General features: G+C 45.8%; 37 protein-coding genes and 9 tRNA genes (1 of these 46 cut by a window edge). 21 read left to right on the top strand and 25 right to left on the bottom strand.

All coding sequences use genetic code 11. The annotated features are described in order from the left end of the window. From QNM19_RS13800 to QNM19_RS13785, 4 genes are all read right to left on the bottom strand, one after another. On the bottom strand, nucleotides 1-1738 hold a 1738-nt coding region (locus tag QNM19_RS13800; RefSeq protein WP_284026806.1), incomplete at its 3' end, for a condensation domain-containing protein. 1 nt (nucleotide 1739) lies between these two features. Beyond that, entirely contained in the window at nucleotides 1740-3473 is a 1734-nt protein-coding gene (locus QNM19_RS13795; RefSeq protein ID WP_284026805.1) for a cyclic peptide export ABC transporter, read from the bottom strand. A 3-nt stretch (nucleotides 3474-3476) separates the two neighbouring features. Next, nucleotides 3477-5930, bottom strand: coding sequence for a penicillin acylase family protein (locus tag QNM19_RS13790; RefSeq protein ID WP_284026804.1), 2454 nt, complete (start codon nucleotides 5928-5930; stop codon nucleotides 3477-3479). A gap of 94 nt (nucleotides 5931-6024) precedes the next feature. After that, nucleotides 6025-6219, bottom strand: coding sequence for a hypothetical protein (locus QNM19_RS13785; RefSeq protein WP_058797436.1), 195 nt, complete (start codon nucleotides 6217-6219; stop codon nucleotides 6025-6027). A 196-nt stretch (nucleotides 6220-6415) separates the two neighbouring features. Here QNM19_RS13785 and QNM19_RS13780 point away from each other — a divergent pair, with 196 nt between their 5' ends. After that, nucleotides 6416-7510 (top strand): hypothetical protein, encoded by a 1095-nt coding sequence (locus QNM19_RS13780; RefSeq protein WP_049865113.1) that lies wholly within the window; start codon nucleotides 6416-6418, stop codon nucleotides 7508-7510. A 483-nt stretch (nucleotides 7511-7993) separates the two neighbouring features. Beyond that, complete coding sequence (locus QNM19_RS13775; protein WP_284026803.1) at nucleotides 7994-10054, top strand: winged helix-turn-helix domain-containing protein; 2061 nt, start codon at nucleotides 7994-7996, stop codon at nucleotides 10052-10054. Nucleotides 10055-10131: 77 nt separating this feature from the next. Here QNM19_RS13775 and QNM19_RS13770 read toward each other — a convergent pair whose 3' ends face one another. Then, nucleotides 10132-10809 carry a helix-turn-helix transcriptional regulator gene (locus QNM19_RS13770; protein WP_049865115.1) on the bottom strand — a complete coding sequence of 226 codons (678 nt, stop codon included), beginning with the start codon at nucleotides 10807-10809 and terminating at the stop codon, nucleotides 10132-10134. Between the two features lie 492 nt (nucleotides 10810-11301). Between QNM19_RS13770 and QNM19_RS13765 the strand changes: the two genes are divergently transcribed. Continuing rightward, complete coding sequence (locus QNM19_RS13765) at nucleotides 11302-11517, top strand: hypothetical protein (RefSeq protein WP_284026802.1); 216 nt, start codon at nucleotides 11302-11304, stop codon at nucleotides 11515-11517. Nucleotides 11518-12131: 614 nt separating this feature from the next. On the opposite strand, the gene QNM19_RS13760 is transcribed toward QNM19_RS13765, so the two are convergent. Both QNM19_RS13760 and QNM19_RS13755 read right to left on the bottom strand, forming a co-directional pair. Next, nucleotides 12132-12686, bottom strand: coding sequence for a hypothetical protein (locus tag QNM19_RS13760; protein WP_049865116.1), 555 nt, complete (start codon nucleotides 12684-12686; stop codon nucleotides 12132-12134). 35 nt (nucleotides 12687-12721) lie between these two features. Then, nucleotides 12722-12868, bottom strand: a complete 147-nt coding sequence (locus QNM19_RS13755; RefSeq protein WP_156202336.1) for a hypothetical protein — start codon at nucleotides 12866-12868, stop codon at nucleotides 12722-12724. Between the two features lie 202 nt (nucleotides 12869-13070). Here QNM19_RS13755 and QNM19_RS13750 point away from each other — a divergent pair, with 202 nt between their 5' ends. Then, complete coding sequence (locus tag QNM19_RS13750) at nucleotides 13071-13256, top strand: hypothetical protein (protein WP_284026801.1); 186 nt, start codon at nucleotides 13071-13073, stop codon at nucleotides 13254-13256. A gap of 1211 nt (nucleotides 13257-14467) precedes the next feature. Here the strand turns inward: QNM19_RS13750 and QNM19_RS13745 are convergent. From QNM19_RS13745 to QNM19_RS13690, 12 genes are all read right to left on the bottom strand, one after another. Then, nucleotides 14468-14614 carry a hypothetical protein gene (locus QNM19_RS13745; protein WP_156202337.1) on the bottom strand — a complete coding sequence of 49 codons (147 nt, stop codon included), beginning with the start codon at nucleotides 14612-14614 and terminating at the stop codon, nucleotides 14468-14470. Between the two features lie 651 nt (nucleotides 14615-15265). After that, nucleotides 15266-17179 (bottom strand): SurA N-terminal domain-containing protein, encoded by a 1914-nt coding sequence (locus tag QNM19_RS13740; protein ID WP_049865118.1) that lies wholly within the window; start codon nucleotides 17177-17179, stop codon nucleotides 15266-15268. 316 nt (nucleotides 17180-17495) lie between these two features. Further along, nucleotides 17496-17768 (bottom strand): nucleoid-associated protein HU-beta, encoded by a 273-nt coding sequence (gene hupB / locus QNM19_RS13735; RefSeq protein WP_010386462.1) that lies wholly within the window; start codon nucleotides 17766-17768, stop codon nucleotides 17496-17498. A 224-nt stretch (nucleotides 17769-17992) separates the two neighbouring features. Next, nucleotides 17993-20356, bottom strand: a complete 2364-nt coding sequence (gene lon, locus QNM19_RS13730; RefSeq protein WP_058797430.1) for an endopeptidase La — start codon at nucleotides 20354-20356, stop codon at nucleotides 17993-17995. Nucleotides 20357-20702: 346 nt separating this feature from the next. After that, nucleotides 20703-21986 carry an ATP-dependent protease ATP-binding subunit ClpX gene (gene clpX, locus QNM19_RS13725; RefSeq protein WP_049864603.1) on the bottom strand — a complete coding sequence of 428 codons (1284 nt, stop codon included), beginning with the start codon at nucleotides 21984-21986 and terminating at the stop codon, nucleotides 20703-20705. A gap of 143 nt (nucleotides 21987-22129) precedes the next feature. After that, the gene (gene clpP, locus QNM19_RS13720; protein WP_010386465.1) at nucleotides 22130-22747 is read right to left on the bottom strand and encodes an ATP-dependent Clp endopeptidase proteolytic subunit ClpP; all 618 of its coding nucleotides are present in this window, start codon (nucleotides 22745-22747) and stop codon (nucleotides 22130-22132) included. Between the two features lie 279 nt (nucleotides 22748-23026). Next, nucleotides 23027-24334: a trigger factor gene (gene tig / locus QNM19_RS13715; protein WP_049864602.1), complete on the bottom strand. Its 1308-nt coding sequence runs from the start codon at nucleotides 24332-24334 to the stop codon at nucleotides 23027-23029. Between the two features lie 332 nt (nucleotides 24335-24666). Continuing rightward, a tRNA-Pro gene (locus QNM19_RS13710) sits at nucleotides 24667-24743 on the bottom strand. Nucleotides 24744-24762: 19 nt separating this feature from the next. Next, a tRNA-Pro gene (locus tag QNM19_RS13705) sits at nucleotides 24763-24839 on the bottom strand. 19 nt (nucleotides 24840-24858) lie between these two features. Beyond that, nucleotides 24859-24934, bottom strand: a tRNA-His gene (locus tag QNM19_RS13700). A gap of 22 nt (nucleotides 24935-24956) precedes the next feature. After that, a tRNA-Arg gene (locus tag QNM19_RS13695) sits at nucleotides 24957-25033 on the bottom strand. Nucleotides 25034-25105: 72 nt separating this feature from the next. Beyond that, nucleotides 25106-25182 (bottom strand) — tRNA-Pro (locus tag QNM19_RS13690). Nucleotides 25183-25577: 395 nt separating this feature from the next. On the opposite strand from QNM19_RS13690, the gene folD reads away from it, so the two are divergent. Then, on the top strand, nucleotides 25578-26432 hold the full coding sequence (gene folD, locus QNM19_RS13685; RefSeq protein WP_049864601.1) for a bifunctional methylenetetrahydrofolate dehydrogenase/methenyltetrahydrofolate cyclohydrolase FolD: 855 nt from the start codon (nucleotides 25578-25580) through the stop codon (nucleotides 26430-26432). Nucleotides 26433-26501: 69 nt separating this feature from the next. On the opposite strand, the gene QNM19_RS13680 is transcribed toward folD, so the two are convergent. After that, nucleotides 26502-26807 carry an FHA domain-containing protein gene (locus tag QNM19_RS13680; RefSeq protein ID WP_049864600.1) on the bottom strand — a complete coding sequence of 102 codons (306 nt, stop codon included), beginning with the start codon at nucleotides 26805-26807 and terminating at the stop codon, nucleotides 26502-26504. A gap of 234 nt (nucleotides 26808-27041) precedes the next feature. Here QNM19_RS13680 and QNM19_RS13675 point away from each other — a divergent pair, with 234 nt between their 5' ends. Continuing rightward, nucleotides 27042-27872 carry a substrate-binding periplasmic protein gene (locus tag QNM19_RS13675; protein WP_284026800.1) on the top strand — a complete coding sequence of 277 codons (831 nt, stop codon included), beginning with the start codon at nucleotides 27042-27044 and terminating at the stop codon, nucleotides 27870-27872. 178 nt (nucleotides 27873-28050) lie between these two features. On the opposite strand, the gene pyrC is transcribed toward QNM19_RS13675, so the two are convergent. After that, entirely contained in the window at nucleotides 28051-29088 is a 1038-nt protein-coding gene (pyrC, locus tag QNM19_RS13670) for a dihydroorotase (protein ID WP_125564486.1), read from the bottom strand. 193 nt (nucleotides 29089-29281) lie between these two features. Here pyrC and QNM19_RS13665 point away from each other — a divergent pair, with 193 nt between their 5' ends. The 5 genes from QNM19_RS13665 (at nucleotide 29282) to QNM19_RS13645 (ending at nucleotide 35781) form a co-directional block, all read left to right on the top strand. Further along, entirely contained in the window at nucleotides 29282-31681 is a 2400-nt protein-coding gene (locus QNM19_RS13665; RefSeq protein ID WP_284026799.1) for an EAL domain-containing protein, read from the top strand. 520 nt (nucleotides 31682-32201) lie between these two features. Beyond that, entirely contained in the window at nucleotides 32202-33089 is an 888-nt protein-coding gene (locus QNM19_RS13660; RefSeq protein WP_040645583.1) for a LysR family transcriptional regulator, read from the top strand. 82 nt (nucleotides 33090-33171) lie between these two features. Next, nucleotides 33172-33921 carry a YdcF family protein gene (locus tag QNM19_RS13655; protein WP_049864598.1) on the top strand — a complete coding sequence of 250 codons (750 nt, stop codon included), beginning with the start codon at nucleotides 33172-33174 and terminating at the stop codon, nucleotides 33919-33921. Between the two features lie 158 nt (nucleotides 33922-34079). Continuing rightward, nucleotides 34080-34439, top strand: coding sequence for a hypothetical protein (locus QNM19_RS13650; RefSeq protein ID WP_049864597.1), 360 nt, complete (start codon nucleotides 34080-34082; stop codon nucleotides 34437-34439). A gap of 145 nt (nucleotides 34440-34584) precedes the next feature. Then, nucleotides 34585-35781: an iron-containing alcohol dehydrogenase gene (locus tag QNM19_RS13645; RefSeq protein ID WP_284026798.1), complete on the top strand. Its 1197-nt coding sequence runs from the start codon at nucleotides 34585-34587 to the stop codon at nucleotides 35779-35781. 11 nt (nucleotides 35782-35792) lie between these two features. Here the strand turns inward: QNM19_RS13645 and QNM19_RS13640 are convergent, their stop codons facing one another. Next, nucleotides 35793-36269 carry a GNAT family N-acetyltransferase gene (locus tag QNM19_RS13640; protein WP_049864596.1) on the bottom strand — a complete coding sequence of 159 codons (477 nt, stop codon included), beginning with the start codon at nucleotides 36267-36269 and terminating at the stop codon, nucleotides 35793-35795. A gap of 101 nt (nucleotides 36270-36370) precedes the next feature. Beyond that, nucleotides 36371-37024 (bottom strand): glutathione S-transferase family protein, encoded by a 654-nt coding sequence (locus QNM19_RS13635; RefSeq protein WP_049864605.1) that lies wholly within the window; start codon nucleotides 37022-37024, stop codon nucleotides 36371-36373. Nucleotides 37025-37134: 110 nt separating this feature from the next. On the opposite strand from QNM19_RS13635, the gene QNM19_RS13630 reads away from it, so the two are divergent. Both QNM19_RS13630 and QNM19_RS13625 read left to right on the top strand, forming a co-directional pair. Continuing rightward, a complete protein-coding gene (locus tag QNM19_RS13630) occupies nucleotides 37135-37965 on the top strand; it encodes a LysR substrate-binding domain-containing protein (RefSeq protein WP_049864604.1) in 831 nt (276 codons plus the stop codon). 121 nt (nucleotides 37966-38086) lie between these two features. Then, nucleotides 38087-38683 carry a porin family protein gene (locus tag QNM19_RS13625; RefSeq protein ID WP_049864595.1) on the top strand — a complete coding sequence of 199 codons (597 nt, stop codon included), beginning with the start codon at nucleotides 38087-38089 and terminating at the stop codon, nucleotides 38681-38683. Nucleotides 38684-38725: 42 nt separating this feature from the next. Here QNM19_RS13625 and uvrB read toward each other — a convergent pair whose 3' ends face one another. Both uvrB and QNM19_RS13615 read right to left on the bottom strand, forming a co-directional pair. Beyond that, complete coding sequence (gene uvrB, locus QNM19_RS13620; protein ID WP_049864594.1) at nucleotides 38726-40738, bottom strand: excinuclease ABC subunit UvrB; 2013 nt, start codon at nucleotides 40736-40738, stop codon at nucleotides 38726-38728. Continuing rightward, nucleotides 40735-42114 carry an MATE family efflux transporter gene (locus QNM19_RS13615; protein WP_284026797.1) on the bottom strand — a complete coding sequence of 460 codons (1380 nt, stop codon included), beginning with the start codon at nucleotides 42112-42114 and terminating at the stop codon, nucleotides 40735-40737. Before QNM19_RS13615 ends, uvrB begins: the two co-directional genes overlap by 4 nt. Nucleotides 42115-43251: 1137 nt before the next feature. On the opposite strand from QNM19_RS13615, the gene QNM19_RS13610 reads away from it, so the two are divergent. From QNM19_RS13610 to rsxC, 8 genes are all read left to right on the top strand, one after another. Then, nucleotides 43252-43328: transfer RNA gene (locus QNM19_RS13610), tRNA-Asn, on the top strand. Nucleotides 43329-43348: 20 nt separating this feature from the next. Then, nucleotides 43349-43425: transfer RNA gene (locus QNM19_RS13605), tRNA-Asn, on the top strand. A gap of 34 nt (nucleotides 43426-43459) precedes the next feature. Next, a tRNA-Asn gene (locus QNM19_RS13600) sits at nucleotides 43460-43536 on the top strand. 22 nt (nucleotides 43537-43558) lie between these two features. Further along, nucleotides 43559-43635: transfer RNA gene (locus QNM19_RS13595), tRNA-Asn, on the top strand. 195 nt (nucleotides 43636-43830) lie between these two features. Further along, on the top strand, nucleotides 43831-45774 hold the full coding sequence (locus QNM19_RS13590) for an EAL domain-containing protein (RefSeq protein ID WP_284026796.1): 1944 nt from the start codon (nucleotides 43831-43833) through the stop codon (nucleotides 45772-45774). Between the two features lie 172 nt (nucleotides 45775-45946). Next, entirely contained in the window at nucleotides 45947-46528 is a 582-nt protein-coding gene (rsxA, locus tag QNM19_RS13585; RefSeq protein WP_049865909.1) for an electron transport complex subunit RsxA, read from the top strand. 1 nt (nucleotide 46529) lies between these two features. Then, complete coding sequence (rsxB, locus tag QNM19_RS13580) at nucleotides 46530-47087, top strand: electron transport complex subunit RsxB (RefSeq protein ID WP_010386489.1); 558 nt, start codon at nucleotides 46530-46532, stop codon at nucleotides 47085-47087. Between the two features lie 9 nt (nucleotides 47088-47096). Further along, nucleotides 47097-48609, top strand: the 5' portion of a protein-coding gene (gene rsxC / locus QNM19_RS13575; RefSeq protein ID WP_284026795.1) for an electron transport complex subunit RsxC. Its footprint extends 1334 nt past the window's final position; only the first 1513 of its 2847 coding nucleotides appear in the window; the start codon lies at nucleotides 47097-47099; its stop codon lies off the right edge, out of view.

The raw sequence follows: 48609 nt of genomic DNA, 5'->3' as shown, positions 1-48609 counted from the left end.
CATCATTCAGCGTCGCCAGACTCAACGTGTCGGTGGCCAGGCCTTGCAGGATGGCCGGGTTATCGGTGAGGGTCACGACCGGCTTCGCATCGTCAATGATCTGTGCCAGTCGGGCACTGGGATAGCCCGGATCGAGCGGCAAATAGGCGGCACCGGTTTTCAGGGTGGCCAGTATGGCCATTACCATCTCGGCATGTCGCTCAGTGCTGACGCCCACCATGCTGTCGGCGCTGAGTGAATAGTGTTGCTGCAAGTATGCGGCGATGCGATTGGCACCGGCGTCCAGCTGGGCATAGCTCAGTGTGCAACCGCCGGGCATATCAATGGCAATGGCATCCGGTGTTAGCTGGGCCTGACGACTGATTTGTTCGTGCAGGCTGAGTTCTGTGTCATAACTAAGTGGGCTGGCCGAACGTCCCAGCAAGCATTGCTGCTCCGCCGGGCTCGAAAATGGCAAGTCGGTCAGCGCACAATCGAGACCATGCTCACCCAGATAGGCCAGTGCGCGTTGATATCTTTGCTCTATGGCATCAATATCAGCCTGATCAAAATAACGATGGTTAAAATCAATTTGCAGTTCCAGGTCCGTGTCATTGTTATCCCATACCGTCAGAGTGAATGGGATTTTTTCGGCATTGGCATTGAGGTAATGAAAACGTGCAGCCTGATTTGAAAAATGAATATCGGCAAAATTCAGCGTCAGATAGTTAAAACTAAAATCAAAAAAGCTGCCCTGCTCACCACTGTGTTGCTGATCTTTGAGGAGCTGGCCCAGTGGGTACTTCTGGTGTCTGTAGGTTGCTTTTTGCGTCTGTGCGACCTGTTTTACCAGCTCACTCATAACATCCACCCCCTGCGTTGAAATCAGTAATGGACTAATGCTGGTAAAGACCGACAACTTTTGTTTTTGCAGCGCTGTTTTACGGTTATGGCTCGGATTGCCAAACAATAGGGTTGCCTGATTGGTATGCAAAGAAAAGTAGTAAGCCAGTGTTGCCAGCAACACCTGAGCGGCCCCTAACTTATGCCGACCTGCATGCGCATGCAAACTATCAAAAACCGTTCTGGAAAGCGGGTAAATGGCCCGGGTGCTGTGTTGCTGATCCGTATCACTAAAGTAGCGTTCAGGCAGGCGTTCGCCCTGATAATCGTCGAGATACGCTTGCCAAAATGCCGCGTCTTTTTGATATTTAGCACTCTCACGATAAGTATTATCTAACTGTGCTATCTCATTGAGCAATAACCTCGCATCGTCCTGTGTCTGTTCACCGTTATACAAATCAGCCAACTGCTGAACCCAGATCGCAAATCCGAAACCATCCATTGCGAGGTGATGACTTAAGCCAACATACCAGTGCTGTTGCTGAGATATTTTAAGCAGGAAGCCTCTGGCCAGCTGCGTATCAAACACCGCCTGAGTGCGAGCAAATTGCGTTTCAAGCCAGGCCTTAGCACTGCGCTCAGCGTCTGCTTCGGCACTAAAGTCGATCACCGGCAGGCTGTCATCCAGGTCCTGGCTCAGATAAGCAGTGAATTCCTCTCCATGCTGACTAATACGCATCTGAAATGCTTCATGACTGTGAATCAGTGCTTTATGTGCCTGTGCCAGTTGGGTGCTATCAATGTTGTCGCACACGATATAACCACCAATGTTGTAAATAGGGCTATCCGGGAAATAGAGCTGATCTAATAGTATGTCGCGCTGAGAAGCGGTTAATTGCCATTGAGAGTGTGTCATCTTAAGCTCCTACCTCTGCCAGAAAATCGTTTTTGGCGGACTGGTTTAACTGTAATTTGTCGAAGTATTGTGTGTATGAGGTCTGCTCTACGACCTTGCCGCCTTCCATCACAATGACCCTGTCTGCCAGGTCGAAATACTTATCATCGTGGGTGATGGCGATGACCAATTTCTGCTTTGCTTTGAGGCTGGGCAAGATGCGTTTGTAAAAGACTTCTTTGAAAATTGGGTCCTGATCGGCAGCCCATTCATCGAACAAATACACCTGCTTGTCTTCTAAAAAGGCCACCAGCAAAGCGAGACGTTTACGCTGACCATCGGATAACGACACGGTAGAAAAATAACCGTCTTCGATCGTGACCTTGTGGTCCAGGTGCAACAACTTCAGATAGTGCTGGATCAGCTCCATCGTTGCGTCATCCAGATCTTTAAGGATTTTTGCGAACAGATAGTAGTTGGAGTAGATGGCACTGATCCCTTGCCTGTAGCTTTCGATGTTGGCGTTGTTCAGTGCCGCATCATCGAAATAAATGTGTCCACCAACCGCCTGATAGTGCAGCGTCAACAGCTTGCTGAGGGTTGATTTACCAGAGCCATTCGAGCCAACAATAAAGACGATTTCGCCACGCTTCAGTGTCAGGTCGATTGGGCCAACAGCGAAGCCTGCCTCATCCTGATCACTGGGATAAGCAAACTCGACATTGTCGAAGCGCAGCGTCTGCCAGCTGGGCACTTCTGAAATCTGATAGTCAATTTCCTCTTCTGGTAGCTCATTGAGCAGCGTATTGAACTTCTTATATGAAATCGTCGCCATCATCATCTGAGGCAAAGCGTTCAGCAAGACTGCGATGGGGCCGGTCACGTACAATAAAGCCATGATCACTGCGACCAGTTCACTATTGCTGATAGAATGGTAATTCACGAAAATAAAACACAGCGCGCCGATAACAAAGAAACAAATTAAGTCACCAAAGTTGATGGTTGATATCAGTACAGATTGCGCGGCTTTCTCATTTTTAAGGATGTTCTTTTCGTTGCTCAGCAAAGCGTCCTGATGAAAGTAAGCGCGCTTTTGCGCATCAAGCTTGAGCTCCTTTGCACCAGAGAGCAAACCATTCACCCCCTCCTGAATTGCATCGCGGTACTCTCGTGAACGCGTCAGCAGCTTGTTGCCAAAATACATGGGGACTTGATACGCCAGGATGCCAAACGCAATGGCGATCATCACCATCTTAAATACTTCACCATTGAGATAGACCAGAAAGCCCAGCATACCAACCAGCGTCACCAGATTGATCAGTAACAGGGGTAATGCTCGTGCACCATTAACGATCCTTGGTACATCCAGGTTCACTGAAGCAACCAGTTTAGACGAGCCCATTTTCTCAATGGCATACAAAGGCGTTCTGGAAATTTTATCGTAAAAACTTACTCTGAGTTTTCTGGCAACATCCGTTGCAACGCGCTGTAGTAAAATCTCTGACAGGCTTCTCATAATCAGAATGAATGTACAGGCCAGGAAAAACAACGCAGCCAGTTTATAGTTTGCCACTTCCAGCAACCCATATCGTGCATGGGGTACTTCCGCCAACTGCAATCCGGGTGTCGGGCTCTCAATACTCATCAGTACAAAGGGAATGAGCCCCGAATATAAAATCCCTGAAATGGCCCCCAGCAATACCGAGATAAACACACGGTTGGGGTAGCTCTCACTAAATAGTTTTAATAAATTCACGGTTTACTCCTGCCCTTTATTCGGGGTTAGCGTTAGCTTGCGAGATGCCTCTGTGGGTGTTTCAAATGACACATACTGTCCCTGAGCAAACAAGGTGATCATGTCATCGTAATGCGCGCTGGCGAGCTGGCCTGACTGCCCGGTGGAGTTCATAAACTGATAGCGCCCGCCCATATCAATCACCTGTCTGAACCCGGCACCATAATTCTGAATAAAGCCATTGTCTTTTTCGTAAAAACCTGCCGCGACATTGACCGTATTAGTCGCACCGCCGGTCGCCACTTCTCGTGAGAACACCTTATTGAGGTGCTTCACTTTGCCAAACGGCATATGGTCATAGCGCGTCGTCTGAAACTTACCCCATTGCCAGTTACCAATTTCATCACCCTGTAACTTGCTATTCAGGATTAACGTCCTGTCCAGTGCCGAGAGTAGTACTTCTTCACAGGACTCTGTTTCTATCGTATTAGTGTCATCACATAGCGGGGAGTTTTGCGCCAGCAGCTCAGCCAGCTGGTCGTAACTCACTCTGCCACGCAGACCCAATAGCTGACGTGTCGCCGCTTTCTCATTCCATGCCGGAATAAGCTCATCATTGAGTAAGACTCGGTATATTTGTCTCGCCCAGGTATAAAAAACCGTCGCGGCAATGCTGTCGCTGTGTGCGTCTCCTTGCCAGGCTTTCAGGTGGTCGAGTGCTTCTTGTTGCCACAGATCTTCAGCAACAACCGTTTCCATCACGGCTTTTAGCTTGCTCACAGTCAGGTCTTTGACATCCATTTGCATCTGTTTGATGTAATCCAGATCCAGTGACTGGGTATTCAGTAACTGCTCAATGCGCTCTGCACGGGCAGGATCCGCAAAGCTGGAAGAAATATGGTAAGGATAACCCGATGCCACATTTCTATTGTTGGCATTGATGATGTAACCGCGTGGTGGATTAAATTCACTTGGCATCTCATCCTTAGGAATGAACCCTTGCCATACATCTCCCTCAGCGCCTCGTTTAGCCGGTAAAATACCTGTGCCACGCTCCCGAACCGGAATATCACCCGCGCCGGTAAAACCAATGTTATCTTGCTTATCTGCGTAAAACAGATTCAGGCTGGGTGATGCGATTTTATCCGCAGCTTGCTTGAACTGCTGCCAGTTCTGGGCATGGTTAATGTGAAAAAAGCCTTCATAGGTGGTGTCTTTTGCCTGCAATGCCGTCCAGCGCAGAGACACCGCCTGAGGCAAACCAGCTTTACTGATCACGGGACCGGTCAGCGTTTCTTTGATCTTCAGTTCAACATCCCGATAGGTGGGTTTAAGCAGACTCGGAAAATCACTTTTCACTTTGATATATTCAGTGCGCTCTGTAAAAGGTAGCCACTGTTGCTGGTAACGATACAGCGTGGGGTCTTCCGGATGGATTTGCTCCATTACAAGATCTTGCAGATCAGCCTCCATATTCGTGCCACCCCAGGCAATATGGTTGTTCTGACCAAACACAATGACAGGTAACCCGACCAAACTCATGCCCTGCAACTGAGAGTCTGGTAACTGCTGCGATACCGCATACCACAAAGAGGGAATTTGCAGGCCCAGATGCGGGTCATTGGCCAAGATGGCACTGCCAGATGCACTTTTTTCAGCAGAAACCACCCAAGCGTTACTGCCTATGTGTTTACCGCCAATCTTATAATCCGTTTCCAATTGCTTAATTGTATGGTGTAACCCAGATAGGCTGGCGACCTGCCCATCGTCCAGGGACTCTGATGGTGCCAATTCAGATCCAAAGAATTCAGCAAACAAGGATTTGGGTAACGTTTTTAATGCCACACTACGCTGGATTTCTTCTTCCAGGTTACCCGACATGCTGAGAGAGAACATTTTCATCCATGCCAGTGAATCTTCAACACGCCATGGCGCTGGCGTAATCCCAAGCAGAGTAAACTCAACCGGCAGTGTGGGCTGCTGACTCAGGAAGTCATTAACTCCAGCTGTATAAGACTGCAATGACGCCAAAGCCTGCTCAGACAAATAGGCTTTGCTTTGTTCAGCTACCTCATAGAGCCCCAGCGTGCGAACCCAAACGTCATAATTCACACTCTCTTTGCCAAACACCTCACTCAACGTGCCGGCACTGAGTCGGCGTTGTAACTCCAGCTGCCACAACCTGTCTTGTGCATGCAGATAACCCATAGCAAAATAAACATCTGCCATTGAATCCGCATCAATATATGGCACACCATGTGCGTCGCGCGTTACCGTTACCTGCTCCTGGACAGCAGCCGAGACCGTGTTTGCCCCCGCTTGTGGTAACGCTGAAATGACCTGTTGCTGATATGCCACGTAAGCACACAATACCGACGGTGCCAAAATAAAGGTGCCAAACCGGCACAACAGAGGATGTCGTGTAAACCAATTTCTTATTTGCATGTATTCACTACCAACAGAAGTTTGAGATCTCATGCATGAGATCATTGCTACTGATTAAAACAAGGTTTAAGGTCGAAATGAGTCTCACGCTGACATCGACCGGATATGCGTCAGCGTGCAGTCATTGTCAATTCAGGCTTGAGGCTAGGCCTTCCTGCTCGGTGGCAATCACCTGATGGCTTTCCACAAATGCCTTAATGTCAGCCATTAACAGGGAGCGTCTGCCCTCTTCTGAGATATAAACGCCCTCTCTCATATCTGCAGAGCCCAGGTTGTATCCCTTCTCAAACGCCCATTCAATGATGCTCAAATCAATATTCATACCTTCACTCCACCGCTTGTAAACTGCGCTTTAAATTTATTCTGCTGTGCTGTGCGTCGATTTAAGACTTCACACCAGAGCGATTACTTAGTATGGTTCACATGGTGCATCGATAACCCTTGAGTGTATACCTGTTAGATCTACCAACTAAGGTGTTCACCACTAACCTTAAGTGCAGTAAAAGGTTCCTAACCCTATGAATAAGCTAAAATTAGATCAGTTGATGCTGGCTAACGTGAACAGTCGAAAAGGGCTGAATTCTGAAACATTTGAGTACACCTCTTTATTCTTATCCTCTGTAACGCCCGATCCACACAATGCACGATTTCTGCCAGCCAAGTTCATGGAAGATGATCATGCAAGACAATTCACGTCACGTTGGCTCACCAAGAACCAGCTAGTTGAAATGTACGATGCAAATGATCATGTACTAATAGGAAAGAACTGCATTGTGAACTGCTTTGCGTATGGCACAGCGCAGTGGAAAAAAGCGAACCAAACACTGGAATCCGTACTTGAACTGGCTGAAAACATCTCTGTTGCCGAGGTTATTCAGGTGCCGACAGTCTATCCTTTAGAAGACGGCCAGTATCAAATACTAACCGGACATCGACGTTTCTTTGCTATGGTTTACAGCAATGGCTATGACTCAAGCGCCCAGTTCAAAGTATATGACGCCAAACCACTGCTATCGAAAGTGAAACAGTTTCAGGAAAATGCCAGCAGAGACGACCTGCCTCAGTATGGCAAGCTGCAAGCTTTTCTCAGCGCAATGCAGGAATTAGAAAGCCTCAGCCAGGCCAGATTAAAAGTCGGTGAGAAAAAGCTAACCGTTAAAGAAATGGCGGCCAATTTAGGTATCTCCATGGGGAGTTTTGACAACTACAACGTCCTTACCCGCTATAAATGTGTCATTCAGGCCTATGAACAGGGGTTGGTCACGCTGCCTTTTATCAACGTTAAAAAAGTCGTTAAACAGGTTGAGAATGACTATTACAGCGAGTTTGATAAAACCCTGCTAACCGTGACAGACAAAGCCGAGATCAATAAACGGATCCATGCCAAGCTCACGGGACAAAAATTAACGACCAAACCTAAGACAAAGGCTTTCAGAGTGAAACCCATTCAGCATGTGGAAACAATTAAAATGCTCCTGACTCACAACATTACAGAATTAGTGGATGAGGTAGATTGGCAGGCTGTAGACTGGGGCAATCGAAAAGCCGTGACGGACACCCTGGCTAAAGTCATTGAAGTACTGGACAATAAAAGTAAAGACACTGACAACTGAACATACAGGGGCATGTAATGACTCACCCGCGGCAGACATGACGTTACTGATGGGTGAATTTTCAGGCACCGAATGATTCGTGTATCGCAATAGTTACCTCTGTTTTTGTTAAATACTGCTGGTCGCTTAGCGGCCTTTGAGCCCGTCCCAATCCGATATTGTAAGAAATTATATATTCAACGCCACACCTATGGCGTCCACCATGCCATTCAAAAAAACAGAACAATTATCTATCAATCAACAACTTAAGAAAACCCACTTTACTTTCTCACTTTTTTAACATTGGTCCACAATGAAAACAACACTTGTAAATTAAAAAAGCCCTCCCATCTTTCTGTTGAGTTTTTAAATGACTATAGATATAGTCTGAACGCTTGACATATTCCTAATAACAACAAATTCAGGACAATGAACGAAGTCAGCTTCTCTAGAACAGTTAAATCGATCACACTTGGATCCTGGAAACTTGACCCAAAGCGGCAGGTGCTCACTGACGGCGACATCGAGAAAGAACTCGAACCGCTGCTGTTTCGCATCATTAGTTATTTGATCTTAAATTCAGACACTATCATCACCCGACAAAATCTGGTGGACGATGTCTGGTGCCAAAAATATGTTGATGATAATGCAATAAACCGGGCCATCTCTGAACTCAGAAAAACCCTGAAATCTGAGAACCAAAAGGGCATTATCGTTAAAACTCACTATAGAAAAGGCTACAGCTTAGCCATAGAGCCACTTGTTGAGTACCACAAAACTGAATCAGCTGACAAAGCTAAGCCCAGTCCTGCGGTTACAACCGAATTAACACCTAAAACAACACCGGTAGAACAGCCAGCAAAACGGAAGAAAGCCCCCTGGGTTTTAGGTGCTGTTATCAGTACTCTGGCAGCTGGTATTAGCCTGGCCTTTATTAATCAAGACAATGCGCTGAACGATGCATCCGTGAGCCCCATAGAAAAGCAAGTACAGGAAACGGTCTTGTCCTGGGTCAACGGCAGGTATACCAGGCCGAATATCTCTCCCAATAAGAACTTCGTTGCCTTCTCAATTATTCAAAAAAATAGCCAGAATTATTCTCTGGTGGTAAAAACGCTGCAAACAGGTCACGAAAAGCGCCTGGCAGAAGAAGGAACGAACTACTTCCCAATCGGCTGGTCGGCAGATTCAAATAAAGTGTTCTATCGGGCTATCAACAATGAACAATGTGAAGTGTGGCTGATCAACACCAGCTTTGACGGAACAAATAAATATCTGTTTGACTGTAGCTTGCAAGGTTTCACGGGTGCAGGTGTCAGCGATGGCAGACTAATTTACTCAAAGAGCGGTTATCGCGACAGAGATGAACTCGCCGCGCTTGCCAGCCGTGACTTAGATACAGGCCAGGAATTTCAAATCACGTCACCAAATTTGAATTCATATGGAGATAGGTTTCTGACTTATATCCCTGATATAGAAGTTATTATTTTTGAGAGGCATCACTACCAGGGCAGTGAGCTATACATGACGGATCTGGACGGTGGTAATCAGGTCAAACTACATGACACCGACAACCGGATCTGGACATTATCTTATGAAAAGAAAATTAACTCTTTGATTTGGTTGGATAATGTTGAGAATATTTTGTTTACTTATTCACTCGATAAGAAAAACATTACCTCAGCGGTTAAATTACCTAATAATGTTAAATACGCGAGTAACCAGCCGCTGTCCCACGATGCCTTACTGGCAGTGACCTATCCATTTTTACAGGACATATATAAATTAAGCACAGAGGGCGGTGAGCTGCAGCCGATAGTTAAAAGTGAATATGATGACGTGCAGGCTTCAGATTTTGAAGACAGTGTTATTTTTTTGCGTCAGGAAGGCGGCCTGCGATCCATTTACCGCACTTTGCCTGATGGCCGGCACGAACCACTTTCGCTTGAGGCGTCGACTTATGAATCAATTCATTATAGTGCGCAAAGACAAGAATTATTACTCCACTACAAGGATAGGCTAGAAACCTATGATAGCAGCACCCTGACGCTTACTGGCTCTATCAAGGTTGATGGTACCATAGTGTCGGCTGAATACCTTGGAGAGAATAACATCGGGTATACCGTTGTGGATGCAAGAACCTTGAGAGGAAAAGCTTTTATGCACTCTCTGGATTCGGACAAAAGCGTTCCGTTGCCGATTGAACGGCCATTGTGGTTCGGACAACTTGATAGTCAGTTTTATGCCAGTTTGTCATCGCATGATGAAGTGTCTTTATACAATATCAATACAGGTGAAAAGACTGACAGAATTGAGCTGTCAAAAGCCAAATATAAGCACTCGATTGCTGCGGGTAACGGGTCCTTGTATCACTCGGACGGTGAAACCGTCTTTAAGATTAATTTTGGCCATACAGAGCCAAGGCAAGAAATATACAAAATTGACAGTTCCAGCTATGTCATAGACAGAATCAGTTTTTCTAAAAAAACCAATGCGCTTTACCTGGACATAATTGAAGTCGTTGAAAATCAGCTGGTCAAAGCGCAAATCACCCCACCTGAATAATCTGACATACCGGAGAGGACACCTCCCCAGCCAGGAACTTTGATAAGCAACATCATGACACTCGCCAGTCATTGTAATTAGATCAGGTTGTTGATAATGCACTTTACGATCGCCTGCTGCCTGTTTGTGCTATCTGTTTTCACAATGCAATTAGACAGATGGAAATTAACTGTACGTTCTGAGATACCTAGTATCTGACTAATTTCCCATGATGTTTTACCTTCACAGGCCCACATTAAGCAGTCTTTTTCACGTTTTGTAATATGTAACTTTTTATCTCTGCAGCGCAGTGCAGCCTGAAGCAGATAAGGTGAGATAATCGTCCAGCACCAGTCAACAAATTCAATACTCTTCTGCTGACAAAAGCTTTCAGGGATATCGAATACTAAGCCTCCATAAATACCTGTCACACCGCGCATAGGCATCACATACACCTGATCTTGCTCGCTACTATGACTGAGTATGCTGTGTAGCGGCAGCAAGCGAATACCTGACTTACAATGCTCATAAATCGCAGTATCTGACATTTCATCTGCCAACTGAGCAGAAATCTCACCATAAACCTTTTCTTCATATGAAGATGCAGATACCGGACAAAAGTCGATAAAACCGAGGCAGTTATAGCCTGACTCCTTTGAAATGGATTTCAGCGTATTTGTTAGCTCTTCCGCGATGTTTACTTCCTCAAATTTAGCAATCATCTGTTTTATTTCGTGTTGCGTATCAAACAGGCCAAGGGTCGTATTTTGTTGCATTGTTAGCTCCTCAATTTGCGCCAGGTAAGCAGAGAATGTTCGTTCATTTGATGGAACTCATATTGCCCCAGCAAACATGTGTAATCAAATCACGCAAAAAATAAATATAACCAACAAAAACAACACTTTAAACCAATATATTATTGCGAAATACCGGCTATATATTGATTAATACTACCCTACGGAGGGTCCCGTAACGTCTGCGCATAACAACTTATTTGCTACTAATTTTTCCCACTTTACATACACTCAGGTTGCGCCATCAATTCTGACCTTTTGAGCACGGGACATTGTCAAAGTGCGCTTGTCATGTAAGGTCAAATCAACCCGCATAGTGACATGGGGAAAACTCGCTAGCTGTGATAATTAAAAACCTGGCTTAGCCAAGATGGTGTGGATAATTGTTGCAAAGCAGAACGCTGACTCAGGAAAATCAGCGTATTGCAAACATAGGTCAACCGAACATACCCACATCAACAATCCGGCGGCAGCATGCGCATACGAGATAATAATTCGAGTAAAGTACGTTTCACTGCGCAAAGTGACAAAACGAATGGACTTACTGCCAGAGATCCGGCTGGGTTGTTACTTCGGCTGGATTGTTACTTCGGCTGGATTGTTACTTCGGCTGGATTGTTACTTCGGCTGGATTGTTACTTCGGCTGGATTGTTACTTCGGTTGGATTGTTACTTCAGTTGGATTGGTAATTGAGTTGGATTGGTAATTGAGTTGGATTGGTAATTGAGTTGGATTGGTAATTGAGTTGGATTGGTAATTGAGTTGGATTGGTAATTGAGTTGGATTGGTAATTCGGTTGGATTGGTAATTCGGTTGGATTGGTAATTCGGTTGGATTGGTAATTCGGTTGGATTGGTAATTCGGTTGGATTGGTAATTGAGTTGGATTGGTGATTGAGTTGGATTGGTGATTGAGTTGGATTGGTAATTGAGTTGGATTGGTAATTGAGTTGGATTGGTAATTCGGTTGGATTGGTAATTGAGTTGGATTGGTGATTGAGTTGGATAGGTGATTCGATTGACTTATTAGATACCGGCGAATGATACCAGGCCAAACACAGACACTCAGTTACTCCTCTCATCTGGAACTAGTCAACAGGTACAAACGTTCCCGAATTTGCGCACGCTCTCGCCACCCTGTCGGTTCGATTTACTTAAATATGGGTTTTCAAAAGGGAAAAGGGTCCACGGCTTAAAAGTGGACCCATATGAGAAGCACGAATGCACATAAAAATGGCTTTATGAACGGCATACTGGCAGTACATGCGTTAACTGCTACAGAGTATACCTAAGGGGAAAATGGGTTATAAACAAGCCTGTATTGACTGATGCAAGGCAATACTGCCCTCGCTGATGGTATGCTGTAGCTGACTATATTCTTCTTTCTTTAGCTTCATTGAGACCAACAGACTGTTTTTTGCAACATCGTCCACCCTGACCTCAATAGGCCGCTCATCCGAGCACAACCATAAACGAGTCTTTGCCTGTATCTCCAGGGCAAACTTCATACTTTCAATTTCTTGCTGCTCAAAGTAATGGGCACCAAAAACACGGTTACTTTGTACTCTCAGCAACAACTCGCCGGGTGCGAATACGTTACCGGGCACGGCATTAGGGTTTATATAGTCAACGTACCCGTTTTCATTAGAGATCAGCGCTTTCGTTTTCTTGCTGTCCTCAGAGACATATTGAAGCATCATTTTTTTCTTGGCTACTTCACTGCCAACCTCAATAGCCAGCTCGACAACACGTCCATTCTCCCTGGAGTAATGATACTCACTGGCTGGCTCTTGCAATACGAGATTACCTGAAACAGACTGCAATCCGGCCCCCATTGCTAATATAAGATAGGATCCCATCAATTTATCAACTCCTGTTACGCTTTATACTCTAATTAACCAGTGATGTTTTTAGGGTTAATAAATCCTACCTGAGTAATACTATGCGTATCTGTTCCACCTGCAACAAACTTAGTTTGGCGATTATCTTTAATTTCTTTATTAGTAAGTTCTTTTAGTTTTTTTGTTTTAAGTTTAAGCATCGTGACAATCTCTATTTAATGTTCATCTAATTAATTTTTAAAAGTTAAGCACCGTTGTGGTGATGCAACTATCATTGACCAGAGACGCTAAAAAACCTAGTTATGAAACATTATTCTTAGAGATAACAAACAAGTACAAATTATTGTTTTTAATGGAAATAAAAACTTATTACCCAGACCTTTTCGCATAGTAAGCTTTGTATTGCCCGATACTGAAGAAAGAGCAGAAAAAGCAAGCGAAATCACGTATCAAAACACGAAGAAACAAGAAACAACGAGAGAAAGCAAGCATAAAAATCAGTTAAAAATAAAGAAAACCCATCATTTTAAAGCCGAAAAAACAGAATCCACCCTCTCCCCCAAAGACAACTCAAAAATTAAAATATAAAAACACCCAAAGTAGACATTTTAAAATCAAAATACGGAAAATAACCGAGGCCTTTGACATATGGAAAGTACATCACTTGCTACACTGGTTACCTTTATGGTTTTTTACACACCCGAACCATACGAAAGAAACAGACAGCTTCGTTCGACTTACGCTCGAAGCCACGAGACCAATAACCCCAAAGAAACAAGAATCATGTGAAGTCAGCCTCCTGTCTGACAGGCTCAATAATGTGCTTCTCTGTTCACTCTATGGCATTAATCCGCAACTGCGGAATTTTCAGCTTCGTTTGAGGCATTGTCTGGGCCTGGCTTAACGTTTAATGCAACCTCTCCCGAGTAGTTTCAGGTTCGAGCCTAAGGCGGATAAAATCTCAGTGTCCGTTTAGGTTTAAATTGAACGTTGATTCGGATGTCGAATTGATTCCTAAGTCGGGGTAATTCAGGTATCGGTTGATTAACCTGTCGAGGTGATTAACCTGTCGAGGTGATTAACCTGTCGAGGTGATTCAGCTACCGAGGTGATCCAGCTGTCGAGGTGATTAACCTGTCGAGGTGATTCAGTTGTCGAGGTGATCCAGCTGTCGAGGTGATTCAGCTATCGAGGTGCTTCAGCTGTCGAGGTGATCCAGCTGTCGAGGTGATTAACCTGCCGAGGTGCTTCAGCTGTCGAGGTGATTCAGCTGTCGAGGTGCTTCAGCTGTCGAGGTGCTTCAGCTGTCGAGGTGATTCAGCTGTCGAGGTGATTCAGCTGTCGAGGTGATCCAGCTGTCGAGGTGATTCAGCTGTCGAGGTGGTACAAATGTCGAGGTAATTCAGCTGTCGGAGTAGTTCAGAAGTAGGCTTGAGTCCAGTTACAGGTTCTCAGCCAAGTAAATTTAATTAGGCTTCTCGATACAGAGTGGTATCTCAGGGTTCCCCAATAAAGCGATTTCTAATGTATTCATACAGCTATCTAACAATGGCCGTTCAGCTCATTATGATGGATTTGCTCATCCTGATAACACGCATGAGACGCTCCCAAAGGTGGTAGAGGCTGACTCTCGCACTTTAATTACCTCCTCAGGGCACATAGATCATTTTGCTTCTTTACATTGCCTAAATGTGTGTCGTGGATACGTGCCTGACAATTGACTACCCGGCTTTATTACTGACCGACTATACAACTACCTTCATTACCATGTCAGTCACATGCCTTGGTGGGCGTCAGGTTCAGGGATTTGTTGTGGTATCTATTTGTGTAATGCTATGTGTATCTATTTGCTGTGCAGCCCCGCCAGCAACATGCTGTGTTTGGCCAGGCGCCAGCAGCTCTTTTGCAGTAAGGGTTTTTAACTTTTTGGCTTTCAACTTAAGCATGACCAGATTTCCTGTTGTTATAGCAATTTAGCTGTATCGTTTTCACCTTCGTGGTGACCTGATTAACCTTAGCGAATACCTCAGAAATACACTAATTATCAAACCTTATCGTTTTTCATAATAATTACTCGCAACCGCATGATTAAAAAAGAAATAAAAATAAAAACACAGATTTAAAGACACATAATGTTCAAAAAAGCCACTGTTTCAAGGCGCTCACCCTATGTTGAAGTGGCTGCTAAAGCTGAAAACAATGCGTTTTTGCCTCAATACATAGTGCCGTAGAAACCATAAAGGTGTCTGTCAGAGCTATTGCAATTACACTGTGAGCACGTGCTAGTTGTGCCATATCTGTGCTTTAAAATAGAGGAAAGCGAAAATGTGGGAGCATAAGGGCCCAGCAAGCGCAATGTCAGTGCTGTGTGATAGTTGCAGACTTCTCCGGCTCGCTGAGCGTATTCATTATTTCCCTCCAAAATGAGGGGGAATTATCCATTGAATTGACGCGTCTGGAGGCTCACGAGGCAGAAGGCATAAAAAAATCCGATACCAGAACACTGATATCGGATTATTTATTCAGTCATCACTGCTTACTTGTGAGTACTGGTATGAGAAACTCAGGCACTCACAACTCGCAAGCGAGTCCTGTCATTATTGCATTTCGTCGCTAAATTGCAGCGTTGGACGTACAACTTCAGCATCAGACTCCAGTGCACCTAACAGGGCCAGGAAGTTCTTATTCACCACTGACATAGTGATATTTTGCTTCTGCTGTGGCTCAACCTCACCTGTCACCTCTGCAACCGTAACGGCTTTCAATACCAATAGCGCAGCATCACCGCTGTTTAGCTCAACCAGGGCAGACTGCGTCTGCTCACCATCAGGATGTGCCAGTTTAAATGACTGTTGAACGATTTCTGGCGCAACGGTGAAGCTCTGACGCTTCAGAGCTGCTTCCGTTTTAACTTCTATAGATTCAGCTGCTGCGATGTCGCTCAGTGCCTTGCCGTCTTCTAGCTGTGCATATAAGGTGTTAGCCTTTTCTTTGATTAGCTCTGACGCTTTTTCATTCTCAAGACGCGTTTTGATCTGCGCTGTAACCTCTTCCAGAGGCTTCACCGTGGCTGGCTTATGATCCAGAACACGCACAACAACAATATGCTCATTACCCGCTTCCAGCACTTCTGAATTCACTCTGTCTTCGATCAGCTCAGGTGTGAAAATCGCGTTCGCGATGCTGGGATCATTTAACGGAGCAGGCAACGCCATGCGTGATACCAACTCAGTGCTCTTCAATTCGATGTCTGCCACAGCTGCCGCATCTTCCAATGAATCAGCCACTTCAAACGCCAACTCTGCGATCTGAGATTGCTTCTCATAAAATGCATTGGCTTTAGCTGTGCTTTCCAGCTCTGCACGCAATTCACTGGCAACCTCTTCAAACGCTTTTGATTGCTGTGCCTGTAAATCGGTTAACTGGATGATATGGAAACCAAACTCAGTTTCAACCACAGGAGAAAAGTCACCGACGTTAGTAAGTGCAAATGCAGCCTCTTCAAACTCAGGCTCCATCATGTCACGCTCGATCCAATCCAGATCACCACCGACTTCTGCAGACGCAATATCGTCAGACTCAGCTGAAGCGAGTTCCGCAAAATCTTTGCCTTCTTGTAATTGCTGGTACAAAGCATCCGCTTTTTGTTTTGCCGCTTGGGCATCCTCAGCACTTTCGATCAGGATATGCGCTACACGACGGCGCTCTTCTTCCAGATACTGAGCCTGGTTCTCTTCATAGTAAGCGCGAACTTGCTCATCCGTCACAGGTTCATCCAAAGTCACATCGTCAGATTTCAGCTCAAGGTACTGCAATGCAATTTGCTCTGGCGCCTGAAACTGTTCCTGATTAAGCTCATAATAGTCAGAAATTTCTGCCTCAGTCACAGCCACTTCACCTTTAACGGTCTCTTTGCTCAGCAGCAGATAGTCGATGTCACGTGTTTGCTGCTGCAAAGCCAGTGTTTGCTTTAGCTCGTTATCTAAAACGAAATCTGAGCCAGCAACCGCTGAAACCAACTGGTTACGAGTCATTTCTTCACGCATGTACTCACGGAAAGAGTCAGGCTGGAAGTTCATCTGGCGGATCAGCTGTAAATATCTGTCGTTGCTAAATTCGCCACCCAGCTGAAAGTAAGGCAGCTCAAAAATCGCTTCCTTAACTTGTTCATCACTCACTCTCAGTCCTAATTCAATGGCTAACTGGTTTTGTAGTTCTTGTTGTACCAGACGGTCAATCACGCCACTGCGGATCTGAGCCATGTATGCAGGATCTGCTGAAATTTGTGTGAAATACTCGCCAAACTGACGCTCCAGACGTGCACGCTCATTTTCATAAGCGCGGGAAAATTCCATTTGCGTTATCTTGACTCCATTTACTTCTGCTACGGCCTGCTCTGTGGTTTGACCTAGGTAACCACCGATCCCTGCCAACGCAAAAGACAAGATCACTACACCAAGAATAATTTTGGCTGCCGGGCCTTGTGAGCCTTCTCTAATCTTTTCTAGCATTTATTCTATCTCTTATCTAAGTCAAAGCACGCTCAGTACTTTGGGTTTATCTGCGTACCCAGATCCGCTGAATGTGACACATCAGCGTCCTGTCTCTGTACCTATTAATATGGATAAGCGCGGCGATTGCAAGTATCTATGTGCAGGCTATTGAAGCGCATATGCGATGTATCACACTTAGCCTCGCCAATATGCGGCATTATCCAGCTGATATAAAAAAAGCGTATCTTAGCAGATACGCTTTTTATCTTGAAGCTTATCTGGCCCAATCACACTATCTTAACATAGGTCGTTGGGCAGACTGAGCGAAATCTGCTTAGTTTACCGCGTCTTTCAAAGCTTTACCGGCTTTGAAAGATGGGATGTTAGCTGCAGCGATTTCGATTGCCGCACCAGTTTGTGGGTTACGACCCGTACGTGCTGCACGCTCACGCACTGAGAAAGTACCAAAACCGACTAGGGCAACTGAGTCACCGTCTTTTAGCGCACCAGTTACTGACTCAATGAATGAATCCAGAGCACGACCAGCAGCCGCTTTAGAAATATCAGCATCAGCTGCAATTTGATCGATTAATTGAGATTTATTCACAATATCATCCTCTTACATTGTTATTATCAAGAGCGATGAGGGCTTACCACTAACATCACTTTTGTAGTTAACTCAGAGAAATCTGACGATTCTCTATTTCATCTAATGTCTCAAAGCCTAGTAACCACGGGGGTTGTGGGCCACCAGGCTAATACAGTGCTTAAGTTAGCATACCATGTAGATTTGAAAACCCTTTTTACGCACTTTTATGTACTTTTTCTGCTTTAGCCAACCGACTTTTGCGACTCAACCGTAAAACTGTCTACTGGATGAGCGAGTGCCAGAGATAAAACATCGTCAATCCAGCTCACAGGATGGATTTCAAGGCCTTCCAAGACATTCTGCGGGATCTCTTTAAGGTCACGCTCATTCTTCTTAGGAATGACTACCGTTTTGATGCCACCACGGTGAGCTGCAAGCAACTTCTCTTTAAGTCCACCAATTGGTAGTACTTCGCCACGTAAAGTGATTTCACCTGTCATTGCAACATCACTGCGCACCGGATTACCCGTTAAGCTTGAAACTAACGCCGTTACCATAGCAATACCTGCACTTGGACCATCTTTCGGCGTTGCACCCTCAGGAACATGAACATGAATATCACGCTTTTCGTAGAAATCACCATTGATCCGCAGCTTTTCAGCACGATTGCGTACCACGGTCATAGCCGCCTGGATCGACTCCTGCATTACATCACCCAAAGAGCCAGTATACGCCAGCTTGCCCTTACCTGGCACTGCCGCACACTCGATGGTCAGCAAATCACCACCCACTTCAGTCCAGGCCAACCCTGTAACCAAACCAACGCGGTCGCCATCTTCAGCCTTACCATAATCAAAACGCTGCACACCCAGATAGCTTTCCAGATTTTCAGCATTGATCACAACTTTGTCTTTTGACTTGCTCAGCAAAATGCTCTTAACGGCTTTGCGGCACAATTTTGACAGTTCACGCTCAAGGTTACGAACACCCGCTTCTCGCGTGTAGTAGCGAATAGTATCAATGATGGCACTGTCTTCAATCTCAATCTCGTGCTCCTTCAATCCGTTACGCTTGATTTGCTTCGGGATTAAATGCTGCTTAGAGATGTTGAGCTTTTCGTCTTCGGTATAACCCGACAAGCGGATCACTTCCATACGGTCAAGCAGTGGACCCGGAATATTGAAGCTATTGGACGTAGCAACAAACATCACATCCGATAAGTCATACTCAACTTCCAAATAGTGGTCAGCAAAACTGCTGTTTTGCTCCGGATCGAGCACTTCTAATAAAGCTGAAGCCGGATCACCGCGCATATCCGAAGACATTTTGTCGATTTCGTCTAGCAAGAACAACGGGTTCTTTACACCCACTTTGGTCATACTCTGGATCAGCTTACCCGGCATTGAGCCGATATAAGTACGTCTGTGGCCGCGTATCTCGGCTTCATCACGCACGCCGCCCAGCGCCATACGCACATATTTACGCCCTGTTGAACGTGCGATAGATTGCCCCAAACTGGTTTTACCAACCCCAGGTGGTCCCACAAGACACAAAATAGGTCCTTTCAGCTTGTTTGTTCGTTGCTGAACTGCCAAATACTCGATAATGCGCTCTTTAACTTTTTCCAGACCATAGTGGTCTGCATCCAGGATCTTTTGGGCATTAGCCAAATCTTTCTTAACTTTAGAGCGCTTTTTCCAGGGGACGCCAATCAGCGTATCGATATAAGAGCGCACCACTGTCGCCTCGGCCGACATAGGTGACATCATCTTCAGCTTATTAAGCTCAGAGGTTGCCTTTTCTTCCGCCTCTTTAGGCATCTGTGCTTCTGATATACGCTTTTTCAGCGCTTCAAATTCATCAGGCACATCATCCAGCTCACCCAGCTCTTTCTGAATGGCTTTCATTTGTTCATTGAGATAGTACTCACGCTGAGACTTTTCCATCTGTTTTTTGACCCGCGAGCGGATCTTTTTCTCAACCTGAAGCAGATCAATCTCACCTTCCATCAGGGCCATCAGATATTCTAACCGGTCGGTGACGTTGTACAACTCAAGTACCTTTTGTTTCTCTGGTACTTTAATTGGCATATGCGCTGCCATTGTGTCCGCAAGACGTGCGGTTTCATCGATGCCGGAAACGGAAGTCAGTACTTCTGGCGGGATCTTCTTGTTAAGCTTTACATACCCTTCAAACTGGCTGATAGCACTGCGGATAAAAATATCCTGCTCAGGACCTTCAATGTTCTCAGAGGCAATAAACTGCGCTTCGGCCAGGAAGTATTCATCGGTCACCAAAAATCGTTCGATTTTGGCTCGTTGGGTACCTTCAACCAGTACTTTAACAGTACCATCAGGGAGCTTCAGTAATTGCAGCACAGTGGCGACAGTACCGACCTGATAAATGTCATCCGTGTCGGGGTCATCAATTGACGCTTCTTTTTGCGCCACCAAAAAAATTTGCTTGTCATTTTCCATCGCTGCTTCGAGGCATTTTATTGATTTTTCTCTGCCTACAAACAGCGGGATCACCATATGAGGGTATACGACCACATCACGCAGTGCCAATACGGGTATCTCGACTCGATCCATTCTCTCAAGCGTCATTATATTCTCTTCGCACTTCATTAGTTTCAAGGATTAGGGAAGTATATGGGGATTGCCTTCAAAAAGTTCAACCTATATACCAATCCATATCAATTTCTAGTTTGAGTTTATACCAATTTGCTTAATTAAGTGTTCCATTTTGAGGCGAGAAAGTAGGCTCGATAACAAGGCAAAAATTTTGCTATTTAGTTGTTCTAAATAAGAAATTTCTAACGCTGTTAGCGTCATATTTGCTCCGTCAAATTGAACAGGTATTAAGTGAAATTGGTATTATAGATTGCTGGTACAACTAAACTGTAGACAAAAAAAGGAGCCTGAGGCTCCTTTTTGCGATAAAACCTGGTCGTCACTCCGACGCAGCTTTATCCTGACTGTTATTTTCGTAGATTAAAATTGGGTCAGATTCACCTTTAATGACGGTTTCATCTACCACAACTTTACTTACATCTTCTATCGAAGGCAGGTCGTACATGGTATCCAGCAACACGCCCTCAACAATAGAGCGCAGTCCACGGGCACCTGTTTTTCTCTCCATTGCCTTGTGCGCAATAGCCTTAAGTGCATCTTCTCGGAACTCAAGTTCAACCCCTTCCATTTTGAACAACGCACCGTATTGCTTGGTCAATGCGTTTTTAGGCTCATTGAGGATTTGAATAAGCGCATCTTCATCGAGTTCAGCTAAAGTCGCAACTACAGGTAATCGACCGATAAACTCAGGGATTAGACCGTATTTGACCAGATCTTCTGGCTCAACATCTTTGAATGTTTCACTTAAAGATCTTTCGCTGTCAGATAATTTCACCTGAGCACCAAAACCAATACCCGTGTTAGTATGGCTACGCTGCTCGATGACTTTGTCCAGACCGGCAAAGGCACCACCACAAATAAACAAGATTTTCGATGTGTCTACTTGTAAAAACTCTTGCTGAGGATGCTTACGTCCGCCTTGTGGCGGCACCGAAGCTACCGTGCCTTCGATGAGTTTCAGTAGCGCCTGTTGAACGCCTTCACCAGACACGTCACGCGTGATGGATGGGTTATCCGACTTACGCGAAATTTTGTCGATCTCATCGATGTAAACGATACCACGCTGTGCTTTTTCTACATCGTAGTCACACTTCTGTAAAAGCTTCTGGATAATATTCTCGACATCCTCGCCCACATAACCGGCTTCAGTTAATGTCGTTGCATCCGCCATAGTAAAAGGCACATCCAGTAAGCGTGCCAGTGTTTCTGCAAGCAGTGTTTTACCACTACCTGTTGGACCGATTAGTAGTATATTACTCTTACCAAGCTCAACATCACCTTTTAAGCCTTGATTTTTCAGTCGCTTGTAATGGTTATAAACAGCAACTGAGAGCACTTTTTTCGCGTGCTCCTGGCCAATCACATAGTCATCAAGGTGATTGCGGATTTCTCTTGGTACCGGCAATTTATCAGACGAATCATGTTGCGGCGCTATATCCTTGATTTCTTCTCTAATGATGTCGTTACACAGTTCGACGCATTCATCACAAATGTACACTGACGGTCCAGCGATCAACTTGCGTACTTCATGTTGGCTCTTACCACAAAATGAGCAGTATAAGAGCTTACTATTCTTGTCGCCGTCTGTAGGAGTGTCTGACATTCAGCTACCTCTTAAATTTGGTCAGTTATCTACTTCGATAACACAATACATGTTTTAACTATACCAAAGAATTTTGCCTTTGGTATAGCCGGGCCAGATGCATTTATCTAACAGTGATCAGAAACACACCAGCCCAATATAGATTACTTGATATTTCTGCTGCTATGAACAGCATCAACCAAACCGTAGTCCACGGCTTGTTCGGCATTCATAAAGTTGTCGCGATCAGTGTCGTTTGCGATCACATCGTAAGGTTGGCCAGTATGTTCAGCCATCAGACGATTCAGTTTTTCTTTAATCGTCAGAATTTCTTTTGCATGGATCTCAAAGTCCGACGCCTGCCCCTGGAAACCGCCCAAAGGTTGATGGATCATAACGCGAGAGTTTGGCAGGCAGTAACGTTTACCTTTAGCACCACCAGACAGTAAAAAGGCGCCCATACTGGCAGCCTGACCAACACACACAGTGCTGACATCTGGTTTGATGAAGTTCATCGTGTCGTAAATAGACATACCCGCAGTCACCGAGCCACCAGGTGAGTTGATGTATAGATAAATGTCTTTTTCAGGGCTTTCTGATTCCAAGAACAGCAGCTGAGCAACGATCAGGTTTGCCATATGGTCCTCAACCTGACCGGTCAGGAAGATGATCCGCTCTTTAAGCAAACGAGAATAGATGTCATAAGAACGCTCACCTTTCGCTGTTTGCTCAACAACCATAGGGACTAATGCGTTTAGAGGATCAAACATACCGTCATTCATTTTATAGATTCCTTATAAGCAGGGAAGTGCACTGCAAAACCTGGCCGCCTGTCTCATTCAAAGGACAAGCACGATTTGTTTACTCAAGTGACAAGAAGTTTATAGACGTAAGTTTATACAAAAGATGCTGATAAACAAAAGTATACGCACAACCGTGTTGCTTTGAGCAAATAAAACAAAAATGGCTCGCAGCACTGCAAAACACAGAGCAATACGAGCCATTTAAACGTTAGCTTAACAGTAAGTCAATGATTTCGTCTTTGACGAGATCAAAAGTGCTTACTGAGCAGCCTGTTGTGGGTTCATGATGTCGTCAAAAGACTTCTCAACATCAGCAACCTCAGCAGCTGCCAGAATCGCATCTACAGCTTGCTCTTCCATTGCAACGTTGCGCATTTGTTGCATCAACTGATCGTTGCCTTTGTAGTATGCAACCACTTCGCTTGGATCTTCGTAAGCAGAAGCAACAGTTTCGATTAACTCTTCAACTTTTGCATCATCTACCGTGATCTCGTTCGCTTTGATCACTTCACCTAACAGAAGGCCAGTTTTAACGCGTGTTACAGCTTGCTCGTGGAACAGCTCAGCTGGTAGCTCAGGCATGTTCTTCGCGTCGCCGCCAAAACGTTGTGCAGCTTGCTGACGAAGTGCATCGATTTCTTGGTCGATAAGTGCTTTTGGCACTTCCACTTCGTTTGTCTCTAGTAGACCTTTAATCGCTTGATCTTTGATCTGAGCTTTCACAGCCTGACCAAGTTCACGCGTCATGTTTTTCTTCACTTCTTCTTTCAGTGCGTCAACGCCACCTTCAGCAACACCGAATTTAGTTGCGAACTCGTCAGTTAGCTCAGGTAGTTCCTGAACTTCAACTTTCTTCACAGAGATCTTGAACTGCGCTGCTTTACCTTTCAGGTTTTCAGCGTGATATTCTTCAGGGAAAGTTACGTCTGCAACCACTTCCTCGCCTGCTTTCTTGCCGATGATGCCATCTTCGAAACCAGGGATCATGCGACCTTGACCAAGCTCAAGTGGGAAGTCTTCTGCTTTACCACCTTCGAACTCTTCGCCTTCTACTGTACCCAAGAAGTCGATTGTTACACGGTCTTTCTCACCCGCTACTGCATCGCTTTCAGTCCAGCTTGCGTGTTGCTTGCGCAGAGTTTCCAGCATGTTTGCCAGGTCATCTTCTGTTACGTCAACGACTGGCTTCTCTACTGAAATCTTTTCAAGATCTTTCAGTTCAACTTCTGGGTAAACTTCAAAAGTCGCATCAAACTCAAGGTCCTTACCAACTTCCAGTGACTTAGGAGCAAAAGTAGGCGCGCCAGCAGGATTGATCTTTTCAGAAACAATTGCCTCGATGTAGTTGCGTTGCATCAATTCACCAGCAACTTCTTGCATCACAGCAGCACCGTAGCGCTTTTTGATAACAGAAACTGGTACTTTACCCGGACGGAAGCCGTCGATACGCTGTGTTTTAGCCAGTTGTTGTAAGCGTTTTTTTACTTCAGTCTCAACGTTCTCAGCTGGAACTGTGATAGTCAGACGGCGCTCAAGACCTTGAGTCGTCTCAACAGAAACTTGCATGATATAACCTCAATTTTCATTTTTGGCGACTACGCGCCTTCCTTACAAACAAGTCGACTTTTTATCAGATCAGATGACAGCAGACCATCATATTTGCTCAATATCGATTAAGCAGACCACCGTTAAAACATCCTAACATTTGGTGTTTAAAAACCAGTGCTGATCTCTGTCTGACTTGCTGCCTGCCCAGACAGGGCGCTATGTTAAATAATAGACGCGGCATTATAACCTATAAAACGGGAGAGTCGAGCAATCACGGCAAATAATTGATGTAGCTAAGGACAAAATTTAGAGATATAAAATGGAATTAGGAAAATTAAGAAAAGAAGAGATGGTCGGCGATGCAGGATTTGAACCTGCGACCCCTTGGACCCAAACCAAGTGCGCTACCAAGCTGCGCTAATCGCCGAATGCATAAATTTTGAAAGTGGTCGGCGATGCAGGATTTGAACCTGCGACCCCTTGGACCCAAACCAAGTGCGCTACCAAGCTGCGCTAATCGCCGAACATATAGGTTTTGTAGATGGGGCGACTGACGAGGCTTGAACTCGCGACAACCGGAATCACAATCCGGGGCTCTACCAACTGAGCTACAGCCGCCACTACAATGTGGATTTTAAAATGGCGCACCCGGAAGGATTCGAACCTTCGACCGACGGCTTAGAAGGCCGTTGCTCTATCCAACTGAGCTACGGGCGCGGCGCAAAGAATGCTTCTTCGTGCATACCACCAACTTTCGTTGATTTACTTTCTTCTAAGTAAGAGAGAAAGTGGTCGGCGATGCAGGATTTGAACCTGCGACCCCTTGGACCCAAACCAAGTGCGCTACCAAGCTGCGCTAATCGCCGATTGTGTTATTTTCAGAGTTTCTCTTGCGAGCCCCTCGTTGACAACGGGGTGCATAATAGTGATTTGCCCGGATGAGGTCAAACATTTTTTTTTAAAAACATGCCAACTGACTATTTTTACTTCAAAACGTTTAATTTATATAACAAGGCGACTGGTTTTTCAGCAATTTTACTTCTAACCGAGATAATAACGTTGCCCAGTGTCGGATCCAGCTTGGCTATTTAGGGGTTTTTTGCGAAAATAGTAGTCGGCTTCCTAAGTTTTTCGGTACTCAGTCCTGAGCAAGCCCTCGCGCTGATACAGATGACTCAGTGAACCTCTAATAAATAGAGTACCCCCTTTAATACACTCTATAATCGTTCAAGTAATTAACCCTTAAATTTAAAGGTCAGTCATGACGGCAAACATCATCGACGGTAAAGTCATTGCGAAACAAGTTCGCAATACCGTAGCCAACCGCGTTGCAGCGCGGATCAATCAGGGCCTCAGAGCACCAGGACTAGCAGTTGTTCTGGTTGGCCAGGACCCCGCCAGCCAGGTGTACGTAGGCTCAAAGCGCAAAGCGTGTGAAGAAGTGGGCTTCGTATCTAAGTCATATGATCTACCCGCAGACACAAGTGAAGAGCAATTATTGGAGTTGGTGGACACGCTCAATCAGGATCCAAACGTTGACGGTATCCTGGTCCAGTTGCCATTGCCAGACGGACTAGATGCAGAGAAAGTACTGGAGCGAATCCACCCACATAAAGATGTTGATGGTTTCCACCCCTATAATGTCGGACGACTAGCGCAACGTATGCCAGCATTGCGCCCATGTACACCAAAAGGGATAATTACATTGCTTGACTCAACCGGGGTCAGGTACAAAGGCATGCATGCTGTTGTTGTGGGTGCATCCAATATCGTTGGTCGGCCAATGTCACTAGAGCTGCTGCTGGCAGGCTGTACCACGACCGTTTGTCATAAATTTACCCAAGACCTTGAGGCGCATGTACGCCGGGCCGATCTGCTGGTCGTTGCTGTGGGCAAACCTGAGTTCATCCCTGGCGACTGGATCAAAGAAGGCGCAATGGTCATCGATGTGGGCATTAACCGGCTAGAATCTGGCAAACTGGTAGGTGATGTACAATATGACGTTGCCGCACAACGGGCTAGCTTCATTACACCAGTACCAGGCGGTGTTGGACCTATGACCGTCGCAAGTCTCATCGAGAACACACTCGAAGCATGTGAAAATTATCATAGCTAATCGTGTTCTAAGCAGGTGTTCAGCACACCTGCTTAATCCCTCTTTTTAGAATACCAACCACAAAGAACTTTACTCTGGCGGGGCCAAAGAGCTCACGATAAAGCTATGAGGGTGGAGCTCTGAAAAAGTGATCACATCGCCTATACTCAACACCCTATCCGTTTCTGGCACTATTCTATTTTGATTTACAAACACCCCATTTTTGCTGGTATCGCGAAGTATCCATTGCTCCCCCGTCCAGACAATAACGGCATGATGGCGTGAGATTTCTACTCCTAACACCTGAGTATCCACCTCCCCCTCTGCTCGGCCAAAACGGTGGTTTGGATTAAGAAGAATGTGATCATTGGTTTGCGCTAATAAAAGATGTGCCATGCCTGTGCCTATCTGAGTGTCCTGACGTCGAATTCTGCTACAGTGCGTATCTCGGGAAGAAGAAATACTCTACTTCTGAGCATGAGATTGTAATCCTTGGGTCATAATGATGACATTACGCGACCTTACACAGCTGGCTTTTTCGCCAAAGCGGGTATGCCGTCAGATCTAATGCTGACATCTGAACAGATCTTATCTACATTTAGACTAGGGCTTCCTACAGGAAATGCAGCAGTGTCAGGAGTAGTTAGTGCAAGACAGTGCAGAAACCAAGACAACAGCGGTTCTGGTTACCACCGAGTGAAGCAGTTGGCATGTGTTTTGAGCTTGTTTGCGTGTTTTATAGTGCGTGCCGCCAGCCCGATAAGCGTCACAATATTAGCTGACGACAGCTACCCGCCTTATTCCTATGTTCAGGAAGGTAAATTAGTTGGCATATACCCAACACTGATCCGAGAGGCTGCGAAACTGATCAAAGAAGATTACCTGGTGGAGCTTCGCCCTATTCCCTGGAAAAGAGGCGTTTCCGCGCTCGAAAATGGGGAAGCTTTCGCACTGATGCCACCTTATATCCATCGTGACACCCGTCCCTTTATTTGGCCTTATTCCGTTGCTCTGAAACAAGAAGAGGTTGTGGCATTTTGTAATCCAGGTATCACGTTACAAAACGTCACCCAACGTGATGACCAACAGGCGCCCATTAATATCGGATTGAACGCTGGCTTTCTCATCCTTGATGATGCACTCAAAGAAGCACGAAAAACCGGACGGATTGTTGTCTGGGAAAATAAAAACACCCGTGCGAATATCATTAAACTTTATAAAAAGAGAGTCGACTGCTACATCAATGACAGACTCTCAACTTTGATAGGTATCAGTGAGCTACAAGAACAGCTACCTGGCATAACCGCGCAATCATTTGTCGAAGACCGTGTGGTCCTCAGTCGCAGTGCTCATATCGGATACCTCAAAGGATATGAAGGCCAATATCCGTTTAAATCTGACTTCATAGAGAAAATGGATGAGGCATTAAGTACCGTACTACAAAAAAGTCCGCCGCCGTGAATAGGCGCTCCCTTTCTTTTTTGGCGCCAGTTATGCACTGTGTGAGCCCCTGCTGATCAAACCATAGCAGTATAGAAATGAGTGTCCACATGCGGCAAGTATTGAAGTCTCGCTTTGCACTTGATGAGAAATGGCAGCGCAAAAGAAAGGGCAGCCAGGCTGCCCTCATAAATGTGTCTTAAACTACCTGCCAGTCGATACTGGCACCAGCTTTAATTGGCACAACCTGAGTATCACCCAAGGGGTAAGAGTCCGGCACCTGCCAGCTGTTTTTTTCTAAAGTAATGGTGTCAGTATTACGAGGCAACCCATAAAAGTCTGGGCCGAAGTGACTGGCAAAGCCCTCAAGTTTATCCAGCGCACCCGCTTCTTCAAATGCTTCAGCGTAAAGCTCAATTGCGGCATGTGCCGTGTAAGCCCCTGCACATCCACACGCAGCTTCTTTCTTATCTTTCGCATGAGGTGCCGAGTCAGTACCCAGGAAGAACTTTTTACTGCCACTGGTTGCTGCCCGCAGTAACGCCTGTTGATGAGTATTACGCTTTAAAATAGGCAAACAGTAATAATGTGGACGAATGCCACCTGCCAGCATATGGTTGCGGTTGTATAGCAGGTGATGCGCCGTAATCGTCGCAGCAACATTCTCTGGCGCTGACTCTACAAACTCAACCGCATCTTGCGTCGTAATATGCTCCAGTACAATTTTGAGCTTAGGAAATGCATCAACCACTTTTTTGAGTTTGGTTTCAATAAACACTTTTTCGCGGTCGAAAATATCGATCGAGGAATCCGTAACTTCACCGTGTACCAACAGCAACATACCAACTTCCTGCATGACTTCCAGGATATGGTAGATATTCTCAATGTCGGTTACGCCCGAATCTGAATTGGTTGTTGCGCCCGCTGGGTATAATTTTGCAGCGACAATATGACCACTGGCTTTCGCCGCTCGGATCTCTTCAGCACTGGTGTTATCAGTCAAATATAATACCATCAGAGGCTCGAACTGCCCGCTTGGCTGGGCAGCCAAAATACGTTCCCGGTAAGCCAATGCACTCTGTGTGCAAGTTGCAGGTGGTACCAAATTTGGCATGATGATTGCCCGACCCATATAACGACTGATATCGCGCACAGTGTCAACGAGTACAGCGCCATCACGAAGATGCACATGCCAATCGTCCGGACGAGTGATTGTTAAGGTCTGTTTACTTGTCATTGCTCTTTCCCACTACTGAATTTGCCCGATCATAGGCTGAGCCAGCAGGTTAGTAAAGTTTTTACGCCTAATAGTCCATGTCGTAAAAGTGTCATCAGGTTTACAGTAAATAGCAATTAAATTGCAACATTGACTGTAACGCATGATTTAAGAGCGTTAACATAGTCGAAGATTAAGTAATCAGGCCCGTGCCATGCCAATACTGTCAGAAACAAAACTAGAATCAAAAACCGAACAGTTGAGCATTATTAACCAGTTTTCATCGTCGCTGCTTCAGATAACCCACCTCGATGAACTCTTTGACTATGTTACCAGTCAGGTGGTCAGCCGCCTCGGGTTTGTAGATTGTGTGATTTACCTCACTGATCCGGCTGGCGAATATCTCGATGTCGTCGCCAGTATGGGCGTTGCACATAAGGACATCAGTCACCAGGTCAGCCAGCAAAGGATCCCGGTTGCCGCCGGGATCACAGGTCATGTTGCAAGAACTAAGCAACCCTTCCTTTCAGGTAACGTTGCCCTGGAGCCTATGTATATTGCCGATACCCGACCAGCGCTCTCTGAATTATGTGTCCCTTTAGTGTATGAAAACACCTTACTCGGTGTTATCGACTGTGAGCATCCGGAAGCGGACTACTTTACCCAGGCACATTTGCAGATCCTGTCAACCGTAGCACATTTACTCAGTGCTAAAATTCATCAGGTCAGAACACTGGACCATCTGACGGCCACAGTGACGCAATTGAATGAAGCACAGCAGCTGGAAAAGTGTCTGCTGAAAATCGCCAACATCACTTATCAATCCCGTAACCTGGAAGCCTTTTATGATGAGCTGTACAGCATTATCTGTTCACAACTCCCTGCTGAGAACTGTTTTATCGGACTTTACGATACCCAGCAGGATGTGCTAGAGATTGATTACCTGATAGAAGCCGGTGTCAAATGCAGCGCACATCAGAGAGTGTCTAAAGAGCAGATAAAACACACCGCTTCTTACTATATTATTAAACAGCAGCAGTCTTTGCTGTGCGACCACCAGCAGTTTCTGAGCCACATCGAAAATCAAAATTTTAAAATGGTTGGCCGATCTCCTCGCTCCTGGCTTGGTGTCCCCTTCGTGGTAAATGACCAATATCAGGGTGTCGTTGTGCTGCAAAGCTACGACAACGACCGAGCATTTAGCCGCCACCATAAAGCCATTTTGACCTATATTAGTCGTCAGCTCAGTATGGCCATAGACAGACGCCTTGCCCGCCATGCCCTCGAACACCGGGCATTGCATGATGATCTAACCGGCCTGGCAAACCGCTATTTAATGCTGGAACGGATAAAACATGCCATTTTATCTCTGGGACGAAGTAAACCGACACGTCAGCATTGTCTCCTATACCTTGATTTAGACAGATTCAAAAGCATTAACGATGCACTGGGACACGATGTCGGCGACCACTTTCTGGTAGCCATTGTTAACCTTATCCAGACCTGCATTCGAAAAACGGACACCTTTGCACGCCTGGGCGGTGATGAGTTCGCTATTTTTATGGAGAATATAGGCGACAAACAACAGGTTGAATTAGCGCTGGAGCGGATCACGAACGCCATTGCTAAACCCATCCAAATCGATGGTCACCTGCTGCAAGCCTCCAGCAGTATTGGTGTAGCATTCACTTCCAGTGATTCGGACAGCGCCATCGCACTGCTACAACAAGCCGATGCAGCCATGTATGAAGCAAAATCGGCAGGACGCAGTCAGATCCGATACTTCAATAATGAGATGCGTAAGAAACTGAAGCAGCAGGCTGACATTGAAAACGATCTGCAAAATGGCATTAAAAATGGTGAATTTGAGCTGTATTACCAGCCCATATTCACACTGGCCCGGCCCAGGGTTGTCAGTTTTGAATCCCTGGTACGCTGGCACCACCCAAAAAACGGCCTGGTCACGCCTGATGACTTTATTCCTATTGCAGAGCAAACCGGCCAGATCATTGAGCTCGATTTGCACTTACTCGAATTAGCAGCAAAACAGGTAGCACAGTGGCAAAGTATCGGGATCAGCGACATCAGCCTGACAGTGAATGTCTCATCACGTCATTTCGCTAGCCTGGAATTTGTGGATCAGATTGCCAATTTATATCGCGCCTACGACCTGCACCAGGGGGCACTCAGTCTCGAAATCACCGAATCAGGCTTGATTGAAAACCTCAACCTGGCAACAAAAGTTATCCATGGTCTGTCTCCATTTGGGGTGAAGCTTTACCTAGATGACTTTGGTACCGGATACTCTGCGCTGGGTTACTTGCATCAGCTGCCTATTCATATACTTAAAATTGATAAGAGCTTCATTCAACAGCTCACAGATCAGGACAACCCCCTGGTTGATGCCATTTTGTCGCTGGCAAAATCTCTGGATCTGGAAGTCGTCGCCGAAGGGATCGAAACAGCTAAACAATTTCAGACACTCAGTGGTAAAGCCTGTCAGTACGGACAAGGTTTTTTGATTTCTCACCCTCTTCAGGCAGACCAGGCTTTGGCCTTTTTACAATCGGAGCAGGTCAAATTCACAACCAAAGATATCTCTAATAAGGTATAGCGAAACTGGCGACAGCATGTCGATAAGATCAACGCTGGGTAGCTTATGCCAACTACCCAATCACTGTAGTCTTTATGTCGCCTCCTCCAGGTTGCAACATCATCACTCAGATTAAGAGCCGGTATCCTATACGTCTGACACAAAAACCAGCTTTCTTTGCACTGACGACACAAAAAATGTATGACTACCATGGGCATTAAAGCGCACCACCTTAGATATTCACCAAGCCTCAGCGCAGCCCCTGCAACTCCATCAGATGACGCAGAGATCACAGGTGAGTGATTATTTTCCCACCAAGCGCCTCTCGAAGCTAACATGAGTAAAATTAAATTGTATTTTTTTAAAAAAAAGTCAAATAAAGAATGACAACGCTGTCAAAAATAATGCTATAGTAATTTTGTAAATATTAAGTCAATCGCTGCTGGATTTATAGACGTCTAGACGTTGAATAGCTAGGATTCACAGCGTAATATGGGTGTAATCTGAGTTTTACTCACGTTTAGAATGAGATTTGTTGATGATGATAGATATAAAGCACTTAAAAACCATAGCGACCCTGAAAGAAACCGGATCACTGGTCAATACAGCGCGTGAGTTATTCCTCACTCAGTCAGCACTTTCTCACCAGATCAAAGACCTGGAAAACAAATTGGATTGCCAATTATTTGAACGTAAGACCCAACCTGTGCGATTTACGCCTCAGGGGATGCTATTGCTGGAACTGGCAAATGACGTACTTCCCAAAGTGGAAGCGACCAAATGTCGCCTCAAAGAAAGCCTGAATCAACCGATCTCACAACTTCGGCTCAGTGTCGAATGCCATGCTTGTTTCCACTGGTTACTGCCAACGATTAAAGAATTTAACAATTTCTGGCCTGACATAAAAGTCGATTACGAGCGTGGCTTTAGTTATGACGCAATTCCGGAGCTGCTCAGCGATGAGCTTGATCTGGTTCTGACTTCAGATATTCGTGAACCCGATCAAGTTGAGTATGCCCATATCTTCGACTTTAAACTTAAGCTTATTGTGGCCCCAGATCATGAGCTTGCTAAAAAAGCCTATGTCACAGCCCTTGATCTGAAAGACGAAACCATTATTTCTTACCCTATTCCCAAAGAGCGCCAGGATATTTTCAAACACTTCATCCAAAACGCCCGCTTTGACGGCACGTTAAAAACCGTGGATCAAGGGTTATTGATATTTCAGCTGGTCAGTGCCGGTATGGGTGTTGCGGCCCTGCCGGACTGGCTGGTTACACCCTACGAGAGTCAGGGTCTGATCAAATCAATTCCTTTAGGTGCGCTTGGGTTGAACCGTCCTATGTACTTAGCAATGAAAAAGAATATGAAAGATAACCCGGTATACAGACACTTCCTGAACACCTGCAAGCAATCTGTGAGTCGTTAATCCGCAATCGAGCGGATTTACACTACGCAATTGTACAGCAATAGGAGTAAACTAAGCGCAAACTACATAAACGGATAATTTTATGTTTGAAGTGAAAAAGGTCATTGGCTCATTATTGATGCCTTTACCACTGACGCTGCTATTACTTGCGCTTGCTTTACTGTTTATTGCAAAAACACATCGTAAATCCTATTTGCTCAGCTGGGTGCTTATGATAAGCCTCTGGGCTTTCAGCACCCCTTTTGTTGCAGACAAACTGATAAGCCCCACGGAAGCAAAATTACACCCTTTTCCCATTCATCAACATCAGGATGTCGATTATATCCTGGTACTTGGGTGTGGCCTTAACCCGAATGACAGGCTGACAGCCAATTTACAGCTATCCGGTTGTGCCTTATCTCGCCTCACAGAAGGCCTGAGACTCAGTCATCACTATCCGAAAGCCTATCTGATTGTATCAGGCGCTGGTAGCAGTCGCCTGATGGCTAACACCGCAATCGCATTAGGTACGCCTGCAAGCAAAATAATGCAAAATCCAAAGGCCAGAGACACGGCAGACGAGGCTTTGTTACTTGCAAGCAAACTGGTTGATAGTAAAGTAGCATTAGTCACATCCGCCAGCCATATGAGACGGGCACAGGATTTATTCGCTGCCCAAGGCATTGATACCATTGCGGCACCGGTGCAATTTTATGGTTTCACGAATACACCTGGCTATAAGCGCTTTATTGCAAGTGCATCCGTACTGCAAGCCGTCACCACCTATGCGCATGAAGTGTTGGGTCGACAGTGGATTGCGTTGCGCCGTATGATTGACCCTCAGTCGATATGAACTAGTCCAAAAGTCGGACACATTACACCTAATCACATACTGATTTGCGATGAATCAGAGCTTAAAAGCGCAAAAAATTGAAAAATACCTCAAAAATAGGTATAAATATCGTTTAATCTTAACCTGCGTATCCGCGTATAACACGACTGGGATTTACGATGAGTAAACTAGATAAAACTGAAGTTTTAAGTGCATTTGAAGCCGCATATGAAGCCGCAAACGGCAAGAAGCCTGAGATCACCACTAAGCCTGGCTGGTACAGCATTGACGGTGGTAAAAATATGCGTCTGGCAGATGTAGCAGCTTTGACCGAAGAGCTAACTTCAGGAACAGCCGCAACAGAACAAGCTGCGCCACAGAAAAAAGCAACAACGAAGGCCACTGCGCCTGCTGTTAAAAAAGCAGCACCGTTCACGGTTGTTAAAGCTAATGATGATGGCTATACCGCAGAAGAAGCTTGGATCATTGAACTGGCTGAAAAGGATCACGACTGCCGCCTGCCACGTGGCGTTGTGTAATCGCCTTTTGTGTGGGCCAGCGCTCGCTGGCTCATTACCTTCTAAAGTTTCGACAATTCAGTCACCTGTCACTAAAACTTTGCTATTTCCTGATAACCTCGGCTATGCTTTTGTGCAATGAAACATCACTTGAGCAAAGTAAGCAATGTACCTTCTTTACCGCTGCTATCATTTTTTACTGAAGTCGATTGTCAGATTCTTTGGTATTCCTGCACCTAAGCTATATCAAGGCACACACGGGCTAGATGATGCTATTGCTGACTTATCTTTACCCAGTAAGACGCAGGTCATGGTCGTCACAGACACTGTACTGTACGAGTTAGAGGTCATTAAACCTGTACTCAGTGCCCTGCACACTCGCAACTTGTGTCCTGTTATATACGATCAGGTCCAGGCCAATCCCACGATAGAGAATATTGAACAAGGATATCAGACTTATAAACAACATCGCTGTGAGGCAATCATTAGTGTTGGAGGCGGATCTGTACTGGATGCCGCGAAATTAATCGGTGCCCGTGTTGTCAGACCAAATCGTTCAGTTGACGCTTTCTCTGGGCTGTTTAAGGTGCTTAAAACGCTACCACCCAACATCGCGATACCAACGACTGCTGGCACTGGTTCAGAAACCACAGTTGCAGCGGTATTTAACGACGATAAACATAATAAAAAACTCGCCGCCGCCGATTTTTGCCTGGTACCTCAACGTGCGGTGTTACTCAGCCAACTCACCACAAGCTTACCCGCCGGGATCACCGCCACCACAGCAATAGACGCACTGACACATGCCATCGAAGCCTTGTTAAGTATCAATGCCACCAAGCACACCGATAGCAAAGCACTTGAGGCATGTGCACTCATATTTACCCATTTACCGACTGCCTATCAGGATGGTCAGGATTTAAATGCGAGAGAAAAGCTGTTATATGCCTCGTTTCTGGCCGGACAGGCATTTACCCGAACTTCCGTTGGCTATATTCATGCCATTTCACACCAGCTTACCGCCAGATACGGCACCCCACACGGCCTTGCAAATGCCGTTTTGTTGTTACCTGTGCTGCACTGGTATGGCAGCAGAATACACCCTCGGCTGGCTAAGATTGCTTGCCACTGTAGTCTGACTTCTCTGGACTACCCCGAAGCGCAACAGGCGCAGGATCTCATCACGCATATCACCCACTTACTTGCACAATTGAATATTCAGACTCAACTTAATGAAGTACGCAAAGACGACATTCAATCACTGGCAAGAATGGCACTCGACGAAGCACACCCGGATTACCCGGTACCACACTTTATGGCGCTCCCGGATTGTCAGCATATACTGAGCCAGGTCCGCGCCTGATATGCGATTAATTAGCTTACTGGGCTAGTATCATTGCGAAGCCGCTGACGCGTTACTTTACCCCAGTATGGATCTTGATACGTGTCTTCTTGCATGCCCTCTATCCCGGCAGACGCAATTGCGCGGCGCCAAAACTGGGTTGCATACTCAGCGCCAACGATTTGTTTAATTGTCCACAGACCCGGCTGTTTAGCCCAGAGAGTGTGAGCAAATTGAGCACCTTGTCCTGCTTTACGATATCGCGGCACAATATAAAACTCACACACCTCAAATTCGTCTTTCTGATACTGTGCGATTGCCGCCAGACCAACCGGCGTTTCATTGTCATACCATAGATAACCTGTGACATTTCCTTCCAAAACAGTGTCTAGTGCGAACAAGCCATCCGCGCCGGGGCTTTTATGTGTGAGTACTGAAAACTCAGCCTCATAGGCCTGGGCTAAGTTCAGATAAACAGGCAGGTTATGAGTGTCAACCGGAATAAGCATGCGGCACCTCTATTATTAACTAACATACAACGGTGAGTATATTACGAAATTAAGGATGTAATGTGCAGCATACTCCGGCATATGGGGCGCAGATTGAGTTATTAACGTGGGACACCTGCTTCATCACCAGGGACAACATCCTGTTCAAGCAGCGCCTCCGCACACCACTTTTGCATCGCCGGACATGCCGCTACTTTGTCCATATAAGCTTTGACTTGTGGGCCGAGATCAACGCCATAGGTGATGAAGCGCATCACGACAGGTGCAAACATGGCATCCGCAATACTCCAGCTGCCAAACAACCAACCACCGTGCCCTTCAAATTCGCTTAACTGCGTCTGCCAAATTTGACTGATCCGCGCGATGTCTTTTTGCGCCGCCGCCGATAATTGTACGTGTCTTTGTGCCCTAATATTCATTGGCATTTCCACTCTGAGTGCCAAAAAACCGCTGTGCATTTCTGAACTCAGGGCTCGTGCCCTTGCGCGCAGCTTAGGGCAATCAGGCCAGGCTTCTCCTGATAGATAAGCTTCATTGATGTATTCACAAATCGCTAGCGATTCCCAGATAACCAATTCACCATCAACCAATACAGGCACTTTTTGTGTCGGACTAAGTCCGGACAGCGCTTTGTAGAATCCCTCCGTCTCCAATTTAAGCGCCACTTCCTCGAAATTTAGTTGATGCCTTTCAATTATTAACCAAGCTCTTAGTGACCAGGTAGAGTAGTTTTTGTTTCCGATATAGAGTTTCATTGTCGTCCTCAAGTCATTGCATGTATTTGTTAGCTGCTCTACTTTAGGTTGCATATTAATCTTAAACCAGCGGATAATTCTGATATCAAACATCAATATCTCTTATGGATATGGACATAGAATCTCTTCGTAGCTTTATCGCCTGTGTTGAAAACGGCAGCTTTACCCGTGCGGCCAGCCAGCTGCACCGAACTCAGTCAGCAATCAGTATGCAGATGAAAAAACTCCAGCAGGACGTAGGGAAACCCTTATTTGAGAAGTCTGGTCGTAAACTACATCTGACTCAGGATGGGCACACTTTGATGCGCTATGCCAGACGGTTAGTGCGTTTACACGATGATACCCTGGCCTCCATGCGCAGCAGCGAACACATAACTCAGCTCAGACTTGGGTGTCCTGACGATTATGCTGAGACTATTTTACCTGCACTCGTTAACCAGCTACATCAACACTGGGCAAACCTGGAACTGGATATTCACTGTATGTCCAGCAATCGAATAAAAGATGCGTTAGACCAGGGCGAATTGGATTTAGGCATCATTACGCGCAGTCCGGGTTCTGAGGAAGGGTTACTCCTCTATCATGATCAAGGTGTCTGGGTAGGGACACCAAGCTCCCAAGTCCCATTGCCACTGGCCATATTTCAGCGAGATTGCCGCTTTCATCAGGCAGCCACCGAAGGCCTGATGAAACAGGAACGACCCTTTAAAGTCATCGCAAATTGTGGCAGCGCTTCGGCTTTACGCGCGTTGGTAAAAGCAGACCTGGCGGTAGGCGCATTGGCAAAAAGTAGCGCACAGGATCTTAATATCATTACACACTCAGGTCTTCCTGCACTCCCAGCCATTGAAGTGGTGCTGATCAGAAGCAATACGACTGCTAACCCGGTGAAGGAAGATGATCTACGCACTATCTGTGATGCAATCCAAAGTATTGATTAGTCCATTAATCTTTGCTCACATTCACCCTACATGCGCTTACATTTTATGACAGGCCACAAACAGACTCTCACAAGGAGTCTGCTTAAACTTGTCAGCAAGTTAATCAAACGGAATGACAGCAATGAAATCTTTATCTCTCCTCACACTCGTTTTTGCAGTTTCAGCCTCTTTCGCATCACAGGCTGCACAACATGATGAACAACACCGCGTAGGTGCACAACTATTCGGCGGCAGCGCTTCTTATAAAAGCTCTGATCAGGATGGGGATGGCGTTACGCATGTTTATGCATATTATAACTATCAGTATGATTCTACCTGGGCGCTGGAAGCGGGTATCAACACAGGTATGGAAGCGGATGAGTGGAAATGTACAGATGACAACGACGACAAATTTACCTGTACACGCAATGACAAGGCGTTATTTGAAATTGGCGCAAACGAGTTGGACTATGACAACTTTGTACTTGCAGTAAAAGGCCAGTATCAGCTCACCGAGAATAACTACTTATACGGTAAGGTCGGTGCACACTATTACGATTACGAAATTGGCTACAAAGGTAAAAACATGGTCGAAGAAGATGGTGTCAGCTTTTTAGCAGAGGCCGGCTGGCAATACGATTGGGACAGCGGTCTGTCAGTTAATGCGGCTATCCAATATATGGATATGGGCGACCTAGATACCTCAAGTTTGGGTGTAGGTGTCAGCTATCGCTTCTAAATAAAGAAGTAAAACGCGCAGCTACAGGCTGCGCGTTTAGTATTAGCTCTGTAATAATTGCTGCTGTAATAGCTGCACTTCATCGCGTATACTCGCCGCTTTCTCAAACTCCAACTCACGCGCATACTGCATCATCTGAGACTCTAATTGCTTAATCTGCTCTGTGAGTTCAGTCACACTCTGACCCTGCTTGGCAACCGCCGGCCGCTTCTCTGTTTTCGAGATCTTCGCAGCTTGTTCCGGCGACACTTCTTCACCTAAGTCCATTACATCAGTGATCTTTTTAACCAAGGCTTGTGGTTTCAGGCCATGCTTTTCATTATAAGCATGTTGAATGGCACGACGCCGCTCCGTTTCATCGATTGCCTGACGCATGGACTTAGTTACCACGTCACCATACAAAATCGCTTTACCATTAATGTGTCGCGCAGCCCGACCAATCGTCTGGATCAGAGAGCGGGTCGAGCGTAAAAAGCCTTCTTTATCTGCATCCAGAATCGCCACCAATGACACTTCTGGCATGTCCAGGCCTTCACGTAGTAAGTTAATACCAACCAACACATCAAAGACACCTTTGCGCAAATCACGGATAATCTCCATACGCTCCACAGTATCTATATCCGAGTGTAAATAACGCACCCGGACATCATGATCATTGAGGTAGTCGGTCAAGTCTTCCGCCATGCGCTTGGTCAGCGTTGTAACGAGAACCCGCTCCTGCAGCTCAACCCGTCGATAGATTTCCGAGAGCAGATCATCAACCTGAGTCGTAACCGGGCGCACTTCCAATATAGGATCGAGTAGTCCTGTCGGACGGATCACCTGCTCAGCCACTTCCCCACTAGAGCGCTCAATTTCATAATCACCTGGTGTCGCCGAAACATAAATCGTTTGCGGTGCTATCGCCTCAAACTCTTCGAATTTGAGGGGACGATTGTCCATGGCAGAGGGCAACCTGAATCCATATTCAACCAGGTTTTCTTTACGGCTGCGATCTCCCTTATACATAGCACCTATCTGTGACACCGTGACATGAGATTCATCAATGATCATGAGCGCATCGTCTGGCAAATAATCCAGTAAGGTTGGCGGTGGCTCACCGGGAGCTCGTCCAGATAAATAGCGGCTATAGTTTTCAATGCCTGAGCAATATCCAAGCTCCGTCATCATCTCAATATCATATTGCGTACGCTGAGCAACCCGCTGCTCTTCTACCAGCCGATTGTCAGTCAACAATTTATTGCGACGCTCTTTGAGTTCCAGTTTGATTTTCTCAATCGCATCTAAGATTTTCTCGCGCGGCGTGACGTAGTGAGTTTTTGGGTAAATCGTGGCGCGCACTAAGTGCTTTTCAACAGCACCGGTGAGCGGGTCAAACATACTGATACGTTCAATTTCTTCATCGAACATTTCCACCCGGATCGCATAGGTATCCGATTCTGCCGGAAAGATGTCAATAACTTCCCCCCTGACCCGATATGTGCCACGACTAAAATCCATATCGTTGCGGGTATATTGAAGTTCCGCCAGGCGTCTCAACATAGCTCGTTGCTCCATGGTTTCACCCACTTTAAGCAACAGCATCATTTTCATGTAAGAGTCTGGGTCGCCCAAACCATAAATCGCAGAAACCGAAGCAACAATGATCGTATCCCGGCGTTCCAACAAGGCTTTTGTCGCAGACAAACGCATCTGTTCTATATGTTCATTGATTGAAGCGTCTTTTTCTATAAAGGTATCACTGGCAACGACATACGCTTCAGGCTGGTAATAATCATAATAAGAGACAAAATACTCGACCGCATTGTTGGGGAAAAACTCTTTCATCTCACCATACAACTGCGCCGCGAGCGTTTTATTGTGCGCCATAATAATGGTTGGCCGATTCAAGTTATGAATAATATTGGCCATGGTAAAGGTTTTACCTGTACCGGTTGCCCCTAGCAAGGTCTGATGTGCCAGGCCGGCTTCTAATCCGTCGCATAACTGTGCGATGGCCGTAGGCTGATCGCCATTGGGTGAAAACTCGGAAACCAGGTCAAAGACATCACTCATACTGTTTTCTCCTGAGGTTGGCTCACTTGCATCGCATTTAGGGTACTTGTAAACCATTTATACGCCAACATGGCGGTGAACAGGTTACCAATTGCAGCACCAATAAACAGCCCCTGGATACCAGCAAAATGTGACCCCAGGTAGGCACAGGGCACATAAAATATAAACAGACGAATTATGCTCAAAACTAATGCCCGCATTGGCTTATGTAATGCATTAAATGACGAATTAGTGAGAATGATGACCCCTTGCAAACCATAACTCAGAGGCAAGGTATAGATAAATAGTTTAATAATGTCTATCACCTGAGGTTCATCACCAAATGCCTGACTGATCCAGTGTGAAGCTGCAATAAGCAAGATGTAGATAGCAAATTGCCATGCCATCACAAATTTCAAGGTAGTCCGATAGGCATCTTCAACACGCTGATATTTCTGAGCACCGAAGTTCTGACTAACAAAAGGAGGTAAAGTCATAGACAGCGCCAATACCACGAGGCTGGCAATAGATTCTATACGACTGCCAACACCAAACGCAGCCACAGCTTCTGCGCCATAAGTGGCAATAATTGCGGTCATGACTGCCATGGCAATTGGCGTGAGCATATTCGCCCCGGCTGCTGGTAAGCCAATCTTGAGTATTTTACTGGTCGCCTGAAAAATGCTCTGCTGGGGACTGGAGAATTGTAGTAAACGCTTCTTAACCGCCAGTAAATATAGAATAAATACAACACCAACGCTCCAGGCTATCACACTGGCTATCGCAGCACCTTTCACGCCGAGTTCAGGAAATGGACCGTAACCAAAAATCAGCAAAGGGTCCAGGATCGCATTAATAAGTCCACCCAAGCCCATAATCAGGCTTGGTGTTTTCGTATCTCCACTGGCCCTGAGGATAGAGTTGCCTATCATCGGCATAATTAAGAACACAGCCCCTGCAAACCAAATCGAAATATAGTCGTAGATATAAGGCATGGTTTGCGGACTTGCGCCCAGTAAAGTGAATATAGGCTCAATTAATACATAGCCAATGAGCGACAAAACAGCAACCATCACCGCGGAGACTAATAAAGCGACAAACCCATCAAACTTAGCTTCATCCATATTATTAGCGCCCAAAGCTTTAGCAATGACCGCCGACGTACCAATACCAAGTCCGATTGCAAGACTGATGACAGTAAAGGTAACAGGGAAAGTAAAGCTCACTGCTGCCAGCGGCTCTGTACCTAGCAAACTAATGAAAAAGGTATCAATTAAGTTAAAACTCATCAGAGTGATCATGCCAAATATCATAGGGACGGTCATACGTCTGAGCGTTAGGGCGATTGACCCATTGAGAATATCACTACCTGGACTTGATTGACTAACTGCGGACATAGTTTGCTTTACCTCATGTAGAAGCGGGTATTCTAAAGGATCACCCTCTGGGATGCACTCAATTAAACAGCCATTTATAGGTAGATACTATACGTACACCCTGCCTATCTAGATGTCACACCTTGTTGCATTTTGCCTCTATCTCAATGCGCTTACACTAAGTTGCTCATTCACGGGCATACAATAATGAAAGCGATTTATGCCAGAATGCTTACCACGCCTAGATAGGTCAATAAAATTGTTTTATTGGGGTATTTCACACCAACTCAAACATATTTAGGAAAAAGTCGGTTTTTTATCGTATCAGAACTTGATTCGGGTCACTTTTTGCACATTGTTGGTGCTGGTAAGAAATAAATCCGTCATATTGTGCATTTCTCATTCCAGATTGGTGCAAATTTGATAAAGCTTTGAATAATAACAACAAAATATTTTTTACCAAAACCCTTGCATCGTCGCTATGCCCCGGAATAACTGGCTTTGTAAGACTTTTTAAAGTTTAATAAACAATGTTATCCACAGATTCCGTGGATAACTTATCTCAGCCTTTAAAAATAAAGGCCTAGCCTACGATCCAGACAAAGGATCGCGACATATGCGATGATCCTGAAACCGCCAGATTGGGATCAGGCCACAATACAGAGCAGGATCGCATCTCATTAGACCAATATTAAAATATTGCAAATTTGAGGCAAAACGAGCAAAAACAGCATAACCAATTGATATGTAATAACTTTTAATATTCCACAACATTTATATGCAATAATTCTGTATATATTGAGTAATTTTTGTGCAATAAATTCCAATTATACTGGATTGTTATTCGATCATTTTCGGGATCTTTCGCGGATCTCACAAGGCAATCATTATTGATCCCAACTAAAGTGTAAAAAAAGCTCTCTTCGAACAAAAATAAGACATAAACACCAAAAATTATACATTTCGTGGCTGGACCGAATCCCCTGCTCTACGTTCACAATGGCTGCTATTGCCATCCAGAGGCTAAACAGGCAGCTAAAAAAGGGGCAAATCGCGCATTAATTCAACGAACGGACTGCTTTTTTACAATTCAATGATTTTTATTGTTGACACCTTGCCTAGCGGTCATTAATATTTCGCCCCGTTGAGAGACATGCTTCCCCCTTAGCTCAGTTGGTTAGAGCGACGGACTGTTAATCCGCAGGTCCCCCGTTCGAGTCGGGGAGGGGGAGCCAATCTTTCAATATAAAACGATTCCCCCTTAGCTCAGTTGGTTAGAGCGACGGACTGTTAATCCGCAGGTCCCCCGTTCGAGTCGGGGAGGGGGAGCCATACTTTATTGGCTTATCGTTTATACTCTAGAAGTTCCCCCTTAGCTCAGTTGGTTAGAGCGACGGACTGTTAATCCGCAGGTCCCCCGTTCGAGTCGGGGAGGGGGAGCCATTTAGAGTAAGTTCATACTTGTTCCCCCTTAGCTCAGTTGGTTAGAGCGACGGACTGTTAATCCGCAGGTCCCCCGTTCGAGTCGGGGAGGGGGAGCCAACCTACTACTCTCTTCTAAATTATTCTTGTTTTTCTTGTATATCTTTTTTCAATTGTTCGAATATATTAGACTTTTTCTAATGAATGCTCTACCCTACAGGCATTCTAGGCGGCTATTTCACTCCTCAAAAAAGCTGCTGATGCAAGTCAGTCGACGAATGGAATTTAATCCCAATTTCAGGTAGATGAATAACAATGGCAGGTTTTAAAAAACTTATATTTCTCCAGCTCATTTCCTGGATTGTTTTTTCTGCGCTTGGTAGCTTCTTGATCGCAAGCAGCTTTGATAACGCCGTCAGCAGAGCCCAGCAAAATGCACAAAGCATGGTGAGTAACTATATTCAGGAAAAAACCATGGCGGATGTCACGCCTGAGCACATACGCTTATCTTTGGGCAGTGGCAATGTATTTTCTTCTTTTATTGTCCGCGACTTTGCCGGACAAACCGTTTTGAACATCAATACTCAGAGCGAAATGCCAGTACTGGCGGGTATCATCGCAGATACAATGAACTCCATACGCCCGCAATTTGCGGTCAACAAAAGTAAAGACATTAAAATAGAGTTCCTGATTAATGTGGAGAGTCAGGCTGCACTGCTGCAGCAAGCATTGATTTTTATGATCATCATCTCAGCACTGATGGCCTTTTTCCCTATCTTTTATATGAAGACGATTTATCGCAAGCTAAATCGGAATGTCAGTATGACCGTTGCCGATGCGGTTGACATCTATATCACCCAAAACCAAGTGTCGGAAAGCATAGATCAGGATTTCAATACCAATAAAGTGGCTGATTTGGGCGCTGAGCTGGCCCCTTCATTCAACCGACTTGCCCACTTTCTGAAGAGCAAACAGGAAGACATTAAGTCTGCTGCCCAAACAATAAAGCAAGAAGCCTATAAAGATGTGGTGACCGGTCTTGGTAACCGTAATATGTTTGTTGAATATTACGAACACCAGATCGAATCTGCCAGTGATAAGAGTTTTGGCTCACTTGCCATGGTGCGTTGCAGCGAGCTGCAAATGATTAACCAGACCCGAGGTTATCAAAAGGGCGATCTATATATTAAAGGGATTGCTGACATTGTTAAGCACGTTAGTGGTACTTATACGGGCAGTCAGGTGTTCCGTCTCAACAGCTCCGACTTTGCGGTTATTTTGCCGAATATCCCGTCAAAAGAAGCTGAACGTTTTGGCGAAACCCTGCAAGCCAGATTTACTCAGTATCAGCAAAACCAAGAATTAAGTTCAGTCGCCAACACTGGTATTGTGCCTTACGAATCAGGTAAGCCATTAGGTGAATTGCTATCTGTGGTGGATAACGCCATGAGTATGGCACAGAGCAAGCAAGCCAACGCCTGGCATCTGCAGCGAGAAACGGACTTGGTTAATAATGTTGGTGCCGGATTTGGTAACCAAAACTGGCGACGTGTTATCCGTGAAGTCATTGAAAGCCGCCGCGTTATGCTGATGATGCAAAACATCATGCCAATTGGGAAAAATGTTAAAGCGTATGCCGAAATACAGGCACGCTTTAAAACTGAGGACGGGCAAATGCTGCCTACCGCGTCTTTCCTGGCGATGGCCGAAAAGTTGGAAATGGCTGTAGAAATTGATCAGCTCATCATTGATACCTCGATTGAGATGATTAAATCTCGCAATTTCAATGAAAAGTTCTTCGGCATCAATGTCACGGCGTCCAGTGCCCACAGTGATCAGTTTGTTATCTGGCTTGAGCGCCGACTGTTAAAAGAAGCCAACCTGGCATCTAAGCTGATCTTTGAAGTCAGCGAATTTGGCTTGCAGCAGAATATTAAAGCCAGTAAACGCTTTATCGATATGGTACACCGGGTTGGTGCCCGTATCACAGTTGAACGTTTCGGTGTTGGACTCACCTCCTTTAAGTTCTTCCGCGACCTGAAACCTGACTTTATTAAGATGGATGCAAGCTACACCCGAGGCCTGGAAGAAGACAAAAATAACCAGTACTTCATGCGTCTGATGGTCGACCTTGCGCATCGCATTGGGGTCAGTGTGTTTGCCGAAGGGGTCGAAAGCCAGGAAGAAAAGCACATCGTTGAGACCTTATGTCTTGACGGCGTTCAGGGTTACTACATCGAAAAGCCAAAAGAAGTTTGACACTCTGATGACAATAGGGCGAGTTTATTGCCCTATTGTCAACTTTAATAGCCATTTTTAACAAACTTTCCCTCCTCTCACCTGGCTAAATACTGTGATCTCTGGCCCGAAATTGTTAGAATTCTCAGTCTATTCTGGTTCTCTGTAAATTCATTCACACTAAGGGGCAAGCATGACAGAGTATATTCTGTTGCTTATTGGCACAGTGTTGGTAAATAACTTTGTATTGGTACAATTCCTGGGTTTATGCCCATTTATGGGTGTGTCGGGCAAACTGGAGACTGCCATCGGCATGTCACTTGCGACAACCTTTGTACTGACACTGGCATCTGTCACAAGTTATCTGGTTAATCAGTACATTTTGCTTCCCCTGGATCTTACCTTCCTACGCACAATGAGCTTTATTTTAGTGATTGCCGTGGTAGTGCAATTCACAGAGATGGTCGTTCGCAAGACCAGCCCAACCTTGTACCGATTACTTGGTATCTTTTTACCTCTGATCACCACCAACTGCGCTGTATTAGGGGTCGCACTACTTAACATCAAAAATGATCACACTTTTATCGGCTCCGCCGTGTACGGTTTCGGTGCCGCTGTGGGCTTTTCATTAGTGCTGGTTTTATTTGCCGCGTTACGAGAACGCCTGGCTGTCGCAGATGTGCCCACACCATTTAAAGGCGCATCGATTGCTATGATCACTGCCGGACTAATGTCACTGGCCTTCATGGGTTTTTCTGGATTGGTGAAGTTCTGAGATGACACTATTTTTTTACGCACTTATCGCCATCGGCGCGCTGGCGCTGGTATTTGGCCTTATTCTCGGCTACGCAGCCGTAAAGTATCGGGTTGAAAGCAACCCCATTGTTGATCAGGTAGATGCCATATTGCCACAAACCCAATGTGGTCAATGTGGATACCCGGGATGTCGTCCTTATGCAGAGGCCATTGCTAACGGCGATGACGTCAATAAATGTCCACCAGGCGGTGAAGCGACGGTCAAAAAGCTCGCCGACTTAATGGGAGTTGAAGCCAAACCGCTGGCAGGTGGTGAAGAGGCAGAGCCCATTAAAAAAGTCGCCTATATACGCGAAGATGAATGCATTGGCTGCACGAAATGCATTCAGGCCTGCCCGGTTGATGCCATTGTTGGTGCGACTCGCCAGATGCACACCGTCATTGCCGATGAATGTACCGGCTGTGACCTGTGTGTTGACCCCTGCCCTGTCGATTGTATTGATATGATCCCGGTGGCACAAACCGTACAAACCTGGAAATGGCAGATAGATGCTATTCCTGTAAAGCAAATCGACTAAGAGGGTTAAGTGGAAACTTTACTTGAACAAATTGAACACGGTAAATTGTGGCAGTTTCCCGGTGGTATTCATCCACCGGAGCAAAAATCTGTGTCAAACCAGGCGAGTATTGGTCGTATTCCCCTGCCCGATTATCTGGTTCTCCCCCTGAAACAACACATAGGTGCCAATGGCCAGCTGCTGGTCAATAAAGGAGATACCGTACATAAAGGCCAGGCATTAACCCGCCCGGGCGCAAACTGGTCATTACCGGTACATGCCCCGACGTCCGGTGTGATCAGTGATATCAAGCCAATGCCTTCTGCGCACCCTTCTGCGCTACCTGAGCTAAGTATCATCCTCACCCCTGATGGCGAAGACCGCTGGTGTGAGCTTAACCCGGTGACAGACTATAAGCAGTTAGACAATCAGGCCTTGATTGACATTATTCATCATGCCGGTATTGCCGGAATGGGTGGTGCAGGGTTCCCAACCTATGTAAAGGCCGACAGCGCCAAGCATAAACCCATCGAGTTTTTAGTGGTCAATGGCGTGGAATGTGAGCCGTATATCACCGCCGATGATCTGTTGATGCGCGAACATGCCGAGCAAATTGTACAGGGTATCGAGATTATGCAGCATCTGCTTAATCCTGAATATGTCCTGGTCGGTATCGAAACCAATAAACCCGAAGCCATCGAAGCCATGACAGCCGCTGCGGCACATAATAGTAAGATCCTCATCCGCAGCCTACCCGTCAAATACCCCTCGGGTGGTGAAAAGCAGCTAATACAAGTGCTTACTTCGAAAGAAGTCCCTAGCGGCGGGATCCCAGCAGATGTCGGTGTTCTGGTGCAGAATGTCGGCACTTTGTTCGCTGTTAGCGAAGCCGTATCTAAAGGCAAGCCTCTGATTGAACGTGTAGTGACCATAACCGGTAACACCATCCAGACCCCACAAAATGTCTGGGCATTACTGGGCACTGAAATTAAGCACTTACTTACCTGCCAGGGCTTTGAACCCGTTACTGACCAACGCGTCATCATGGGTGGACCTATGATGGGCTTTACTCTGCCAACGGTACGGATCCCGGTGGTAAAAACCACCAACTGTATTCTGGCCCCGGATAACCAGGAACTGGCCGTTGCCGGCCCCGAGCAAGCTTGTATTCGCTGTAGTGCCTGTGCCGACGCCTGCCCACAAACGCTGCTGCCACAGCAATTACAATGGTTTGCCAAAGGTAAAGAGTACGACAAACTCGAAGAGCACAACCTGTTCGACTGTATCGAATGTGGTGCCTGTGCCTATGTCTGCCCGAGTGAAATTCCACTGGTCCAGTATTATCGCGTTGCCAAAGCAGAGATCCGTGAACAGAAGCTCGAAAAAGTGAAGGCTGAGCGGGCTAAAGAACGCTTTGAGGCACGTAAAGAGCGACTCGAACGCGATCAGGAAGAACGCCAGAATCGTCATAAACGGCCAGCACGCAGCACCCCTCGCAATGCCGAGCAACAAGACAAAGTCAGTGCGGCAATGGAGCGCGTTA

Origin of the sequence: Pseudoalteromonas ardens (assembly GCF_030125445.1) — a bacterium.
GTDB lineage: Bacteria > Pseudomonadota > Gammaproteobacteria > Enterobacterales > Alteromonadaceae > Pseudoalteromonas > Pseudoalteromonas ardens.
This window is presented reverse-complemented; position numbering and strand designations above follow the sequence as displayed.

Coding starts and splice junctions, on each gene's coding strand:
- QNM19_RS13790 (WP_284026804.1), bottom strand. CDS start 5,930: ATGAGATCTCAAACTTCTGTTGGTAGTGAATACATGCAAATAAGAAAT.
- QNM19_RS13785 (WP_058797436.1), bottom strand. CDS start 6,219: ATGAATATTGATTTGAGCATCATTGAATGGGCGTTTGAGAAGGGATAC.
- QNM19_RS13780 (WP_049865113.1), top strand. CDS start 6,416: ATGAATAAGCTAAAATTAGATCAGTTGATGCTGGCTAACGTGAACAGT.
- QNM19_RS13770 (WP_049865115.1), bottom strand. CDS start 10,809: ATGCAACAAAATACGACCCTTGGCCTGTTTGATACGCAACACGAAATA.
- QNM19_RS13765 (WP_284026802.1), top strand. CDS start 11,302: ATGCGCATACGAGATAATAATTCGAGTAAAGTACGTTTCACTGCGCAA.
- QNM19_RS13760 (WP_049865116.1), bottom strand. CDS start 12,686: ATGGGATCCTATCTTATATTAGCAATGGGGGCCGGATTGCAGTCTGTT.
- QNM19_RS13755 (WP_156202336.1), bottom strand. CDS start 12,868: ATGCTTAAACTTAAAACAAAAAAACTAAAAGAACTTACTAATAAAGAA.
- QNM19_RS13745 (WP_156202337.1), bottom strand. CDS start 14,614: ATGCTTAAGTTGAAAGCCAAAAAGTTAAAAACCCTTACTGCAAAAGAG.
- QNM19_RS13740 (WP_049865118.1), bottom strand. CDS start 17,179: ATGCTAGAAAAGATTAGAGAAGGCTCACAAGGCCCGGCAGCCAAAATT.
- lon (WP_058797430.1), bottom strand. CDS start 20,356: ATGACGCTTGAGAGAATGGATCGAGTCGAGATACCCGTATTGGCACTG.
- clpX (WP_049864603.1), bottom strand. CDS start 21,986: ATGTCAGACACTCCTACAGACGGCGACAAGAATAGTAAGCTCTTATAC.
- clpP (WP_010386465.1), bottom strand. CDS start 22,747: ATGAATGACGGTATGTTTGATCCTCTAAACGCATTAGTCCCTATGGTT.
- tig (WP_049864602.1), bottom strand. CDS start 24,334: ATGCAAGTTTCTGTTGAGACGACTCAAGGTCTTGAGCGCCGTCTGACT.
- folD (WP_049864601.1), top strand. CDS start 25,578: ATGACGGCAAACATCATCGACGGTAAAGTCATTGCGAAACAAGTTCGC.
- QNM19_RS13680 (WP_049864600.1), bottom strand. CDS start 26,807: ATGGCACATCTTTTATTAGCGCAAACCAATGATCACATTCTTCTTAAT.
- pyrC (WP_125564486.1), bottom strand. CDS start 29,088: ATGACAAGTAAACAGACCTTAACAATCACTCGTCCGGACGATTGGCAT.
- QNM19_RS13665 (WP_284026799.1), top strand. CDS start 29,282: ATGCCAATACTGTCAGAAACAAAACTAGAATCAAAAACCGAACAGTTG.
- QNM19_RS13660 (WP_040645583.1), top strand. CDS start 32,202: ATGATAGATATAAAGCACTTAAAAACCATAGCGACCCTGAAAGAAACC.
- QNM19_RS13655 (WP_049864598.1), top strand. CDS start 33,172: ATGTTTGAAGTGAAAAAGGTCATTGGCTCATTATTGATGCCTTTACCA.
- QNM19_RS13650 (WP_049864597.1), top strand. CDS start 34,080: ATGAGTAAACTAGATAAAACTGAAGTTTTAAGTGCATTTGAAGCCGCA.
- QNM19_RS13645 (WP_284026798.1), top strand. CDS start 34,585: ATGTACCTTCTTTACCGCTGCTATCATTTTTTACTGAAGTCGATTGTC.
- QNM19_RS13640 (WP_049864596.1), bottom strand. CDS start 36,269: ATGCTTATTCCGGTTGACACTCATAACCTGCCTGTTTATCTGAACTTA.
- QNM19_RS13635 (WP_049864605.1), bottom strand. CDS start 37,024: ATGAAACTCTATATCGGAAACAAAAACTACTCTACCTGGTCACTAAGA.
- QNM19_RS13630 (WP_049864604.1), top strand. CDS start 37,135: ATGGACATAGAATCTCTTCGTAGCTTTATCGCCTGTGTTGAAAACGGC.
- QNM19_RS13625 (WP_049864595.1), top strand. CDS start 38,087: ATGAAATCTTTATCTCTCCTCACACTCGTTTTTGCAGTTTCAGCCTCT.
- uvrB (WP_049864594.1), bottom strand. CDS start 40,738: ATGAGTGATGTCTTTGACCTGGTTTCCGAGTTTTCACCCAATGGCGAT.
- QNM19_RS13615 (WP_284026797.1), bottom strand. CDS start 42,114: ATGTCCGCAGTTAGTCAATCAAGTCCAGGTAGTGATATTCTCAATGGG.
- QNM19_RS13590 (WP_284026796.1), top strand. CDS start 43,831: ATGGCAGGTTTTAAAAAACTTATATTTCTCCAGCTCATTTCCTGGATT.
- rsxA (WP_049865909.1), top strand. CDS start 45,947: ATGACAGAGTATATTCTGTTGCTTATTGGCACAGTGTTGGTAAATAAC.
- rsxB (WP_010386489.1), top strand. CDS start 46,530: ATGACACTATTTTTTTACGCACTTATCGCCATCGGCGCGCTGGCGCTG.